This is a genomic window from Robertmurraya korlensis NBRC 107688, from assembly GCF_001591645.1.
In the GTDB taxonomy this organism is placed as follows: Bacteria; Bacillota; Bacilli; order Bacillales; family Cytobacillaceae; genus Robertmurraya_A.
In genome coordinates this window covers 1-57,671 of record NZ_BCVH01000023.1, presented here as the reverse complement: position 1 = coordinate 57,671, position 57,671 = coordinate 1, and the positions used below count along the sequence as shown (strand labels likewise).

At 41.1% G+C, this 57,671-nt stretch carries 56 protein-coding genes and 1 tRNA gene (1 of these 57 running past the window's edge); 6 read left to right on the top strand and 51 right to left on the bottom strand.

Features of this window, described 5'->3' with window-relative positions:
• The 15 genes from smpB to BKO01S_RS20330 all read right to left on the bottom strand — a co-directional run.
• Positions 1-150, bottom strand: partial view of an SsrA-binding protein SmpB gene (smpB, locus tag BKO01S_RS20400; RefSeq protein WP_066058841.1) — the 5' portion only. The gene continues 315 nt to the left of window position 1, outside the view; 150 of the gene's 465 nt are visible here — the first part of the coding sequence; it begins with the start codon at positions 148-150; its stop codon lies off the left edge, out of view.
• 100 nt (positions 151-250) lie between these two features.
• The gene (gene rnr / locus BKO01S_RS20395) at positions 251-2,605 is read right to left on the bottom strand and encodes a ribonuclease R (protein WP_066058838.1); all 2,355 of its coding nucleotides are present in this window, start codon (positions 2,603-2,605) and stop codon (positions 251-253) included.
• 19 nt (positions 2,606-2,624) lie between these two features.
• On the bottom strand, positions 2,625-3,371 hold the full coding sequence (locus BKO01S_RS20390) for an alpha/beta hydrolase (protein ID WP_066058835.1): 747 nt from the start codon (positions 3,369-3,371) through the stop codon (positions 2,625-2,627).
• 137 nt (positions 3,372-3,508) lie between these two features.
• Entirely contained in the window at positions 3,509-3,739 is a 231-nt protein-coding gene (secG, locus tag BKO01S_RS20385) for a preprotein translocase subunit SecG (protein WP_066058832.1), read from the bottom strand.
• Between the two features lie 364 nt (positions 3,740-4,103).
• Positions 4,104-4,940: an MIP/aquaporin family protein gene (locus tag BKO01S_RS20380; RefSeq protein WP_066058829.1), complete on the bottom strand. Its 837-nt coding sequence runs from the start codon at positions 4,938-4,940 to the stop codon at positions 4,104-4,106.
• 154 nt (positions 4,941-5,094) lie between these two features.
• On the bottom strand, positions 5,095-6,390 hold the full coding sequence (eno, locus tag BKO01S_RS20375) for a phosphopyruvate hydratase (RefSeq protein WP_066058826.1): 1,296 nt from the start codon (positions 6,388-6,390) through the stop codon (positions 5,095-5,097).
• A 241-nt stretch (positions 6,391-6,631) separates the two neighbouring features.
• The gene (gpmI, locus tag BKO01S_RS20370; protein ID WP_066058823.1) at positions 6,632-8,167 is read right to left on the bottom strand and encodes a 2,3-bisphosphoglycerate-independent phosphoglycerate mutase; all 1,536 of its coding nucleotides are present in this window, start codon (positions 8,165-8,167) and stop codon (positions 6,632-6,634) included.
• On the bottom strand, positions 8,160-8,921 hold the full coding sequence (gene tpiA, locus BKO01S_RS20365) for a triose-phosphate isomerase (RefSeq protein ID WP_066058820.1): 762 nt from the start codon (positions 8,919-8,921) through the stop codon (positions 8,160-8,162). Before tpiA ends, gpmI begins: the two co-directional genes overlap by 8 nt.
• Before the next feature lie 23 nt (positions 8,922-8,944).
• Complete coding sequence (locus tag BKO01S_RS20360) at positions 8,945-10,129, bottom strand: phosphoglycerate kinase (RefSeq protein WP_066058817.1); 1,185 nt, start codon at positions 10,127-10,129, stop codon at positions 8,945-8,947.
• A gap of 154 nt (positions 10,130-10,283) precedes the next feature.
• The gene (gap, locus tag BKO01S_RS20355; protein WP_066058812.1) at positions 10,284-11,291 is read right to left on the bottom strand and encodes a type I glyceraldehyde-3-phosphate dehydrogenase; all 1,008 of its coding nucleotides are present in this window, start codon (positions 11,289-11,291) and stop codon (positions 10,284-10,286) included.
• A gap of 49 nt (positions 11,292-11,340) precedes the next feature.
• A complete protein-coding gene (locus tag BKO01S_RS20350) occupies positions 11,341-12,360 on the bottom strand; it encodes a sugar-binding transcriptional regulator (RefSeq protein WP_066058809.1) in 1,020 nt (339 codons plus the stop codon).
• A gap of 127 nt (positions 12,361-12,487) precedes the next feature.
• Positions 12,488-12,736 carry a glutaredoxin family protein gene (locus BKO01S_RS20345; protein WP_066058804.1) on the bottom strand — a complete coding sequence of 83 codons (249 nt, stop codon included), beginning with the start codon at positions 12,734-12,736 and terminating at the stop codon, positions 12,488-12,490.
• 12 nt (positions 12,737-12,748) lie between these two features.
• Positions 12,749-14,062, bottom strand: coding sequence for an RNA polymerase factor sigma-54 (gene rpoN / locus BKO01S_RS20340; protein WP_066058801.1), 1,314 nt, complete (start codon positions 14,060-14,062; stop codon positions 12,749-12,751).
• 105 nt (positions 14,063-14,167) lie between these two features.
• A tRNA-Arg gene (locus BKO01S_RS20335) sits at positions 14,168-14,239 on the bottom strand.
• A gap of 83 nt (positions 14,240-14,322) precedes the next feature.
• Positions 14,323-14,871 carry a DUF6241 domain-containing protein gene (locus tag BKO01S_RS20330; RefSeq protein WP_066058794.1) on the bottom strand — a complete coding sequence of 183 codons (549 nt, stop codon included), beginning with the start codon at positions 14,869-14,871 and terminating at the stop codon, positions 14,323-14,325.
• A 458-nt stretch (positions 14,872-15,329) separates the two neighbouring features.
• On the opposite strand from BKO01S_RS20330, the gene clpP reads away from it, so the two are divergent.
• A complete protein-coding gene (gene clpP / locus BKO01S_RS20325; RefSeq protein WP_269748560.1) occupies positions 15,330-15,971 on the top strand; it encodes an ATP-dependent Clp endopeptidase proteolytic subunit ClpP in 642 nt (213 codons plus the stop codon).
• 52 nt (positions 15,972-16,023) lie between these two features.
• Here clpP and BKO01S_RS20320 read toward each other — a convergent pair whose 3' ends face one another.
• From BKO01S_RS20320 to BKO01S_RS20190, 27 genes are all read right to left on the bottom strand, one after another.
• The gene (locus BKO01S_RS20320) at positions 16,024-16,281 is read right to left on the bottom strand and encodes an HPr family phosphocarrier protein (protein WP_066058786.1); all 258 of its coding nucleotides are present in this window, start codon (positions 16,279-16,281) and stop codon (positions 16,024-16,026) included.
• 39 nt (positions 16,282-16,320) lie between these two features.
• Entirely contained in the window at positions 16,321-17,274 is a 954-nt protein-coding gene (gene whiA / locus BKO01S_RS20315) for a DNA-binding protein WhiA (protein WP_066058783.1), read from the bottom strand.
• Between the two features lie 43 nt (positions 17,275-17,317).
• A complete protein-coding gene (gene mgfK / locus BKO01S_RS20310; RefSeq protein WP_066058781.1) occupies positions 17,318-18,295 on the bottom strand; it encodes a gluconeogenesis morphogenetic factor MgfK in 978 nt (325 codons plus the stop codon).
• A complete protein-coding gene (gene rapZ, locus BKO01S_RS20305; RefSeq protein WP_066058778.1) occupies positions 18,292-19,185 on the bottom strand; it encodes an RNase adapter RapZ in 894 nt (297 codons plus the stop codon). The genes mgfK and rapZ overlap by 4 nt, the downstream gene beginning before the upstream one ends.
• Before the next feature lie 12 nt (positions 19,186-19,197).
• On the bottom strand, positions 19,198-19,656 hold the full coding sequence (locus tag BKO01S_RS20300; protein WP_066058777.1) for an NUDIX hydrolase: 459 nt from the start codon (positions 19,654-19,656) through the stop codon (positions 19,198-19,200).
• A gap of 481 nt (positions 19,657-20,137) precedes the next feature.
• The gene (gene trxB / locus BKO01S_RS20295; RefSeq protein WP_066058774.1) at positions 20,138-21,088 is read right to left on the bottom strand and encodes a thioredoxin-disulfide reductase; all 951 of its coding nucleotides are present in this window, start codon (positions 21,086-21,088) and stop codon (positions 20,138-20,140) included.
• Positions 21,089-21,191: 103 nt separating this feature from the next.
• Entirely contained in the window at positions 21,192-22,673 is a 1,482-nt protein-coding gene (locus BKO01S_RS20290) for a tetratricopeptide repeat protein (protein WP_066058771.1), read from the bottom strand.
• Positions 22,674-22,845: 172 nt separating this feature from the next.
• Positions 22,846-23,487 (bottom strand): bifunctional phosphoribosyl-AMP cyclohydrolase/phosphoribosyl-ATP diphosphatase HisIE, encoded by a 642-nt coding sequence (gene hisIE / locus BKO01S_RS20285; RefSeq protein ID WP_066058768.1) that lies wholly within the window; start codon positions 23,485-23,487, stop codon positions 22,846-22,848.
• Positions 23,484-24,242, bottom strand: a complete 759-nt coding sequence (hisF, locus tag BKO01S_RS20280; RefSeq protein ID WP_066058765.1) for an imidazole glycerol phosphate synthase subunit HisF — start codon at positions 24,240-24,242, stop codon at positions 23,484-23,486. The genes hisIE and hisF overlap by 4 nt, the downstream gene beginning before the upstream one ends.
• A gap of 1 nt (position 24,243) precedes the next feature.
• Positions 24,244-24,972 carry a 1-(5-phosphoribosyl)-5-[(5-phosphoribosylamino)methylideneamino]imidazole-4-carboxamide isomerase gene (gene hisA, locus BKO01S_RS20275; RefSeq protein WP_066058764.1) on the bottom strand — a complete coding sequence of 243 codons (729 nt, stop codon included), beginning with the start codon at positions 24,970-24,972 and terminating at the stop codon, positions 24,244-24,246.
• Complete coding sequence (hisH, locus tag BKO01S_RS20270) at positions 24,969-25,604, bottom strand: imidazole glycerol phosphate synthase subunit HisH (protein WP_066058761.1); 636 nt, start codon at positions 25,602-25,604, stop codon at positions 24,969-24,971. Before hisH ends, hisA begins: the two co-directional genes overlap by 4 nt.
• The gene (gene hisB / locus BKO01S_RS20265) at positions 25,605-26,192 is read right to left on the bottom strand and encodes an imidazoleglycerol-phosphate dehydratase HisB (RefSeq protein WP_066058758.1); all 588 of its coding nucleotides are present in this window, start codon (positions 26,190-26,192) and stop codon (positions 25,605-25,607) included.
• 106 nt (positions 26,193-26,298) lie between these two features.
• A complete protein-coding gene (gene hisD / locus BKO01S_RS20260; RefSeq protein WP_066058755.1) occupies positions 26,299-27,564 on the bottom strand; it encodes a histidinol dehydrogenase in 1,266 nt (421 codons plus the stop codon).
• Positions 27,565-27,569: 5 nt separating this feature from the next.
• Positions 27,570-28,208, bottom strand: a complete 639-nt coding sequence (gene hisG, locus BKO01S_RS20255; RefSeq protein ID WP_066058754.1) for an ATP phosphoribosyltransferase — start codon at positions 28,206-28,208, stop codon at positions 27,570-27,572.
• A 2-nt stretch (positions 28,209-28,210) separates the two neighbouring features.
• Positions 28,211-29,389, bottom strand: coding sequence for an ATP phosphoribosyltransferase regulatory subunit (locus BKO01S_RS20250; RefSeq protein ID WP_066058753.1), 1,179 nt, complete (start codon positions 29,387-29,389; stop codon positions 28,211-28,213).
• A gap of 165 nt (positions 29,390-29,554) precedes the next feature.
• Entirely contained in the window at positions 29,555-30,094 is a 540-nt protein-coding gene (locus BKO01S_RS20245; RefSeq protein ID WP_066058750.1) for an acyltransferase, read from the bottom strand.
• On the bottom strand, positions 30,091-30,744 hold the full coding sequence (gene ppaX, locus BKO01S_RS20240; protein ID WP_066058747.1) for a pyrophosphatase PpaX: 654 nt from the start codon (positions 30,742-30,744) through the stop codon (positions 30,091-30,093). The genes BKO01S_RS20245 and ppaX overlap by 4 nt, the downstream gene beginning before the upstream one ends.
• A complete protein-coding gene (locus BKO01S_RS20235) occupies positions 30,734-31,678 on the bottom strand; it encodes a nucleoside recognition domain-containing protein (RefSeq protein WP_066058744.1) in 945 nt (314 codons plus the stop codon). The genes ppaX and BKO01S_RS20235 overlap by 11 nt, the downstream gene beginning before the upstream one ends.
• Positions 31,679-31,797: 119 nt before the next feature.
• Positions 31,798-32,616 (bottom strand): prolipoprotein diacylglyceryl transferase, encoded by an 819-nt coding sequence (gene lgt / locus BKO01S_RS20230; RefSeq protein ID WP_066058741.1) that lies wholly within the window; start codon positions 32,614-32,616, stop codon positions 31,798-31,800.
• Between the two features lie 21 nt (positions 32,617-32,637).
• A complete protein-coding gene (gene hprK / locus BKO01S_RS20225) occupies positions 32,638-33,576 on the bottom strand; it encodes an HPr(Ser) kinase/phosphatase (RefSeq protein WP_066058738.1) in 939 nt (312 codons plus the stop codon).
• 130 nt (positions 33,577-33,706) lie between these two features.
• Positions 33,707-35,311, bottom strand: a complete 1,605-nt coding sequence (locus BKO01S_RS20220; RefSeq protein ID WP_066058734.1) for an alkaline phosphatase — start codon at positions 35,309-35,311, stop codon at positions 33,707-33,709.
• 181 nt (positions 35,312-35,492) lie between these two features.
• Entirely contained in the window at positions 35,493-35,855 is a 363-nt protein-coding gene (locus BKO01S_RS20215; RefSeq protein WP_066058729.1) for a phage holin family protein, read from the bottom strand.
• Between the two features lie 15 nt (positions 35,856-35,870).
• A complete protein-coding gene (locus BKO01S_RS20210) occupies positions 35,871-36,977 on the bottom strand; it encodes a DUF4097 family beta strand repeat-containing protein (protein ID WP_066058726.1) in 1,107 nt (368 codons plus the stop codon).
• A 20-nt stretch (positions 36,978-36,997) separates the two neighbouring features.
• Positions 36,998-37,324, bottom strand: coding sequence for a magnetosome magnetite crystal formation protein family (locus tag BKO01S_RS20205; protein WP_066058723.1), 327 nt, complete (start codon positions 37,322-37,324; stop codon positions 36,998-37,000).
• A gap of 112 nt (positions 37,325-37,436) precedes the next feature.
• On the bottom strand, positions 37,437-40,316 hold the full coding sequence (gene uvrA / locus BKO01S_RS20200) for an excinuclease ABC subunit UvrA (RefSeq protein ID WP_066058719.1): 2,880 nt from the start codon (positions 40,314-40,316) through the stop codon (positions 37,437-37,439).
• A 7-nt stretch (positions 40,317-40,323) separates the two neighbouring features.
• The gene (gene uvrB, locus BKO01S_RS20195) at positions 40,324-42,303 is read right to left on the bottom strand and encodes an excinuclease ABC subunit UvrB (protein WP_066058714.1); all 1,980 of its coding nucleotides are present in this window, start codon (positions 42,301-42,303) and stop codon (positions 40,324-40,326) included.
• A 295-nt stretch (positions 42,304-42,598) separates the two neighbouring features.
• Positions 42,599-42,826, bottom strand: a complete 228-nt coding sequence (locus tag BKO01S_RS20190; protein WP_066058711.1) for a CsbA family protein — start codon at positions 42,824-42,826, stop codon at positions 42,599-42,601.
• Positions 42,827-42,948: 122 nt separating this feature from the next.
• Here BKO01S_RS20190 and BKO01S_RS20185 point away from each other — a divergent pair, with 122 nt between their 5' ends.
• Complete coding sequence (locus BKO01S_RS20185; RefSeq protein ID WP_066058710.1) at positions 42,949-43,230, top strand: alpha/beta-type small acid-soluble spore protein; 282 nt, start codon at positions 42,949-42,951, stop codon at positions 43,228-43,230.
• 76 nt (positions 43,231-43,306) lie between these two features.
• A complete protein-coding gene (locus tag BKO01S_RS20180) occupies positions 43,307-43,498 on the top strand; it encodes a hypothetical protein (protein ID WP_066058707.1) in 192 nt (63 codons plus the stop codon).
• Positions 43,499-43,530: 32 nt separating this feature from the next.
• On the opposite strand, the gene BKO01S_RS20175 is transcribed toward BKO01S_RS20180, so the two are convergent.
• The 5 genes from BKO01S_RS20175 to BKO01S_RS20155 all read right to left on the bottom strand — a co-directional run bounded on the left by BKO01S_RS20175 (position 43,531) and on the right by BKO01S_RS20155 (position 48,770).
• On the bottom strand, positions 43,531-45,894 hold the full coding sequence (locus tag BKO01S_RS20175) for a putative bifunctional diguanylate cyclase/phosphodiesterase (protein ID WP_066058704.1): 2,364 nt from the start codon (positions 45,892-45,894) through the stop codon (positions 43,531-43,533).
• A 196-nt stretch (positions 45,895-46,090) separates the two neighbouring features.
• Entirely contained in the window at positions 46,091-46,489 is a 399-nt protein-coding gene (locus tag BKO01S_RS20170; RefSeq protein ID WP_066058703.1) for a DoxX family protein, read from the bottom strand.
• A gap of 21 nt (positions 46,490-46,510) precedes the next feature.
• On the bottom strand, positions 46,511-46,951 hold the full coding sequence (locus BKO01S_RS20165; RefSeq protein ID WP_066058700.1) for a MarR family winged helix-turn-helix transcriptional regulator: 441 nt from the start codon (positions 46,949-46,951) through the stop codon (positions 46,511-46,513).
• A 325-nt stretch (positions 46,952-47,276) separates the two neighbouring features.
• Complete coding sequence (locus tag BKO01S_RS25080; RefSeq protein ID WP_157077429.1) at positions 47,277-48,239, bottom strand: methyl-accepting chemotaxis protein; 963 nt, start codon at positions 48,237-48,239, stop codon at positions 47,277-47,279.
• 111 nt (positions 48,240-48,350) lie between these two features.
• Positions 48,351-48,770 (bottom strand): universal stress protein, encoded by a 420-nt coding sequence (locus BKO01S_RS20155; RefSeq protein ID WP_066058697.1) that lies wholly within the window; start codon positions 48,768-48,770, stop codon positions 48,351-48,353.
• A 211-nt stretch (positions 48,771-48,981) separates the two neighbouring features.
• On the opposite strand from BKO01S_RS20155, the gene BKO01S_RS20150 reads away from it, so the two are divergent.
• Together BKO01S_RS20150 and BKO01S_RS20145 are read left to right on the top strand one after the other, a co-directional pair.
• Positions 48,982-49,977 (top strand): permease, encoded by a 996-nt coding sequence (locus BKO01S_RS20150; RefSeq protein WP_066058692.1) that lies wholly within the window; start codon positions 48,982-48,984, stop codon positions 49,975-49,977.
• 13 nt (positions 49,978-49,990) lie between these two features.
• The gene (locus BKO01S_RS20145; RefSeq protein ID WP_066058689.1) at positions 49,991-50,899 is read left to right on the top strand and encodes a TIGR03943 family putative permease subunit; all 909 of its coding nucleotides are present in this window, start codon (positions 49,991-49,993) and stop codon (positions 50,897-50,899) included.
• Between the two features lie 47 nt (positions 50,900-50,946).
• Here the strand turns inward: BKO01S_RS20145 and BKO01S_RS24710 are convergent, their stop codons facing one another.
• From BKO01S_RS24710 to BKO01S_RS20130, 4 genes are all read right to left on the bottom strand, one after another.
• Positions 50,947-51,084: a hypothetical protein gene (locus tag BKO01S_RS24710; RefSeq protein ID WP_198158860.1), complete on the bottom strand. Its 138-nt coding sequence runs from the start codon at positions 51,082-51,084 to the stop codon at positions 50,947-50,949.
• 61 nt (positions 51,085-51,145) lie between these two features.
• The gene (gene licT, locus BKO01S_RS20140; protein WP_066058686.1) at positions 51,146-51,976 is read right to left on the bottom strand and encodes a BglG family transcription antiterminator LicT; all 831 of its coding nucleotides are present in this window, start codon (positions 51,974-51,976) and stop codon (positions 51,146-51,148) included.
• A 126-nt stretch (positions 51,977-52,102) separates the two neighbouring features.
• The gene (locus BKO01S_RS20135; protein WP_066058683.1) at positions 52,103-53,524 is read right to left on the bottom strand and encodes a 6-phospho-beta-glucosidase; all 1,422 of its coding nucleotides are present in this window, start codon (positions 53,522-53,524) and stop codon (positions 52,103-52,105) included.
• A 70-nt stretch (positions 53,525-53,594) separates the two neighbouring features.
• Positions 53,595-55,505: a beta-glucoside-specific PTS transporter subunit IIABC gene (locus BKO01S_RS20130; RefSeq protein WP_066058679.1), complete on the bottom strand. Its 1,911-nt coding sequence runs from the start codon at positions 55,503-55,505 to the stop codon at positions 53,595-53,597.
• Positions 55,506-55,996: 491 nt separating this feature from the next.
• Here BKO01S_RS20130 and BKO01S_RS20125 point away from each other — a divergent pair, with 491 nt between their 5' ends.
• Complete coding sequence (locus BKO01S_RS20125; RefSeq protein WP_066058676.1) at positions 55,997-57,436, top strand: glycoside hydrolase family 1 protein; 1,440 nt, start codon at positions 55,997-55,999, stop codon at positions 57,434-57,436.
• Positions 57,437-57,671: the final 235 nt, after the last annotated feature.

Sequence of the window (57,671 nt, the reverse complement as noted above, 5' to 3'; positions counted from 1 at the left end):
ATAAGAGTCTTTTAAATTGATACGACCTGCGCGAATTGCTTTAATTTCCGTTCCTTGGAGAACCATTCCTGCCTCATATGTTTCTTCAATAAAGTAGTCGTGGTTTGCCTTTTTGTTTTGGGCAACGACTTTCCCCATTCCTTTTGGCACGATATTCTCCTCCTTTCGTGCTCGTCTGTTTCTCTATTGTAGCAAAATTCCACAATAGAGGGAAGAAAAGAGCCATACTAGATGGCTCTCTCTGGTTTTTTTAACGTTTTTTCTTACGCTTTGCTTTCGGTGCATTTTCAAAATGCTTCTTTTTCTTACGTGCGGAGCCAGGGCCAGACCCTGATCCACCACGAGGCTTTGAGCCGCCTGAACCACCTTTAGCATCGCCGGCACCCGCTTTTCTACGGGGCTTCTTCTCGCTACTTCCTGTTTTAAATACCTTCGGAGCACGATCGCGATCTACTGGACGCGCTCCCTTCATACCAACCACTTCAAAGTCGATGGAACGCTCATCCTTATCAACCTTTACGACACGTACGGTAATTTCGTCTCCTATTCGGTAGACCTTCCCGGTACGCTCACCAATCATTGCATAGTGGCGTTCATCGAAGCGATAGTAATCATCCGTCATATAACTGACGTGAACTAATCCTTCAATCGTATTCGGCAACTCTACAAACATTCCAAAGTTTGTTACCGAACTAATCATGCCATCATATTCTTCACCGATTTTATCCATCATATATTCTGCTTTTTTCAGCTCATCCGTTTCGCGCTCTGCATCAACCGCACGACGCTCCATTTTGGACGTATGCTCTGCGATATCCGGTAGACGTGAATCCCATTTTTCACGAGTTGCCTGATCAAGCTTTCCTTCAATCAGATACGTACGAATGAGACGGTGAACGATTAAGTCTGGATAACGACGGATTGGTGATGTAAAGTGCGTATAGAACTCCGTTGATAATCCAAAGTGACCAAGACTTTCTGGATCGTACTTCGCCTGTTGCATAGAGCGAAGCATGACCGTTGAAACAACCATCTCTTCCGGCTTTCCTTGTACTTCTTCAATAATTTCCTGAAGAGCACGTGGGTGAACCGAATTTGCTGTTCCTTTAACAATATAGCCAAAATTCGTGATAAACTCGAAAAATTTACGAAGTTTATCTTCCTTTGGATCCTCATGGATACGGTAAATAAATGGTACCTCTAGCCAATGGAAATGCTCAGCAATTGTTTCATTTGCAGCAAGCATGAACTCCTCGATCAATCTTTCAGCAACGGAACGCTCTCGAATAACCACATCCGTAGGTTTGCCGTCCTCTTCTACAAGAACCTTTGCTTCTTTGAAGTCAAAGTCAATGGCTCCTCGAGTCATTCTCTTATTACGTAGAATAGCTGCGAGCTCTTCCATCATCTCAAACATTGGCACGAGCGGTTCGTAGCGTTTTAGAAGCTCCTCATCTTTGTCAGTAAGGATTTTATTCACATCACTATAGGTCATTCGCTCTTTTGTCTTGATTACACTTTGGAAAATTTCATGATTGACGACTTCCCCTGTTGATGTAATCTCCATCTCACAAGAAAGGGTTAGGCGGTTAACCTGTGGATTTAATGAACAAATTCCGTTTGAAAGGCGATGTGGAATCATCGGAATCACTCGGTCTACTAAGTACACACTCGTCCCTCTATCAGCTGCTTCACGGTCAATTGGAGACTCTTCTGTCACATAATGTGATACGTCGGCAATATGTACGCCTAGCTTGTAGTTCCCATTTGGCAGCTTGGTAACGGTAACAGCATCATCTAAGTCCTTAGCATCAGCGCCATCTATCGTTACGATATCCTGGTCACGAAGATCTCGACGGCCAACTAAATCTTTTTCATCAATTTCGTCTGGCGTATCATTTGCTTGTTTAATTGCTTCCTCTGGGAATGGCCCAGGAAGTCCATGCTTATGAATGACAGAAAGGATGTCCACTCCTGGGTCATTTTTATGACCAAGAATATCAATTACTTCCCCTTCTGCACTTTTTCTACCTTCTGGATACATCGTTAGCTTAACGACAACTTTATGTCCCTCAACAGCCCCTTTTGCTGCTGCTTTCGGGATAAAGATATCACTTGTAAACTTCTTATCATCTGGTATAACAAAGCCAAAATGTTTGCTTTCCGTATATGTTCCGACCACCTGCTGTATACCTCGCTCAAGAATTCGAACGACTGTACCTTCGCGGCGCTGTCCGGATGTTTCTGAGTTGATTCTAGCTAATACGGTATCTCCATGCATCGCGTTGTTCGTTTCATTTGGCGGGATAAAAATGTCATCCATTCCCGGTTCTTCAGGAATAACAAATGCAAATCCCTTAGAATGGCCTGTTAATTTCCCTCGTATGAGGTTCATTTTGTCAGGCAAACCATAACGGTTACTCCTAGTACGAACGACTAACCCCTTTTCTTCCATTTGTACAAGCGCTTTTACGAAATCCTTAAAGTCGCCTGAGTCCTGTATCCCAAACGCTTCTTCAAGCTCTTGTACCGTGAGCGGCTTGTATGCCTCATCCTTCATATAATGAAGAAGTTTATCGACGTGCTGTTTAATGCTTTCGTCCATAGTAAACCCTCCTTTTGCTTTATACTTCCCAATTTAAACTTTCTAAAAACTGAAAAACGTCCTCGTGTAACTGTTCCTTTTCTTTATCAAGCGTAATGACATGACCTGATTCTTCGTACCATTTAATTGATTTTTCATCAGATTCAATTTCATTGTAAATAATGTTGGCACTATCTGTATTGATCATATGGTCGTGTCGTCCTTGAACAACAAACGTTGGTGCGTAAATATGGTCGACATGGTCCCGAACGTCAGCAATCAGGTTTTGAAGCGACTTCAGCGTGTTCATAGGTGTCTTTTGAAAATCTACCATTTCTGCTTCGGCTTGATCGACCGATTTTCCTTCTCTTCGCTTGAACTCACGAGCGTAATCGAGAATTCCTTCATACATAACTTCTTCACTTTTTATGTACATCGGAGCACACATAGGCACAATTCCCTTAATAGGTACAGTGTAACCCAATTTTAATGAAAATACGCCTCCAAGTGAAAGACCAGCGACAGCAATTTCCTTGTGTCCCTTGTTTTTCAGAAATTCATAAGCTTCCATTACATCCTTCCACCAATCCTCAGGCCCTGTGTGAACAAGCTCTTCTGGCGGAACTCCGTGTCCTTTGTAATGAGGTGCATGGCAGGTATAGCCTCTCTTTTCCAAAAAGCGACCTAGCATTCGGACGTCTGCACTATTTCCTGTAAATCCGTGTAGAAGAAGTACCGCACGTGGTCCCCCTTCAAACGTAAATGGCTTTGGCATTGCAATTTTCATATGTATAACTCCTTTAAACTGTTCAAATCTCTTTCATTATTGTAATCATAGTTTGTGACGACAATCCAATGATATGTTTGAACTTCTCACCATAATCAAAAAAAACCTGACCCCGAAAGGCCAGGTTTTGTAGACTCTTAATAAACGTACGCTAATGTAATCGTTAAGATAAAGAATAATACAGAAAGAACGATCGTCGCACGGTGGAGGTATAGGTCAAGGCCACGTGCTTTTTGCTTCCCGAATAATGTTTCCGCTCCACCCGAGATAGCACCAGAAAGACCTGCACTTTTTCCAGACTGAAGAAGTACAACAACAATCAAAGCGATTGAAACGACCACCAATAATACAGTAACTAATGTTTGCATAAATAGTCCACCTCCTAAAACGCACATTACAGTAGTTTAAATGTACCACAACCACCTTGGATAAACAATAGTTTTCCTATCTGGAGGAAATGAGGAGGTAATGGGAGAAAAGATAGAGTAGAGATTTTTGATAGGAGTGATGGTTTTGATTGTGAAGAGTTTAGAGGTCCCTTATGCTGTTGGAGTCGTGAGATGTAGCTCACCGTTTGCTAAAAAAGGTGAATTTAAAACAAGCAGGCATAAAGAGACATAGAATTTACTACGCCAAAACCCACTCTATTTAAGAGTCAGAATTACATCTATCCGCTATTTCTACCCGCAACTTTGCCCGTCCTAACCGCGAGCACCATCTCCCATCCCATTTTTAAGCTACTTCTTTCCTTATTTTTGAATTCAAAAACGATTTCTTCCGAGTATTCAAACCTACTATATGTGAACCTACTAATACGATGATGATAAGTCCAATCGTAAGAATGAGCTGAGGAATCATTTTCCCTAAAAAAACGGCTTGATAGAAAAACCCACCAAGGCAACCTCCTAGAGTCGGTCCTATGACTGGTATCCAAGCATATTTCCAGTTCGATCCCCCCTTACCTGGAATCGGCAAAAGGAAATGAACAATCCTTGGTCCAAAATCTCGCGCCGGATTCATTGCCGAACCAGTCGTGCCTCCTAAAGACAAACCGAGTGTAATAATTAAAAACCCAACCATAATTGGTTGAAGACCCTTCGTAAATTCGGTAGCTCCTATAGAGAGCAAACTTAACACCAAAACGAATGTGGCAAACATCTCACTTGCTAGATTAGAAACTGAATGTGGAATCGCTGGCCCTGTAACAAATATTCCAAGCTTTACATTTGCATCTTCTGTTTCCTGCCAATGGGGAAAGAAATGCAAAAAGACCGCAACCGCTCCGATCATCGCACCTATAAACTGGGCAACCATATAAGCCGGGACAAGACTCCAGGAAAATGCTCCTGTAAAAGCAAAAGCCAAGGTCACAGCTGGATTCAAGTGAGCTCCACTATATTTACCAACCGTAAAAATTGCTAATGCTACCGCAAACCCCCAAGCAAACTGGATCGAAAACCAGCCCGGGTTATAACTATATGATTTTTTCAACGAAGCTCCCGCACAAACACTACATCCTATAAATATTAAAATGGCTGTACCCACTAGTTCCCCAATAAAAGCAGTCATGTCAAACACCTCTTCAAGTAATTAAGCTTGTATAGTTTTAATCTACTACAATAATAACCGGGTCTACAGATGTTCTTTTTCCGTTATTATGCGGAAAAAGAAATGGGCACGCGCAAAAAAAGGAGCAGCACTAGGCCGCTCCCTTCTAATCAAATTACTTCTTTAAGTTATAAAGTGATTTCATTCCATCGTATACAGCTAGTTCGCCAAGCTCGTCTTCGATGCGAAGAAGTTGGTTGTACTTAGCAATACGGTCTGTACGGCTCATAGAACCAGTCTTGATTTGTCCAGCGTTTGTTGCAACTGCGATGTCAGCGATTGTAGCATCTTCCGTTTCACCAGAACGGTGAGAAACAACTGCTGTGTAACCAGCGCGCTTCGCCATTTCGATTGCTTCGAAAGTTTCAGTAAGTGTACCGATTTGGTTAACCTTGATAAGGATTGAGTTAGCAATTCCTTTTTCAATACCTTCAGCAAGCTTCTTCGTGTTTGTAACGAACAGGTCGTCACCAACTAATTGAACGCGGTCACCGATGCGCTCAGTTAATAGCTTGTGGCCTTCCCAGTCGTTTTCGTCTAAACCATCTTCAATAGAGATGATTGGGAATTCGTTTACTAATTCTTCGTAGAAGTTAACCATAGCTTCAGAAGATAAACCTGTGCGGCCTTCTCCAGCTAGGTCATATTGCTTTGTTTCTTTGTTGAAGAACTCAGAAGAAGCAACGTCCATACCTAAGAAAATGTCTTTTCCAGGCTCATAACCAGCGTTTTTGATTGCTTCCATGATAACTTGTAGAGCTTCACGGTTTGAACCAAGGTTTGGAGCGAATCCACCTTCGTCACCTACAGCTGTGTTAAGACCTTTGTCAGAAAGAACTTTCTTTAATGAATGGAAGATTTCAGCACCCATACGGATTGCTTCTTTGAAAGTAGGAGCTCCTACTGGTAAGATCATGAATTCTTGGAAGTCAACGTTGTTGTCAGCATGAGATCCACCGTTGATGATGTTCATCATTGGAGTTGGAAGTTGCTTCGCGTTAAATCCACCAAGGTAACGGTATAATGGAAGACCAACAAATTCAGCAGCAGCGTGTGCAACAGCCATAGATACACCTAGGATTGCGTTAGCTCCTAACTTACCTTTGTTTTCAGTTCCGTCTAATTGGATCATTGTGCGGTCGATTCCAACTTGGTCAGTTACGTCCATACCAATGATTTCTTCAGCGATGATGTTATTTACGTTATCTACTGCTTTTTGAACACCTTTTCCAAGGTAACGTGACTTGTCGCCGTCACGTAGTTCTACTGCTTCGTGCTCACCAGTTGATGCACCAGATGGAACGATTGCGCGTCCGAATGAACCAGACTCAGTGATTACTTCTACTTCTACAGTTGGGTTTCCGCGAGAATCTAATACTTCACGAGCGTATACATGTTGGATATATGGCATGATAAAATCTCTCCTTATTATAGAAAATTTAGGTTTTATGTGTAGGTCAATTTCACCTTCCGGCGGCTGGTGTTGCTTTGCAACAAAGACCTTCTTCAGGTGGAAACTGCCCTAAGCTTAGCTACTACAAGTGGTCAGTTTCGTCAAAGACGTAAACTGCCTTTTTATTTTTGAAAAAATGGTCAGTAACGCTTGTTTCCGCCATGCGCTAGCAGGTCCGGCGTCCACAATCGAAACTAAATTACTTCTTAAGTAATGTCTTCCCAGTCATTTCAGCTGGTTGTGCTACCTTTAATAGTTCAAGCATCGTTGGTGCAAGGTCGCCAAGGATTCCGTCTTCACGAAGTTCCACGCCTTCCTTTGTCACGATTACCGGAACTGGGTTTGTTGTGTGAGCAGTCATTGGGTTACCCTCTAATGTCACTACTTCATCAGCATTCCCATGATCCGCCGTGATTATCGCTGTTCCACCTTTTTTAATGATCAAATCAACGACACGACCTAGACACTCATCAACCGTTTCAATTGCTTTAATTGTCGGTTCTAACATTCCAGAGTGTCCAACCATATCAGGGTTAGCGTAGTTTAAGATAATTGCATCGAAGTTATCTTCCTCAATTTCTTTTACTAACGCATCTGTTACTTCATAAGCACTCATTTCTGGTTGCAGGTCGTATGTTGCCACCTTCGGTGAGTTGATCAAAATACGCTTTTCACCAGGGAATTCTGCCTCACGTCCACCGCTCATAAAGAACGTCACGTGTGGGTATTTTTCTGTTTCAGCAATACGAAGCTGTGACAGATTGTTCTGTGATAATACTTCACCAAGTGTGTTATCAAGGTTAGTTGGTGCGAAAGCCACATAACCATCAACCGTTTCACTAAAGTGTGTTAAACACACAAAGTTTAGATTTTGTGGATGATTGTCACCGCGATCGAACGAACGGAAATCTTTGTTGGTAAATGTATTTGAAATTTGAATCGCACGGTCTGGACGGAAGTTGTAGAAAATTACAGCATCGTCATTTGAAATCGTTGCAACCGGCTCTCCATTTTCCTTTTTCAAGACAGAAGGAAGAACGAATTCGTCGAAGATTCCGTTGTTGTATGAGTCTTTAACGACATCCATTGCGCTTGAGTAGGAAGGACCTTCACCGTATACCATCGCACGGTAAGACTTCTCTACACGTTCCCAACGCTTGTCACGGTCCATTGAGTAGTAACGACCAGAAATCGTTGCAAACTGACCAACACCGTATTCTTTCATTTTCTCTTCTGCTTGCTTAATAAAGTCACCAGCAGATTGTGGTGCTACGTCGCGGCCATCTAAGAATGCGTGAACGTATACGTTCTTCACACCTTCCTGAGCAGCTAACTTAAGTAGCGCAAATAAATGCTGGATATGACTGTGAACACCACCATCAGATAACAATCCGAAAAGGTGAAGGTCTGTTCCTTTTTCTTTCACGTGATTAATGGCATTTAAAAACGTTTCATTACGTTCAAATTCGCCTTCACGAATGGATACGTTCACACGTGTTAAGCTTTGGTACACAATACGTCCTGCACCGATGTTTAAGTGGCCCACTTCGGAGTTACCCATTTGACCTTCAGGTAATCCTACCGCTTCCCCAGAAGCTGTAAGCTGTGCGTGTGGATAGCTGTTCCAAAAGCGATCAAAATTTGGTTTTTTCGATTGTGCAACTGCATTTCCCATACGCTCGCCGCGAAGAGCAAAGCCGTCAAGGATGATTAATGCAACAGGAGACTTACTCATTCTTACCTGCCTCCAATAATTGTACAAACGAATCAGCTTCTAAGCTTGCTCCACCAACTAAAGCACCGTCAATATCTGGCTGTGCCATATACTCAGCGATGTTACCTGGTTTTACACTTCCGCCGTATTGAATACGAACTGCAGCTGCAACTTCGTTAGAGTAGTTGTCAGCAACCACTTGGCGAATATGTGCACATACTTCGTTTGCATCTTCAGCTGTAGAAGATTTACCTGTTCCGATTGCCCAAATTGGCTCATAAGCGATTACTGTTTGCTTTACTTGATCATCTGTTAAGCCAACAAGTGCTTTTTTCACTTGATCGCCCACAAGCGTATTTGTTTCACCAGCTTCACGTTGCTCTAATGTTTCCCCACAACAAACGATTGGTGTGATACCATGCTTGAATGCAGCAAGAGTCTTCTTGTTTACAGACTCATCTGTTTCATTAAACATTTCACGACGCTCAGAGTGACCGATGATCACATATTGAACACCAAGATCAGCTAGAGCAGGTGCAGATACTTCACCTGTAAATGCTCCGCTTTCTTCAAAGTGCATGTTTTGAGCACCGATTTTCACTTCAGTTCCTTTAGCTCCGTCCACTAAGCGCTCTAAAAATAAAGCTGGAGCACAAATGATAGAATCCACTTTTTCAGAAGAAGGAACGATTGATTTTACTTCATTCAAAAAGCTCGTTGCTTCTGAAAGAGTTTTATGCATTTTCCAGTTACCTGCAATAATAGGTTTACGCATGGTATTCATCCTCTCTATAAATATTACTTATCGTTTAATGCAACGACTCCAGGAAGAACTTTCCCTTCCATGAACTCAAGAGAAGCTCCGCCACCAGTAGAGATATGGCTCATCTTATCAGCAAGGTTGAATTTTTCAACTGCCGCAGCTGAATCTCCACCACCGATAACAGAATATGTACCTTCAGATGCTGCTAAAGCTTCTGCTACTGCCTTTGTTCCATTTGCAAACGAATCTAATTCGAATACACCCATTGGTCCGTTCCATATAACAAGCTTAGACTCTTTAATTACATTGCTGTAAATCTCTGCTGTTTTCGGTCCGATATCAAGTGCTTCCCAATCAGCTGGGATTTCATCGATTCCTACTGCTTTTTTGTTTGCACTATCAGAGAAGTCGTCAGCTACAATTGCATCAACTGGCATATAGAACTTAACGCCTTTTTCTTCCGCTTTCTTAATGAAAGAAAGAGCTAGATCCATTTTGTCAGCTTCTAATAGCGACTTACCAATCTCGTGACCTTGAGCTTTAATGAATGTGTAAGCTAAGCCGCCACCGATAATTAGGTTGTCTACTTTATCTAATAGATTGTCAATAACACCAATCTTGTCTTTTACTTTTGCTCCACCGATGATAGCAGTGAACGGTCTTTCAGGATTAGAAAGCGCTTTTCCAAGAACATCAAGTTCTTTTTCCATTAATAGACCCGATACAGCTGGTAGATGATGTGCGATCCCTTCTGTTGAAGCATGTGCACGGTGAGCCGCACCAAATGCATCATTTACATAAACGTCAGCTAGCTCAGCAAATGCTTTTGCTAATTCAGGATCATTCTTTTCTTCCCCAGCATAGAAACGAACGTTTTCTAATAATAGAACATCGCCTTCAGCCATTTCAGAAACTAAAGCCTTTACGCTATCTCCGTAAGCTTCGTCAGCCTTCTTCACATCTTTACCAAGAAGCTCAGATAAACGACCAGCAACTGGAGTTAAACGCATTTCTTCGACTACAGCACCCTTTGGACGACCAAGATGGCTTGCTAAAATAACTTTTGCCCCTTGCTCAGTTAGGTATTGGATCGTTGGAAGAGCTGCACGAATACGAGTTTCATCCGTAATCTGTCCATCCTTCATAGGTACGTTGAAATCTACGCGGCAAAATACTCTTTTACCTTTTAAATCAATGTCTTTTACGCTTTTCTTGTTCATCGGAAAATCCTCCTATTTAGCATAAGCTTTGAACATTAGAAAAGGAGGGGGATTTGTTCCCCTCTCCCCTTTTTAAACCTATTTTGCTTCAAAATGGAAAGAGTTAAACCCATAATCCATTTATTAGCGCAATTGAAGTTTTTTTCCTTTAAAATTAAAGGCCTTTAGAAGCGATGTATTCAGCAAGGTCAACTACGCGGTTAGAGTAACCAGACTCGTTGTCATACCAAGAGATAACCTTCGCCATGTTGCCTTCCATAACCATTGTAGAAAGAGCATCGATTGTAGAAGAAGCTGGGCTACCATTGTAGTCAGAAGATACAAGTGGCTCTTCAGAGTAATCAAGGATTCCTTTAAGGTCCCCTTCAGAAGCTGCTTTAAGAGCTGCGTTGATTTCGTCAACAGTTACATCTTTGTCAAGTTCAACAACTAAGTCAACTAAAGAAACGTTAGGAGTTGGAACACGCATAGCTCCACCGTTTAACTTACCTTTAAGTTCAGGAAGAACTAAAGATACAGCTTTAGCAGCACCAGTAGATGTAGGGATAATGTTTTCAGCAGCTGCACGAGCACGACGTAAATCTTTGTGAGGTAAGTCTAAGATTTGTTGGTCGTTCGTGTATGAGTGAACTGTTGTCATCATACCACGACGAACACCGAAGTTGTCGTTAAGAACTTTAGCGAATGGAGCTAAACAGTTTGTAGTACAAGATGCGTTAGAGATAACGTGGTGGTTAGCTGCATCGTACTTGTCGTCGTTAACACCCATTACGATTGTGATATCTTCTTCTGTTGCAGGAGCAGAGATGATTACTTTTTTAGCGCCAGCTTCTAAGTGCTTAGCAGCGTCAGAACGCTTTGTGAAACGTCCAGTAGATTCTACAACGATATCTACACCAAGGTCTCCCCATCCAAGTTGAGCTGGGTCGCGCTCAGCTAATACTTTTACTTTCTTTCCACCAACTACTAGGTAGTCGCCGTCAACAGTTACGTCTTCGTTAAGCTTACCGTGAACTGTGTCATATTTTAAAAGGTGAGCAAGTGTGTTTGCATCAGTTAAGTCGTTTACTGCTACAACCTCTACGTTAGAGTTTGTTAACGCTGCGCGGAACACGTTACGTCCAATTCTACCAAATCCGTTAATACCTAATTTTACTGCCATGATTTGTTTCCTCCTTTAATTGAATAAGGATATTTTTTATTTAAGGGGGTTAGCCCTGTAATAACTGTTTTGCGGCTCCTTCATCCGTAATCAATACGGTGTTCTTTGGAGCTTGTTTCATGTAAGAGCGTATTGCCTTTTCCTTTGAAGCTCCTCCAGCAACAGCGAGCACATGCTCAGTCTTTGCTAAATCATCAAGTTGAAGTCCAACTGTTCTTACTTTATGGACAACCTCTCCCGCTTCGTTAAAGTAATACCCGAATGCTTCACCAACTGCTTGCCTATCTTCGATTTTACGTAAGTCCTCCATGCTTGTGCGCCGGCGTTGAGCCATTGTCATAGCGTCTCCTACTCCGTGTAAAACCATGCTTGCAGATTTGATTAACCCTAGAACTTCTTTAATATGAGGTTCTTTTAAAATCATGTGATACGTTTCACTGCTTACTTGATCAGGGACATAGAGCACCTTGTGGCTTGATTTCGTTCTCTCAGCCATTTTGGCACAAATGGTATTGGCTTGATTTTGAACATCTTCCCCAATTCCCCCGCGTCCCGGTACGAAAAGAAGATCTTTCCCGAGGTCCGGAGTTAGCATCTCTGCAACAGTTGCCATTGTTGTACCACCAGTAACTGCGATGATATTCTTTCCCTGTAACGAATTTTTCATACTAAGAGCACAAGCTCTTCCTAATTCGCTTTTTACCCAAGGTGATTCATCACTGTTACCCGTAACAATGATAACTTTTTGTATACCTAGTTTCCGTCGGAGTCTTTCTTCCATTGTGTCGATACCTGATATCTCACGCATGACAGATTCTAATCCTTCTAGTAATTCCCTTCCATCTTCAGTTAGACTCATTCCTACACTTGATATAGTAATTAAATCTTGTTCTTTTAAGAAGGAAACTTCGCTTCTGAGAACCCGTTCTGTTACACCGAGACTGACAGATAAGCTTCGACGACCTACTGGCTCCATGGAACCTATGTATTGTAAAATGTGAAAACGTTCCTGCATAACAGAGAGCAAATCAGGTAATAATCTTTTTTGGATATCAATTATCGACTGCATATTGATGTCTCCTTCATCCTATATGGACATTATATGTCCCTCGTAGACATAATGTGTCCCGCTGAAGGTAAAAAAAATCACCCCTGCTACAAAACTTATTCTAACAGGTGCGATTTCCCTTTTCAACTCATATACGGTGTATTTTTTTTGTAAGCGCTTCGATTATGAACATTTTGTCTAACTGTCCATATTGAAGCTCTTCTCCATCCAAAACAACAACCGGTATCATTAAACCGTACTGCTCTGTCCACTCATCATTTGTATCAATATCCTTTTCTTCAATTTCAAACTCCCACTCTTCCCGGAGCTCTATTAAAATCTTTTTTCCTTTTTCACATAGAGGGCATTTCTTTCTTGTATAAAATTCAATAACCATTGGGTATCTCCTTTAAAATCTCTTTCGCTTTGAAGAGGATGGAATTCCAAGCTGATCACGGTATTTTGCCACCGTCCGTCTTGAAATCACAAACCCATCCGTTTCCTTTAATATAGCTAAAATTTCCTGATCAGAATAAGGCTTCGCTTTATCTTCCCCATCAATTAACCTCTTTATGGAGTCCTTTACTTGGTTAGACGAGGTGGCCTCTGAATTGGTTGTTGATACCATGTTCGTAAAGAATGATTTTAGCTCAAGCGTCCCAAACGGGGTTTGCATATACTTTTCACGTACCGCACGGCTAACAGTCGATTCATGCACATCAATTTCCTCTGCAATCTCACGCATCGTCATCGGTTTTAAGTGCAACGGCCCTTTTTCGAAAAATTCCTGCTGTCTTTGCACGATTGCTAGTGACACTTTTGTAATGGTTTCCTTCCGTTGTTCTAAGCTTCTAGCAATCCAGGAGTAATCCTGCTGCTTCTCCTGCAAGTATTTGTTAAGACTTGTATCCTTAACTGCAGCAAATTGCTGATAATAATCCTGCTGAAATGTCAGCTTAGGGAGCACGTCATCAAACACACTAATTTCAAAATGTTGGCCGTCCCATTTAACTGATACATCTGGAACGACGTATAAAGGTGCTTCTTCATGAAAGTCTGCCCCTGGACGCGGATTTAATGTTTGAATAAGATCAAAAGCAGCCTGGATATCAGATAGACTTACAACTAGTTGCTTTGACAGTGATTTCCACTTCTTTTCTGCAAACTCCTCAAAATGATCACTAACCAATTTTTCAGCTAATGGATTTCGTTTCGGCATTTGGATGAGCTGCAGGTATAAACACTCACCTAATGACCTCGCTCCTACTCCAGCAGGCTCAAGTTCTTGGATGATAGTAATTAATGCTTCCACTTGCTCCACTAAGATTCCTAATTGGGTAGCAAGGGATTCATTGCTCATTCCGATGTAACCGTTTCCATCTATATATTCTAAAAGAGCCCTTAGCAGTTGCACATCTGAGTGGTTCACCACTTGAGCATACAGATGGTCATATAAGGTAGTTGTCGATTTTCCTATTTGCTCAATCCAGTTCTGCTGGTCTTTGTCTATTACTCTAGTTTTCTTCGGTCGATCTTTGCGAGGATCCATCGTTTTAATATGGGAAGTTTCAATCTGGATAAGGGGATTTTCCAATGCTTTGCTTTCTAAAAAAGCTGTAAGCTCCTGGGAAGAATACTGAAGTAGCGTAATCGCCTGAGAAAGCTCTTGCGTCATCTTTAATTTTAATGTTTGCTGTTGCCACAATCCTGCCTTTAAATTCATCCTCTCACCCCCATATCTATTTTACATGAAGATAAGTAGGAATTGAATGGTTAGTATATAAAAAAAACACCTGCCTATAGTGACAAGTGCTTTAGAAAACTATTACGCCCTCGGAGGGAATCGAACCCCCATTTCAAGAACCGGAATCTTACGTGCTATCCGTTGCACCACGAGGGCAGAAAAGTGCTTATATCTAAAATAAGCGCTCTTACATCATACTAAATTATTTATCATGCTGTCAACGACTAGGCTCGCGGAGTCTATTTCATATACTTTTCAATAAATTTCTCTTCTTCCTTGGTGCTCAATAGACCAGTCGCTTTCCCTACATTTCCGTCTTGTAACTCCCATATCGTGTTATGGTCGCTGACTGCTTGGGAAAAATCTCCTTCAAGCCATCTTTCGAGAATCCTTATGTACGTATTCGCATACTTATATTCATTTTGATTAGCAACCACCACATCGTAGAGTCGCTTGACTCGTTCTTCCGTAATAAGAATGGCTCCCCACTTCTTTTCAGCTTCCACCTTCTGATGAGACATATGATGAATAGCCGATTGGACTTCAAATTCTTTTAAGTCACTCGGAAAGACTTGCTCCACGTTTTCGTTTATTTGAATATCAAGTCCCCCGTCTTTAACAGATGCCTCTGCTTCCTCAGCCTGCTTGAGCACTCTATCCGTTCCTCCGCTTGATGGAGTGGCATTTGTCCAATACGAAAACACACCAAAACCAGCTATAATGAAGAGACCCGCACTAATAGCTGCGATTTGTATTTTGTTTAGTTTGAAGGTCTTTTTCGTTTCCACGTTTCCCACTCCCTCTGCTAACTTTTTTAATTTAGGATGCTTAAATGGGTGGAATTCTTGGAAATGAGGGGTGCATTTGTAAATTTTTCACGAATAGGAAGCTGATTCACTGACTTTATTTGCGATTCTGATAATTTATTTGCGATTCTCAGCTTATATTTGCGATCCTGAGAATTCACTTGCTATTCACGATGCAACTTTCACCATACCCATCCACCATTAACACATTCCCCGCTATCATTACCCTACATTTTACAACAGTTCCCATTTCACGTATACCGGAAAAGCTAAACTTCCTGTTTAAAAACTGGCCCAGCGGGTAATGATGGAAAGTGGGTTTAAAAAGTACATAGCAATTTGTGTCGAACAATTCTACAGCTATTTGTTTGACCTTTATTGACCATGAGTGTATCATAAAAATACATACAGTTACACATTAAACATACTTATCTAATTGTATGTTTGACTCTCAATTAAAGGAGGAAAAAGAAATGAATTTAATCCCTACAGTTATTGAGCAAACGAACCGTGGAGAGCGTGCATACGATATTTACTCACGCCTATTAAAAGACCGCATTATCATGCTAGGAAGTGGAATTGACGATAATGTGGCTAATTCAATCGTCGCTCAGTTATTATTCTTAGAAGCAGAAAATCCTGAAAAAGACATATCCATCTATATTAACTCACCAGGTGGAAGCATTACGGCTGGTATGGCTATCTATGACACAATGCAGTTCATTAAGCCTGACGTTCAAACAATCTGTATCGGGATGGCTGCATCAATGGGTGCGTTCCTTCTTTCTGCTGGTACAAAAGGAAAGCGTTATGCCCTTCCAAATGCTGAAGTAATGATTCACCAACCGCTTGGTGGAGCCCAAGGTCAAGCAACTGAAATCGAAATCGCTGCTAAGCGTATCCTTTTCCTTCGTGAAAAGTTAAACGGCATCCTAGCTGAGCGTACTGGTCAACCAATCGAAGTCATTGCTAAAGACACAGACCGCGACAACTTCATGACAGCTGAACGCGCGAAGGAGTATGGCCTAGTTGACCATATCATCACTCGTAATACGCTTGAAAAGAAAAAAGAAGAGAAATAATCCATTCAAGTAATAAAAAAACTCGTTCCTTTATAGGATCGAGTTTTTTCTATTACGCTTCTTTTTGTACGTATTTTTCTAGTGCTTCAAATGCTGCTTCTTCATCAGTTCCATTGACGATAAGGTTTACAGATGAACCTGAGCTAATGGCTAAGCTCATTAACCCCATGATGCTTTTGGCGTTAACCTTCTTGCCGTCTTTTTCTAAAAATACATCTGACGAAAACCTATTTGCTTCCTGTACAAACAAAGCTGCAGGTCGTGCCTGTAAACCAGTCTTCAACTTTACTACCACTTGTTTTTCTACCATACTTGCTTTCCTCCCCTATCCTTATCTGTTTATATATAATTACATGGTTTTACTCACGTTTTCCCCCACTCGGAGCTTTTCAGCAATTTCGTCAATTTTACGTAAACGGTGGTTGATACCTGACTTACTGATTGTTCCTCCAGATACCATCTCACCCAGCTCCTTTAACGTCACATCTTGGTAAGCTATACGAAGCTCTGCGATTTCTCTAAGCTTTTCAGGCAAAATATGAAGACCTACGGTATCTTGAATAAACCGAATATTTTCAACCTGTCGTAAAGACGCACCAATCGTCTTGTTTAAGTTCGCCGTTTCACAATTGACCAGCCGATTCACCGAGTTACGCATGTCGCGTACGATCCGAATATCCTCAAACCTTAACAATGCATTATGAGCACCAATAATATTGAGGAATTCGGTGATTTTCTCAGCTTCCTTTAAATAAGTGATAAATCCTTTTTTTCTTTCAAGCGTCTTGCTATTTAAACCAAATGTATTCATCAATTCACATAAAGAGTCGTTATGCTCCTTATAAAGTGAAAAAATTTCGAGGTGATAAGAGGAAGTCTCCGGATTGTTTACCGAACCTCCTGCTAAAAATGCTCCCCTTAAATAGGAGCGCTTACAGCATTTCTTTTTAATAAGTGCCTCAGCAATATTGTGGGCAAATACAAATCCCTCTTCTAGAATAAATAAATCCTCTAAGATGACCTTTGCATCCTGTGAGAGCCTAACGATATACACATTGTTCTTTTTTAATCTCATTTTCTTTCGAACTAAAAGCTCGACTTGTACTTCATAGTATCTTTTGATCAGCGTATAAATTCTACGCGCAATTGCTGCATTTTCCGTTTGGATGTCGACAACAAGCTTTCGATTAGAGAAGGACAATGAGCCATTCATTCGGATCAAAGCAGACAACTCCGCTTTTCCGCAACATTCTTTTCCTTCTATATTCGTTAACTCTTTTTTCGTTTCCGAAGCGAATGACACATCTTCACCTCCTACACAAACGGTTGCATAAGTTATACTACGCTTAAGACCGCTTGTGGGTTTCATTTATTAATAGAGAATATAAAATATTTGCTACTTCCCTGGTGTCATGGCGTATAACACCATTTTCAAGGCTCATGATTTCACCCTCTACCACTTCGAGTCCCAAATCATATAGAGTAGTTAAATCAAAGTGTACAGGTTTTGCTAGTTCTTCGCTATAGCGATTAAGAACCTCTTCTGGGATATGTTCCCTATTAACTAAGATCGTGTTCATAAACGCACTCTTCATATGGTCGTAAATCGCTTTCACGTGGTCGCTCGCTGAATAATCAAGCGTCTCACCTGCTTGAGTCATTAAGTTGCAAATATACACCTTTTTCGCTTTTGCCCGACACACTTCCTCGCCAAGCTTTGGCACGAGTAGATTAGGAAGGATACTTGTATATAAGCTTCCAGGACCAATCACGATTAAATCAGCTTTTCGAATCGCATGCAGTGTCTCTGGTAGCGGAGTGGCATCACCCGGCGTTAAAAATACCCGCTTGATCCGTTTTCCGGAATAAGGAATTTTGGATTCCCCTGAAACAATCGTGCCATCCTCCATTTCCGCATGTAAAACAACACTTTGAGTGGCGGCTGGAAGCACCTTCCCCCTCACATTTAACACCTTGCTCATCTCTTGGATGGCATGAGTGAAATTCCCCGTTATCGATGTCATCGCTGCTAAGATTAAATTTCCTAGCGAATGGCCAGATAATTCATTAGCAGTTGCAAAACGGTGCTGAAACATTTCCTCAATCAACGGTTCTACATCTGATAATGCCGCGAGTACATTGCGAACATCTCCAGGAGGAGGAATGTCCATTTCATCTCGGAGGCGTCCAGAGCTACCGCCATCGTCCGCAACCGTAACGATGGCCGTAATATCAACAGGAAACTTCTTTAATCCACGAAGCAACACGGGTAGCCCTGTACCGCCTCCAATAATCACAATTCGAGGCTGTCGAATCTTCGTCATGTAGTTTGTTCCTTTCTCCTTTCGATGTCACGGTGAGTGATTCGAGTTTCATAGTCTTTTTCAAAATGATTGGCAATGTATTCAGTTAGCGCAACAGACCGATGCTGTCCACCCGTACATCCAATTGCCACTACAAGCTGCGCTTTTCCTTCACGCTTATAATGAGGAAGCATAAACGCTAGCAGCTCCGTTACCTTTTCTAAAAACTTAGTAGTCTCATTCCATTTCAGTACATACTTTGAAACATCCTCATCTAGACCCGTCTTTGGTCTCATCGACTCAATATAGTGCGGGTTTGGCAAAAAGCGAACATCGAAAACTAAGTCTGCATCAATTGGAATTCCGTACTTAAACCCAAAGCTCATTACATTGACCGTAAAGATCGTCTGCTTGTTCGCTGAAAACTCCGTTAAGATTTTTTCACGCAATTCTTTCGGCTTCATTTTTGAGCTATTGTAAATGAGCTGTGCTCTTCCCTTTAGTTCCTCTAGCAGCTCTCTCTCAAGCTGAATGCCTTCTAAAGGAAGTCCGGACGGAGCAAGAGGATGAGTACGTCGAGTTTCTTTGTAGCGACGAACAAGCGTTGAGTCGTCCGCATCTAAAAATAAAATTTGCGGAGTCACCCACGATGTTTCTGCAAGATCATCGAGCGCCTTAAATAAGTGGTCGAAAAACTCTCTTCCTCTTAAATCCATTACAAGCGCTACCTTATTCATCTTATTTCCGGACTCTTTCATAAGTTCTAGAAATTTTGGCAATAAGGTTGGTGGCAGGTTATCCACACAGAAAAAACCTAGATCTTCAAAGCTTTGAATGGCGACTGTTTTCCCTGCACCAGACATCCCCGTTATAATCACCATTTGTGTATCTTGTGTCGCTCCAGTACTCATAAAAATTCCTCCTTAGCTAGGATCAAGACGATATTGAATTAACTGAAAATCGGTTGTATATGTAAACGTTCCATAGATGATTCCTTGACCGTGGATCATGTAGTCCAATATATGATAGTCCCCTTCTGCCATCGGTAAATCTTTAATCTGGTGGAAGTCATGCCAAGCAAGCTTTCCTTCCTCAGATTCATCCAGATTGATTCCATCAGCTTCTGTTCCAAAGAAGGTGAACATCATCCACTCAGAAACAACTTGGTCTCCATCTTTCATAATAAACGTAAAAATACCCTTAATATTGGGGTTTCTCAAATAAATACCCGTCTCTTCACGGTACTCTCGAATACAGCAGTCTCTCACTGACTCACCAGGCTCCATCTTTCCACCCGGAGCCACCCACCAGCCACGTCTAGGCTTTTGGAGCAGCAAGACCTTATTATCTTTTACCAATACACAATTTGTCACTCGTTGCACGCTTCAATCACCTCAAGGCCTTTTAGAATTAACGACTTTTATTCTTACTATTATACTATTTTTACAATGGGCTCACAATGAATAGGAAATGGACAAATATAAAAAAGCATTTTTCGTAAAGATTGGAAGTTGGAAGAGCCATAAAAAAAGAGCACAGGATAATTCCTGTGCTAAAGATATATATCTTAAAAGGGGGTCAATTTCTATTCTTATTTTACACGAGCAATGTTTCACTACTGTTACAGTATAATTAATTGCAGATTACGTTTTATTAAGAATGGATGAAGGGATGCAAAAATTGAACTATTTTTAGAGGTTTGCAGCGAAATAATCGGTACCGTTTTGGCATGGGGCTAAGGTTTCAGGGGGGATTACTTTTACTTTTATTTATTACCTCCACTGCTTCGGTCTCCTGGTTCGGGCACGATAAGCCTCCAAAACACAAAAAAAAGCTAACCCAAAAAGGCTAGCTTCTCGTATGTTATGCTTTTTGCTTTAATGATTCCATTAGCTCTTCTACATAGTGTTGCGCAGCTTGAGCGGCAATACTTCCGTCACCTGTTGCTGTAACAATCTGACGTAGTGTTTTTTCACGAATATCACCAGCAGCAAAAATACCAGGAACCTTTGTTTCCATACGCTCATTGGTTTCAATGTATCCTTCGCCGTTTGTGATACCGAGGTTCGCAAACGGTTTTGATAGAGGAACCATTCCGATATAGATGAATACGCCCTCTGCTTGGAATTCTTGCTCAGTACCATCTTCAGTTGAAACAAGAGTGACACTTCCAACCTTGCCGTCCTTGTCATTAATTTGCTTCACTGTGTGATTCCAAATGAAATCGATTTTTTCATTATCAAACGCACGTTGCTGAAGAATCTTTTGGGCGCGAAGCTCGTCACGACGGTGAACAATTGTTACTTTAGAAGCGAAGCGTGTTAAGTACACTCCTTCTTCAACGGCAGAGTCGCCTCCGCCAATAACCACTAGTTCTTTCCCTTTGAAAAAGGCACCATCACAAACCGCACAGTAGGATACTCCACGTCCGCCAAGCTCTTTTTCACCAGGAACGCCAATTTTCTTATATTCAGCACCAGTTGTAATAATCACTGCACGAGCTTTGTATTGCTTCGATCCAGCTACAACCGTCTTATACTCTTCTCCATCAATCACTTCTTTGATATCACCATACGCATATTCAGCACCAAACTTTTTCGCGTGATCAAACATTTTAGTAGAAAGCTCAGGTCCTAGAATATGATCAAATCCTGGATAATTTTCTACTTCTTCTGTGTTCGCCATTTGTCCACCAGGCACACCGCGTTCAATCATTAATGTCGAAAGATTCGCGCGTGATGTATACACAGCGGCAGTCATCCCAGCAGGACCAGCACCAGCAATAATGACGTCATAAATTTTTTCTTCAGACACGTTAATTCACTCCTTTTAAAAAAAGAAAACAATACTTGTTATAGTATTTCCCTGTTATCTCTATCCTATAAAACATAGCGAGTGGAGTCCAAATATATGCTCATTAAATAAGCCCTTTAACAATTTTTACATATTTTTGTAGGGTAGAGCTTGATAGACTGTACAAATCTGCTACCTGCTGCTGTGACGTTCGTTCCCCACGTTGCTTTCTCCACATATACTCTGTTGCTGCTGCCAAAGCCTTCGAGTTATTAGCTTGCACATTTTCTTTCATAAGACCTGGCAAAATGGTAAACCATAATAAAAATAAGCTCGACTGAGTCGTTCCAATCGGTTGATGCTGCTTATATAGCTCCAATGCTGTTTCATGTCCCGAACGCATGATAGGCTTTTCACATGTTTCCATGCTTAAAAGATTGACATATTCTTTTTCAATGGAATACTTTGGCTTCATAGAAGTTAAAATATTTTCCTTTTCTCCTGATAAAGAAGCAAGGAATAATCCGAATAAACGTTCTTCAATAAAGTTACTTTCTAACTTTTGATGAATGGCTTTTGGAATATGCTCAAAGCCAGCAGCTTCTGGTTTATTCTTTTCCCATGGCTCATGTCCTTCTTTTTCCGGGCTAAATTCAAGAACTCGTTTCCATGCTTGCTGAGCAATGGATTGACGATCGGTATAGTACGCTGAGTAGGAAAGCCAATAATAAAATGGTCCGTCTCCTTCAAAGCCCACTCGTTGCAGCTTTCTCAACCAACCGTAAGCCAGTTCGTATTCTCCAACAAGCGCAAAGCTTGCACCAAGTTTAAATTGATGCTCTTGCAGCATCGGCTTGATCTTTTTCAAAACTTCCTTTAGGGAATTTACGTTTTCTGTATCCTTCAGATAAAAAGCAAACACCAGCTTATTGCATAGCGCATGCAAGTTTCCCGGATTTTTCGTTAAGACATCCTCAAGAATGTCGTCCGCCTTCTCTGTCTCCCCTAAATAGAAGTAAGCGAGGGCTAGATTGTTGTAGGCTGACCAGTATTCAGGGAATTCCTCGATCACCTCTTCTAATAGGTCAACCGCTCTAGGAAAATGTCCTGATTCTAGCAAACGACGTGCTTCATCCTGCTTGATGATAAGATCGTCCTCTTCGTACAAATCCTCCTCGAGCTCTTCCGCTTCTAGCGTCAATAGATCGATTAACTCCTCAGTATCCTCGACAAACTCTCCGTCTTGGTCAAGCTTCAAGTAGAGTGACGCATGGGTGTATGCATCTTTAAAAAGGCCGAGATGTGCGTAGTTGTTAGCCAAGAAATAATGGCACTCCAGCATATGCTCATCCAGCTCTTCTAAAATTTCGTGCAAATAACGATTGGACTGCTGATAATCACTAAGCTCCGTACAAACAATCGCGAGCTGACAATAAATCATCGGCTCGCCTGGCTCTAGCTGAATCGCACGCTCCAAATATTTTTTTGATTTATAAAAATCCCTCCGCTGATACGCCTTTAAGCCTTTCGCAAAGTAGTATTCACCAGTTGGATGAAAAGACAACAATTTACCTTTAGGTTGATATGCTTTAGAGTCTTTGCTCATGAAATCCTCCATTTTAACGTGTTTACAAGCACTTCTTAGATGTAATGAAGTAATTTAAACAATATGTTTAACCAATGTATTATATCATAAGTCCCATTTGGCTGAAACCATGAATGTAGGATGGCTGACCAGGAACCTTTGTCCAAAATTAAAAAACCAGCCCCTTGGCTGGTTATTTCACTGCTGATTTTTCATGGCGCTTATTTAATACGGATAATACGTCTCGAGCTGGTAAGCCTTGCTCCACCAACAGCACATATAAGTGGTAAAGCAAATCAGCTGCTTCCCACTTCAGCTCCTCGGTATCGCGGTTTTTCGCAGCGATGATAACTTCAGATGCTTCTTCGCCGACTTTTTTCAAAATCTTATCGACGCCTTTTTCAAAGAGATACGTCGTGTAGGCACCTTCAGGACGTTCCTTTTCACGGTTACGGATTAGCTGCTCAAGCTCAAACAAAATTTGATAGTCTGCTAAGCTTTCCGCACCAGTTGTCCCTTCTTCCCCTGTGAACACACTTTCTGTAAAACAGCTTGTTGTTCCGTTATGGCAAGCAGGACCAGCTGGCTCCACCAATACCACTACTGCATCTTGATCACAATCGAACTTCATTTCAACGATTTTCTGCGTGTTCCCACTTGTCGCCCCTTTATGCCAAAGCTCCTGGCGAGAACGGCTGTAAAACCATGTTTCACGAGTTTCAATAGATTTATCTAGAGATTCCTTGTTCATATACGCAAGGGTTAACACTTCTTTTGTGACCGCATCCTGAACGATTGCCGGAAGCAAGCCGTTTTCATCGAATTTTACATTCATCGTACATTCACCCCTTTTTCTTTTAAAAATGATTTCACTTCTTCAACAGAGGTTTCCTTATAGTGGAAGATCGATGCCGCTAAGGCTGCATCAGCTTTTGCTTCTATAAAAGCTTCGGCGAAATGCTCCGAATTTCCTGCTCCACCAGAAGCGATAACTGGAACCGAAACCGCCTCACTTACCGCACGAGTTAAAGCCACATCAAAGCCCTTTTTCTCTCCATCACTATCCATGCTCGTTAACAGGATCTCTCCTGCCCCACGCCGAACAGCTTCTTTGGCCCATTCAATTACTTCATACTCAGTTGCTTTCCGACCACCATGGGTAAATACCCGCCATGTTCCAAGCTCTTCATCGTATTTCGCGTCAATGGCCACAACGATACATTGTGTACCAAAGAAGTTCGCACCCTCTGTAATAAGCTCAGGATTCAACACAGCTGCTGTATTCAATGACACTTTATCAGCACCTGCACGTAAGATCCGTTTCATATCTTCAAGGGAATTAATCCCTCCACCTACTGTAAACGGAATAGCCAGTTCGGAAGCAACAGATTTCACCACATCTACCATCGTACCACGGCCTTCAACCGAAGCAGAAATATCTAAAAAGACTAACTCATCGGCTCCCTGCTCATCATAAAAACGGGCAAGCTCCACCGGGTCCCCTGCATCGCGAAGCTGTACGAACTGAATTCCTTTTACCACACGACCGTCCTTCACGTCTAGGCAAGGAATAATACGCTTTGTTAGCATGTTACTTCACCTCTTTCAATGCTTCAGGAACAGAGAATCGTCCTTCATAAATGGCTTTTCCAACAATCGCACCGTTCACGCCTTTTCCAACAAGCTCCTTCAATGCTCGCAGATCAGCCAACTCACTAACTCCACCAGAGGCAATCACACTTTTCCCTGTTTCAACGGCCAGTTTCTCTACCGCCAATAAGTTCGGGCCAGAAAGCATCCCATCCGTTGCGATATCGGTAAAAATAAATGTTTCAGCACCCGCATCAGCAAGTCGCTTCCCAAGCTCAACGGCTGTAACCGTTGAGGTATCCAACCAGCCATGGGTCGCTACATAGCCATCCTTCGCATCGAGTCCGATCGCTATTCGTTCTCCGTACTTCTGGATCATTTCAATCGCGAACTCTGGATTAGACACCGCCACACTGCCGATAATGACACGTGCCACTCCGTTATTTAAGTAATGAAGAATATCTTCCTCGGTACGAATGCCTCCACCAATTTGAACCTTCGCATCAAGCTTCTGGGCAGCCTCAATCACAAACCGGTCGTTTACACGCTTGCCATCCTTTGCTCCGTCAAGGTCGACCATATGTATCCACTCGGCTCCTGCATCGGCAAAGCTTTTCGCCATATCAAACGGAGAATCTCCGTATACCGTTTCTTGATTATAATCACCTTGTAAGAGGCGGACGCATTTGCCTCCGCGCATATCAATCGCTGGATAAATAGTAAAGCTCATCGTGCCACCCTTTCTTTCGTTAGCTCAGTAAAATTGCGCAATAGCTCCATACCTAACTTGCTGCTTTTTTCCGGATGAAATTGCATCCCGAACACATTTCCACGGCCTACTACAGCAGGCACTTCGACGTCATAATCGCAGCTTGCAATAACCACCTCATGATCTGGAGTGTTTACATAGTAGGAGTGAACAAAATAAACAAAGTCTTCCTGGAGATTTTCCAAAACCGGTGACGAACGGAAGAAGTGGATCTGGTTCCAGCCCATATGTGGGACTTTATACGACTCTCCTTCAGGGGTTACACCTGGAAAATGAATGACGTTTCCTGGTAACAACGCTAATCCCTTCGTTAGTCCATTCTCTTCACTTTCCTCAAATAACAGCTGCATCCCAAGGCAGATACCTAATAATGGCTTACCTGTTTTCACGTAATCCCTAATCATAGTGGTCAAGCCTGATTCGTTCAGCTTTTCCATAGCGTCTTTAAACGAGCCAACTCCCGGTAAGATTAGGCTATCCGCTTGTAGCAGTTCACTAGCATCCTCCGATATGAAGTATGGAGCGTCTAGTCGTTCGAGGGCCTTCGAAACGCTGAACAAATTCCCCATTCCATAATCAATAATTCCGATCATTTATAACATCCCCTTCGTAGATGGAACGCCCTTTATTCTTGGGTCAATCGTCGTTGCTTCGTCCAAGGCTCGAGCTAATGCTTTAAAAATCGCTTCGATGATATGGTGTGTATTTTGACCATAGTGAACAATCACATGGAGGTTCATTCGTGCTTCAAGTGCAAGCTTCCAAAGAAATTCGTGAACCAACTCAGTGTCAAAGGTTCCTACCTTTTGGCTTGGGAAGTGTGCGCGCATTTCTAAGTGTGGACGGTTGCTTAAGTCAACAACGACTTGCGCAAGTGTCTCATCCATTGGTACAAAGGCATTACCATAGCGCTTGATTCCTTTTTTATCGCCTAATGCTTCACGAAGAACTTGTCCTAAACAGATACCGATGTCTTCTGTTGTGTGGTGGTCGTCCACCTCTGTATCACCCTTGGCGTTAATGGTTAGGTCAAATTGGCCATGTTTTGTGAAAAGATCAAGCATATGCGTCATAAAAGGAACGCCCGTCTCTAGTTCTGATTTCCCTTCTCCATCAATCGTTAAAGCAAGTTCTATATTGGTTTCACCTGTTTTTCTTGTAATGCTTGCTGTCCTTGTCATCCCGAATCCTCCTTCAATAAAGTGTTGGTCAAGGGGCGATTCCCCCTCCGTGCGCTGGTATCGCTACACAACAATGGCTTCTTCGGGTGGAACGCCCTCTATCCTTTTATTTAAACCGCGATTCCACCGCTCTTGCGTGGGCTTCTAGTCCTTCGAGTCTTGCGAAGGCGGCAATCTTTTCTACGTTTTGTTGTAATGCTTTTTCACTGTAGGCAATGATGCTTGATTTCTTTTGGAAATCGTCTACGTTTAATGGGCTTGAGAAGCGGGCGGTTCCGTTTGTTGGGAGCACGTGGTTGGGACCTGCGAAATAGTCTCCCACTGGTTCGGAACTATAGCGGCCGATAAAAATGGCACCCGCATGCTTGATTTGTCCTAGCAGCTCCATCGGATTAGCAGTCATTACTTCTAAGTGCTCTGGAGCTAACGTATTAATCGTTGCTATCGCTTCTTCTAATGTGTCAGCCACATATATCGCTCCGTAATCAGCGATGGATTGTTCGGCAATCGCCTTACGTGGAAGTGTTTCTAACTGAATCGCAACCTGATTAGAAACCTCTTCTGCCAGTGTTTGTGAAGTGGTGACAAGAACACAACAAGCTCTCTCGTCATGCTCAGCTTGAGAAAGAAGATCGGCTGCTACTTCACTTGCTCGAGCCGTGTCATCTGCTAAAATTGCAATCTCACTTGGACCTGCGATCATATCAATGTCCACGTCTCCGAAAACTTCCCTCTTGGCTAGGGCTACATAAATATTTCCTGGACCTACAATTTTATCAACCGGCTTGATTGCTTCCGTCCCGTAAGCAAGAGCTGAGACTGCCTGTGCTCCCCCAACTTTAAAGATTTCCTTCACGCCAGCTTCTTGAGCTGCAACAACAACGGCTGCTGGAAGCTTGCCGTTTGCACCCGGAGGAGAAACCATCACGATGCGCTCAACCCCAGCCACTTTTGCTGGCATCACATTCATAAGGACAGACGATGGATACGCCGCTGTTCCGCCTGGGACATATACACCAACGGAGTCAAGCGGAGTGACTTTTTGGCCAAGAATGGTTCCATTAGCTTCCGTCGTTAGCCAGGAATTACGAACCTGTTTTTCATGAAAGGAGCGAATATTGTCAGCCGCTTCCTTGATGATTGCCACATATTCCTCTCCAGTCTCTTCGTAGGCTTCTCTGATTTCCTCCTCAGAAACAAGCATGGATGTTAGTGTCGCACGATCAAATTTTTCTGTATACGCATAAAGAGCTGTGTCTCCATTTTTTCGTACATCCTCAATAATAGACTTGACCGTTTGGCGTTGCTCCTCGGTTCCCGCATCGACGGAACGCTTAATGGAAGCAGCCTCACTCACCTTTTGAATCTTCATCCTCTTCAGCTCCTTACTCCGTGAATCACGTCTGTTAGCTTATCAACGATCTCACTAATTCGCTCATCCTTTGTTCGGTAGCTGACCGGATTCACAATAAGACGAGAGGTAATATCAGCAATTCTTTCATATTCTACTAGTCCATTTTCAACCAGAGTTTTTCCTGTAGATACGATATCAACAATACGGTCAGATAAACCGATAATCGGTGCTAGCTCAATCGAACCATTCAGCTTAATAATCTCCACCTGTTCCCCTTGCTCACGGAAGTAGGCAGCTGCCACATTCGGATACTTGCTAGCCACTTTTGGAGCGACATCGTTCATCTTTGTATTTGGTAATCCAGCGACCGCCAAGTAACAGGGGCTAATTTTCAAATCCAAAAGCTCGTACACGTCACGCTCTTCTTCGAGCATGACGTCCTTACCAGCAATACCAAGGTCTGCAACACCATGCTCCACATAGGTTGGAACGTCCATTGGTTTTGCTAGGATAAAACGAAACTGCTCATCTTCCACGTCGATAATAAGCTTGCGAGAGTCCTCAAACTCTGGCGGAAGCTTGAAGCCTGCTTCACGAAGAAGATCGACTGCTTCGTCAAAAATACGCCCTTTTGGCATCGCAATTGTTAGTATTTCCTTCACTGTTAGGACCCCCTGCCTGCTTTTCCAATTAAAAAGACAATATCGCTATACTGACTCGTGCATGCATCAATATTTTTCACACCATTAATATCTTGTAACACGACTTTTTCGCCACTCGTACGCTTTTCCTTTGCCAGCTCATAGGCTTCCTGTCGTCTTTCATCACTAAACAAAATACATGTCGTTGGCGCTTCTTCCGATAAGCCACCAAGTGCCTCAAGTAAACGATCTAAGTAAAGAGCAAAACCGGTCGCTCCTGTTGCTTTCCCAAACTTTTCAAGTAATAAATCGTATCGTCCACCATTACCAATCGGTGTACCGACCGCATGGGAATAGACTTCAAACACAATTCCTGTGTAATAGCTCATATGGCTAATCAAAGTCAGGTCAAATTTCATCTTATCTTCCTCACCGAAGGCAACCATAATCTCCCATAACTGCTGAAGCTGCGAAAGTGCCTCACGTCCACTTTCATTTTCGATGATATCATTCGCAAAGCTTAGGACCTCTTCCCCTCCACGAAGTTTAAGGAAGTCTAATAGTCTTTGCTTATCAATCGAGGACAACGAGAGCTTCTTCACATGCTCACGATAGCCCACGTAATTTTTTTCATATAGAAATTTCGTTAACGCCTGCGCACGCTCTTCCGTTCCAAGAATTTGCTGGAACAAGGTTTGAACGAAGCCAATATGTCCGACGGAAATTTGGAAGCTCGGTAATCCAGCCTCACGTAATGACGAGATTAGTAGAGAAATGACCTCACCATCAGCACTAATGGTATGGTCGCCGATACACTCAACACCAATTTGCTCAAACTCTGCTGGTCTACCACCTTCTCTTTGCTGGGCACGGTAGACATTGGCAGAATAGGCTAAACGAAGCGGTAAGTCCTCCTTCAACAACTTTGACGCCGCAACCCGTGCAATCGGTGCAGTCATATCTGGTCTTAGTACAAGTGTATGTCCTTGTGAATCTAATAACTTAAACAGCTGCTGATCAAGAATAGCTGAAGCCGTTCCGACCGTTTCATAATATTCAAGTGCAGGCGTTTCAATAAATTGAAAGCCCCAGCATTTCATTTCTGACTTAATCGATTCTCTAGCAATGCTTTTCGTTTCATATAATCCTGGAAGGGTATCTCTCATTCCAAGCGGTTTTTCGAACATAAATAAACGACTCAAGACGATCACCTCTATATCTAAATGTTCCGAATCCTTTAGTTCGCTAATATGTTAGCAAATTGAAGTTATATGTAGTTTACCTTTTTCCTAATGGGGGAGTCAACTATAAAATGACAAATTCAAGGAGGAATGATGATGGTACAAAAAAAGCCTCACTAACTTGAGTTAATGAAGCTTATCACTTCCGTAAATCGGATCATGTTCCCATCTTGTTGCGAGCTCTTCCTTTGTATAAATGACCCGCATCGGGTTACCACCAACGAACGCTCCTGCCGGAACATCCTTGTGAACGAGCGTTCCTGCTGACACAATGGCTCCATCCCCAATGGAGATTCCAGGTAAAATTGTCGTGTTTGCCCCAATCATTACTTCGCTCCCGATTTGCACATCACCCAACCGATATTCTCTAATTAAATATTCGTGCGCAAGAATCGTGGTGTTATAACCAATTACCGTGTTTTTACCGACACTGATTTTTTCCGGAAACATGATATCCAGCATAACCATAAGAGCAAATGACGTTTGATCTCCTATATTCATTTTCAGAAAGGTTCGATATAACCAATTTTTCATTCCTAAAAACGGTGTATATCTAGCCAGTTGAATGACCAGGAAGTTCTTGACAACTTTTAAAAAGGGGACCGTTTTGTATACATGCCAGAGAGAGTTCGCCCCTTCGACCGGGTAGCGAGTCGTCCTTCTCATTGACGTTCTGCCTCTAAAATGGCAAGCAAATCAGTCATATTTTCAAGCATATAATCTGGATGATACTCCGCTAAATAGTCACGACCTTTGATGGACCAAGCAACAGCAGCTGTTCTTACTCCAGCATTTCTTCCTCCTAAAATATCATGGTGGTTATCTCCAACCATGATGGCTTCCTCTGGAGAAGAATGCAGTTTTTCTAAAGCCATACGGACCGGACCTGGATCGGGCTTTGCTTTTTCAACATGATCAAGTGCTACAACAATTTCAAAATAAGGATCAAGCTTTGTTAGCTTCAGCCCTTTCATGACGACATCTGACATTTTTGACGTCACGATTCCAATTTTATATCCCTTTTCCTTTAAGGCAATAACCGTTTCTTTTACACCCTCAAACTCTTTCACAAGTAAGTCGTGATTGCTAATGTTAAAGGCACGATAGGTCTTTATCATTTCTTCAACCTGATCCGGATTCATCCCACCAAATGTTTCTACAAGCGTTGGACCCATAAACGGAATCACATCTTCACGCTTGTATTGGTCAGGATAATAGTGCTGCAACGTGTGTAAAAACGACTGAATAATAAGTTCATTTGTATCAATTAATGTTCCGTCTAAGTCAAATAATATCGTTGTCGTTTTAGTGTTCATAGGCTGTTTCCTTTCGTTTTGAGAATTCAACTCGCTTCCAAATATTCACCACAATGACGGTTAGTATAACCGCTAATACTAATCGAATGAGCAGAAGAGGCAGTACCGGAATGCCTAATGGGATAAAGATAAGAGTATCTTCCACAACTGCATGGCAGGCAGAGAGGAAAATAAACGCAATCGTTACGTCCTTTTTGCTCACTCCATCCTCTTTTACGGCCTGAATCATAACTCCTGCACCATAAGCAAGGCCAAAAATCATTCCTGCTACTAGAGTGGTTGACGTATTTTCCTTCATACCTAACGCTCTTGTTGCGGGTGCCATCCAACGTGAAAATACTTGCAGCCATTTTAAATCCTTTAATATTTGAATCACAATCATTAACGGCATCACAACCATTGCTAACTGTACAATTCCAAGCGCTGCTGTTTGTATGGCTTCAAAAAGGACGGGAATGACTCCACTCACCATTTCTTCCTTCGGCTCCACAAGTCCGTATTGCGCTCGTTCACTTCCGCCCTGCCAAACGAGATTTATGATAATTCCTGAAAAAATGGCCAAACCAATTCTCGCCGTAAGTGCAATCCAAAGCTTTACCCCTACTTTGATCGCTACACTTGATTCAACAAACATATTGTGCGAAAAAGACAGCATAACCGCGAGGATAAACACTTCTTTTATCGATAAGTCAATCGTCAGCATCGCCCCAATTGCCGCGTACAGGTTTAAAAAGTTTCCTAGTACAAGAGGAATCGCTGCGTCACCAGAAAGCCCAAAAATCCCCATTAAAGGAGTAATTAATTCAATCACCCATGGCAGAACAGGGGTATGCTGAAGCAAAGCAACAATAAGGGCAACCGGAAATATAATTTTCCCCAATGCCCAAACGGTTTTCAAACCGACGAAAAACCCTGCTTTCGTAGATTGTAGCATCTTCTCTCCGAACTCCCTTTTTCTATAAGGATGAGGGTAGTTTCTCCTGAAGCAAGCCTTTGTTGCATAGCAACACCAGCTTGCGGAAGAGGAAACTATCCCTCTCACTTTTTTATGTTTTAAACACTCTGGTCCAAATAACGAACCTTCGAATACCCTTTTACTCTTCTATATACAATCAGCCCTACAGCTAAAACGATTAAAGCAATCGAAATCGTTTGAGCAATACGTAAAGATTCAGTTAGCATTAAGCTGTCTGTACGCAACCCTTCCACAAAGTAGCGTCCAATGGAGTACCAAATCACATACGAAAGGAAGATCTCTCCTTGTCGTAGATTCACCCTTCTTAAAGACAGTAAGAGAACAAACCCTAATAGATTCCAAATCGATTCATATAAGAAGGTTGGATGATAATAAGTCCCATTAATATACATTTGGTTCACGATAAAGTCTGGTAAGAATAAGCCCTCTAAAAAGCTTCTTGTTACTTCGCCACCGTGAGCCTCTTGGTTAATAAAATTCCCCCAACGGCCAATCGCTTGCCCAAGGATAATACTTGGTGCAGCGATATCAGCAAGCTTCCAAAAGGAAATGTTTCTCTTTTTAGAGAAAACAATCGCTGTTATAACAGAACCAATAAGTGCCCCGTGAATCGCAATTCCACCATTCCAAATCTTGATAATATCCCCGGGATTTTGTGAGTAATAATCCCATTCAAAAGCCACATAATAAATACGCGCTGAAATGATTGCAATCGGGATCGCCCACAGCATAAGATCCGGGAAAATATCTTTATGTAGTCCTCTTCTTTCTCCTTCTCGCATCGCTAAAAATAATGCGAGTGCAATGCCTACCCCAATGATCACACCGTACCAATGGATTTGTATTGGACCGAGCGACACCGCGATTGGGTCTATCGGCTGAATTGTTGATTCCATTCCATCTCATCCCCCTTATTTTTAGTGTTCTTCGTCATGCTCGCCTTCTTCGATCACGTCAGCAAGGCGATTCGTAAACTGCTCCGCTGCATTCACACCCATTCGTTTTAGACGGAAGTTCATTGCTGCTACTTCAATAATAACGGCTAGGTTACGACCTGGTCGAACAGGAACGGTTAATTTTGTTAAATCGGTGTCGATGATACGCATCTTTTCTTCATCTAATCCTAAGCGATCATACTGTTTCGCTTGATCCCATAATTCCAGATTAATCACTAGGGTAATCCGTTTATGGCTTCGAACTGCACCTGCGCCAAATAACGTCATCACGTTAATGATTCCTAGTCCACGAATTTCAAGTAAATGTTCAATCAATTCTGGAGAATTACCGATCAGCGTATCCTCATCCTCCTGACGAATCTCCACGCAATCATCTGCCACTAATCGATGTCCACGTTTGACTAGCTCAAGAGCTGTTTCACTTTTCCCGACTCCACTTTTACCTGTGATTAAAACCCCTACCCCATAAATATCAATTAGAACACCGTGAACAGCCGTTGTAGGTGCAAGCTTACTTTCTAAAAAGTTTGTCAAACGTCCAGAAAAACGAGTGGTTTTCTGTCTTGAACGCATAAGTGGTACTGCCTCGCGCTCACATGCTTCGACCAGCTCTACAGGTATTTCAAGTTCTCTTGTCACAATAATTCCAGGAGTTACATCCGTACAAAGCTTTTCCATACGAATAGCACGCTCGGTTGGTGATAATTTTTCCGCAAATGTCAGCTCCGTCTTACCAAGCAATTGAACTCGCTCGGCTGGATAATAATCAAAAAAACCTGCTATTTCAATACCCGGTCTTGAGATATCACTCATCGTAATCGGGCGATTTATTCCTTCTTCTCCACTAATTAACTCAAGGTCAAATTTTTCAATAATATCTTTCGTACGAACTTTCGCCATGGTCGTCTTCCTCCTCTGTATGTAAAGAGACAATTCCTATCTATTTTACCATCTTTTTTTAAAGAACCAAATTTCATCCTCATATTTTGTCAAAAAAATGACCCTCCTCAAGATTGAGAAGGGCTAACAGTTAAGGGAGAAACTCTTTTACCTGTTCACTCACAAAAAAGTCTGTTCCATTATAAACCGAGATACCATTTAGTTTATGTGTCTTTCCATTCACCATCATGATATTTTTATTAGCAGGAATTTCAATGGACAGGTCTCCTTTGGTAGCCACAAATACAGGATTATATTTTTGGGCATGATCCATTTTTGTAACATATCCTTGCTTTTCAAAATGTTCCTTTGCGTTCATGAACAATGATTGGCTTACTTTTTCTAAATGAAAGCCCATGAATTCCGCCATTTTTTCAGGGAGCTCCGTGTTCTCTAAATAGCCTGTAGGATGAGACGGACCATACGCGTACAGAAACACATCCTCGCCCGTATGACCACCTGTTGTGAAACCAAGGTTCGCTTTTTGTGCTATCATGGCACATAGATCTGCGCGGACGTTTCTAGAGTTTCTCAGCATTCTCACTTCATGATTAGTTAGCTCATCAATACCATACTGCTTGGCCACTTGTTTGATATTAGAGCGATCTTCCTTCAGATCTTCAAGTGCTCCCTCCACGGTCCGCTTCGCTTTTTTCAGTGGCTGAATGAAGTTGTCAACAGGAGTATGTGCATACGATTTAGTGGTTTGCATATTCCCTAGCGAGACTCCACTATTTCCATGGTCTGTTACAGCAATCACCATCGTATTTCCATCCTTTTTTGCGAATGTGATGGCTTCCTTTACCGCCTCGTCAAAGGCTAATACGTCGCTAATCATGCCAACAATATCATTATTGTGAGCAGCCCAATCAATCTTACTTCCTTCAACAAACAGGAAAAATCCATCTTCGTCTTTCGAAAGGGTTTGAATGGCCTTGCTTGTCATCTCTGCGAGAGTGGGCTCAGAAGGCTTCGTTGCCGGACGATCTAACTCATAGGCCAGGGACTCTTCCGCAAAGCTTCCCCAGATCTTTTTACCGTTCGCCTTTTGTAATTCACTTCTAGTATCCACCCACTGATAGCCTTTCTCTTTAATAACCTTTTGAAGATTCTCCTGATCCTTACGCTTATTTAAATGGACTGCCCCACCGCCAAGCACAACATCGATTTCTTGATAGACCTGCTGCTCAGCAATATCCTCTTGTTGCTTACGACTTGGAACATGTGTGGAAAATCCAGCCGGTGTGGCGTGTTGGATTTCAGAGGTCGCGATGATACCCGTAGCTTTTCCTACTTGCTTTGCTCCTTCTAGCACATTGGCTACTGGCATAAGGGCATGCTTTGGATTCTCATCCTGCTTCCCGGGTGTCGTGATTATCGACGGAAGTAGCCCGATATAATGCTCGTCCGTTTTATTCCCAGTCGCTAAAGCAGTGGCAGCAGCCGCTGAGTCTGTGATAGCTGATTGTGCGGAATATGTTCGGACGCCACCTGCCAGGATTTGATCTAACGCCAGGTCTCTTCCTTTATACCAGCGGGCTAAGGTGACCGCGCTCGAACTTGTACCGTCCATCACCATTATAATTACATTTCTCGGGGACTCAGGTTTTGGCTGCTGGGCTTTCATCTCCGCACAACCTACACTTCCAAGTAATAACATACATGCCAAGGTTGTAATCAGTAGCTTCTTGCTCATAAAAGCCTCCTTTCCCAATCGTTGTTTATTTTGTACATGTTGGTGGAAAGTAACCGGAAAAATGGAAAATCGTGATTGAAAAGGAACACTTATAAAGTGAACCAAAACAACCTATAATTCTTTGAAAAATGGCTGTTCTTTCACGAAAAAACCCTCCTTTAATCAAAAGGAGGGTGGAACCTTAGTTGTTTTCCTTCTTATTTTGAAAAACGGTTTTCTGAAGGATGACATTTACGATCGACATGATGAGTGCGATGAGGAAAGCCATCCAGAATCCTTCGATTTCAAAGGAGGTGCCGACTAACTTATCAGTGAGCAGAAGCGTTACTGCATTTATAACTAACAAGAATGCACCTACTGTCAAAATCGTGATCGGCAACGTTAAAATAATTAAAATAGGTCTTACCAGCAGATTTATTATTGCTAATATGAAACTTGCGGCCAGCGCTGCCCCAAAGCTTTCAATATAAAAGGAACTTTCAAAATAGCCTGCTAGTGCAATAAACAATATCGCGTTAATTCCTATTCCTATAAGCCATCTCATCACAATCATCCATTCTTATTTCACTTTTTTCAACGAAATCGAACCAGTCTTTGTATCTGCAAGAATCGTTGTAAATGAATCCATCGGTCTTGTAGATTTAAAGCTAAACATTTTTTGAACAACTTCATTCTTATTTTCTACGACTGAAATATCGTCTACATCCACTTGGAATCCACCGAGGTTGGACTTCAATTCCCCACTTAACGCCCAAGCCATAGGTACCTTCACCTTGATCGAACCCGTTGTTGCTTTTGCTACCACCACATCACCTTGGTCTCCACCAAGCTCACATTCTATATTTCCGTTAAAAGATTGAAGGTCGAGCTTTTTATAAGTACCATCCACTTTAATAGCCCCGTTAATCGTTTCAGCCTCCAAATCACCGACTGAGCTTTGCTTCACTGTAATTTGCCCATTAGCCGTTTCAAGTTCTGATTTGGAACTCTTCATATTCGACACTTCCACTTTCCCATTCGCTGTTTTTGCTTTGAAAGACGATACCACCAGATTTTCACTTGTAATGGGCCCGTTAAACATACGGATGCGAATCTGTTCAAAATCGGTAGTCGGCACGTATACCTTCGCCTGAACCTTCATCCATTTTTGTTGTGCTCCGAAACGTAGTTTATCCCCTTCGACCGAAAATAACACATCCTTGATAAAAAGGCTCTTCGCTTCCTCTGGTGATTCCACACGGTACACCTTTGCCTCACATTCGACGCGAACATCCGGTTGCTCCCACGGTATAAGCACTACGGAGCCATTGGCTACGTCAATATCAATATCCTGTACCCTGGTATGTGATTGTTGATAGATATGAGAAACATCAACCGACTGTCCGAAGTTCCAATCAAGATCGAAGTCTTTAATCTTTTTAAAAGCAACATCGACAAACTCTAGTATTTTTTCTTTTGCAGACTGGGCCTTTTGCTGAGAGAAGCCTGATGACTTTTTTCCCTCTTCAAAATTCACTACCGTTGACAGCTCGTTATATAATTTTTGTTGCTTTTCTTCCATCGAAGAATTGGATTTCTCCAGCTCTTCTAATAGTAGCAACGCTTCATCAACCTTAAGCTTGCCTTCCTCAACCATTTGTAATATTCGTTTTCTTTCTTCTTTCATGTCATACCCTCCTCAATAGGCTAATAATCTTCATTTGCAAAAACTTTAATAGCTTTTACAAGATTCCAAATCGTAACAATAATGGCGATCAATCCAGTTAAAAGTGCGCCTACAATGATATAAATGGGAGTGGTGTCTGATAATTGGTTAGTAAAATCTAGATAAACCGCTGCACCGACTAGAAACGGAACGGGAATAATTGGGATCAAGTGCGACAGAAATGCTTTTTTTGCATGCTGTTTTACGTAGGGACTAGTTGTAACTAAAAACACGACTAATGGAAAAATAAACCCAGCAAAAAAGATACTCAAATAACTCATACCGGCCAAAACTTTATTCGTATTCATTTTCCGTCATCTCCTCTGCTCATATGTACGTTCTTAATAAATAAAAGTTTCATGAATTTTGAGGAGATTGATACAAAAAGGAGCAATTCCTTATATGGAACTGCTCCCCACCTTACGCGTTAGTTACTTGCTCTTCTTTTTGCTGAATTTGCTTCTTCATTCGTTCACGATCACGTTCGAGAATTGGCTTCAGGTATTTCCCAGTATACGATAAAGGAACTTCTGCTACTTGTTCAGGGGTTCCCATCGCAATAATGGTACCGCCCTTGTCGCCCCCCTCTGGACCAAGGTCGACAATATAGTCGGCAGCTTTAATTACATCAAGATTATGCTCAATCACTAATACCGTATCACCGTTTTCCACAAGTCGCTGTAGGACGACAAGTAATCTTGAAATATCATCCACGTGTAACCCTGTGGTCGGCTCATCAAGAATATAGAACGAACGGCCGGTTGAACGGCGATGAAGCTCTGATGCAAGCTTTACCCTTTGCGCTTCCCCACCAGATAAAGTCGTGGCAGGTTGGCCGAGTGTGATGTAACCCAGCCCCACATCATATATTGTTTGAAGCTTCCTCTTAATTTTCGGGATATTTTCAAAATATACGAGTGCATCTTCGACCGTCATATCTAATACATCTGAGATATTTTTGCCTTTGTATTTTACTTCTAGCGTTTCTCGATTGTATCGTTTACCATGACACACTTCACAAGGGACGTATACATCTGGTAAAAAGTGCATCTCAATTTTTATAATCCCATCTCCGCGGCATGCCTCACAGCGGCCACCTTTGACATTAAAGCTAAATCGACCTTTTTTATAACCACGAACCTTTGCTTCATTTGTGGATGCAAACACATCCCGAACATCATCGAACACCCCAGTGTATGTCGCAGGGTTTGAGCGTGGTGTACGGCCAATAGGTGATTGGTCAATATCAATGACCTTATCAAGATGCTCGATCCCCTTGATTTCTCGGTGCTGACCTGGTTTTGTTTTTGCACGGTTTAATTTTTGAGCTAAGGATTTATGGAGAATCTCATTGATTAATGTACTTTTCCCTGAACCAGAAACTCCAGTAACAGCAATGAACATTCCGAGCGGGAATTTTACATTTACATTGTTCAAATTGTTTTCTTTAGCGCCCTTAATCTCGACGTAGCGACCATCACTTTTTCTTCGCTCAATCGGCAGCGGGATAAATTTCTTTCCTGCTAAATATTGACCGGTTAGCGAGTTAGGATCGTCCATGACCTCTTGAGGCGTTCCAGCGGATACAATTTGTCCACCATGAACTCCTGCCCCCGGACCGACATCGATTAAATAATCGGCAGCAAGCATCGTGTCTTCATCGTGCTCGACAACAATGAGTGTATTTCCGATATCACGCATATTTTTCAACGTTTCAATGAGGCGGTCATTGTCTCGTTGGTGAAGGCCGATTGATGGCTCATCTAAAATGTAGAGAACTCCAGTTAGTCTTGAACCTATTTGTGTAGCTAAACGAATCCGTTGTGCCTCTCCACCAGATAATGTTCCCGCCGCACGATTCAATGTTAAGTAGTCAAGCCCTACATTGATTAAGAACCCTAGACGCTCTTTAATTTCACGAAGAATTAAGTTAGCAATCTTTCTTTCTTTTTCCGTTAAATCGAGATGGTCAAAGAAATGATGAGCTTCTTCAATCGAGAAGGAAGTTACTTTTCCTATATGATGGTTATTGATTAGAACTGCTAATGTTTCCTTCTTTAGGCGATCCCCTTTACAGGTCGGGCAGTGGTGTTGTGCCATGTACTTTTCCATTTGCTCTCGAATAAAATCAGAGCTTGTTTCCTTGTAACGGCGCTCCACATTACGAATGACACCTTCAAATTGAATATAACCCTCACGGATTTGGCCAAAGTCGTTTTCGTAACGGAAGTAAATGTCATCTTCCTTTGACCCATATAACACTTTTTCAAGCAAATGCTTTGGAATATCCTGTACAGGTATGTCCATATCTATACCAAAGTGGTTACATACGGCTTCTAACAGCTGTGGGTAGTACTGAGAGCTCGTTGGTTCCCATGGTGCGATGGCATGTTTCTTTAAGGATAATTCTTTATTAGGGATAACAAGATCCACATCCACCTCAAGCTTTGAACCTAATCCATCACAGTCTGGACACGCACCGAACGGACTGTTAAAAGAGAACATACGAGGCTCAAGCTCTGTAATCGAAAAGCCACACAATGGACAGGCATGGTGTTCGCTAAACAATAACTCCTCTTCGCCCATGACATCTATAATAACCTTACCTTCACCAAGTCCAAGAGCAGTTTCAAGGGAGTCAGCGAGACGGGCAGTGACTCCCTCTTTAACAACAATACGGTCAACAACTACTTCAATCGTATGCTTTTTGTTTTTCTCCAGTTCGATTTCGTCACTGAGATCGAGCATTTCTCCGTCTACACGTACACGAACAAATCCTTGCTTTTTTATATCCTCTAAGACCTTTACATGTGTCCCCTTGCGACCCGAAACAATCGGTGCAAGCACCTGGAGCTTTGTTCGTTCAGGATACTCCATAATTCGGTCAACCATTTGCTCGATCGTTTGTGAACTAATTTCAATTCCATGATTCGGACAGGTTGGTCGCCCCACCCTTGCAAATAATAAACGTAAGTAATCATAAATCTCCGTAACCGTTCCGACGGTCGAACGCGGGTTACGACTGGTAGTCTTCTGGTCAATTGAAATAGCAGGTGAAAGTCCTTCAATCATATCAACATCCGGCTTATCCATTTGCCCTAAAAACTGTCTTGCATAGGCTGATAATGATTCCACATAACGGCGCTGCCCCTCAGCATAAATCGTATCAAATGCAAGAGAGGATTTCCCCGAGCCTGAAAGTCCTGTCAGTACGACGAGCTTATCTCGCGGAATGGTCACATCGATATCCTTTAAATTATGAGCTCTAGCCCCTTTAACTATGAGCTTTTCCATTGCCATTGGTTCGTCATCCTTCCGCTTTCAACTCTAATATTAAATCGCGAAGCTCTGCCGCTCTTTCAAAGTTCAGTGCCTTCGCAGCTTCTTTCATTTCCTTCTCCATATCTTCAATCAGCTTATCGCGCTCTTTCTTTGTAAGCTTTGTAAGCTTTTCTGTTGTCTTATACTCCGCTTCGTCTTCTGCCGCATGGGTCGCACGAATGGCATCTCGAATATCTTTTTGAATCGTCATCGGTGTGATTCCATGCTTTTCATTGTACTCTTCTTGGATGGAACGACGTCGTTTGGTCTCAGAAATAGCAAGCTCCATGGAGTTTGTCATACGATCCGCATACATCACCACATGCCCGCGTGAATTACGCGCTGCACGACCAATTGTTTGGATTAACGAGCGTTCAGAACGAAGGAAGCCTTCCTTGTCAGCATCTAGAATCGCAACTAATGAAACCTCTGGGATATCCAACCCTTCTCTTAACAGGTTAATTCCTATCAGTACATCATATTTTCCTAGTCGGAGTTCTCGGATGATTTCAATTCTTTCAAGCGTTTTTATCTCAGAGTGTAGATATTGTACCTTGATGCCGATTTCTTTCAAGTAATCGGTCAAGTCCTCTGACATCTTTTTCGTTAATGTCGTTACAAGTACGCGTTCATTTCTCTTGATTCGCTCATGAATTTCTCCGATTAGGTCATCAATTTGCCCTTCAATTGGACGAACATCGATTGTTGGATCAAGCAAGCCTGTTGGTCGAATGATTTGTTGAACCATATCTGGCGTGTGCTCAAGCTCATACGGTCCCGGTGTTGCCGAAACAAACACAATTTGATTGATTTTTTCTTCAAATTCGGTAAATGTTAGCGGACGGTTATCCATCGCTGAAGGCAGACGGAAGCCATGATCAACAAGAACCTGCTTACGTGCTTGGTCTCCATTAAACATTCCACGAATTTGCGGAAGCGTGACATGAGACTCATCGACTACAATCAAGAAGTCCTCTGGAAAATAATCGATCAATGTATAAGGTGTTGACCCAGATGGCCTTAAAGTAAGATGTCTAGAGTAGTTCTCAATTCCTGAACAAAAACCCATTTCCCTCATCATTTCTAAATCGTAACGCGTTCGTTGCTCTAATCGTTGGGCCTCAAGAAGCTTGCCGTTCTCACGCATGTCGGTCAGACGTTCTTCTAGCTCCTTCTCGATATTTTCAATGGCAACTAGAAGTTTTTCTTCACGGGTTACGAAGTGGGAAGCTGGGAAAATAGCAACATGGTCTCTTTCACCAAGAATCTCCCCTGTTAATGCATCAACTTCTCGAATTCGATCAATTTCATCGCCAAATAGCTCCACACGTAAGCAATGCTCGTCACGTGAAGCCGGGAAAATCTCAACGACATCCCCCCGAACACGAAACTTTCCGCGCTGAAAGTTTATATCATTTCTTTCATATTGGATATCAACTAAGCGGTGTAGGAGCTTATTACGTTCAATTTCCATCCCTGTCCTTAGTGACAGCACAAGATCTCGATATTCTTCAGGAGAACCGAGACCATAAATACAAGAAACACTTGCAATGATAATGACATCCTTTCTTTCGAACAATGAGGATGTCGCAGAGTGACGAAGCTTATCAATTTCATCATTGATGCTTGCGTCCTTTTCTATAAACGTATCCGTTGAAGGAACATAAGCTTCTGGCTGATAGTAATCATAATAGCTAACAAAATACTCGACAGCATTATTCGGAAAGAACTCCTTGAACTCACTGTAGAGCTGACCAGCAAGTGTTTTATTGTGAGCGATCACAAGCGTTGGCTTATTTACTTCTTTAATGACATTGGAGATCGTGAATGTCTTTCCCGTCCCTGTTGCTCCGAGTAACGTTTGACGTTTTTCACCGTTATGTATTCCATCAACAATCCTTTGAATTGCTGCAGGCTGATCTCCTTGTGGTGAGTATTTAGAGACTAATTCAAATTGGTCCTTCACAAGTACTCCTCCTATTAAAAGCATCCATTAGAATTTCATCTATTTTAACTAGCTGCTACGGACCTAGCTGAGCATATAACCTATATTTTCATATTAATCATTCTACCACAAATAAGGGAAAACAAACCAACGATATACGAACAAATATTCGGTATTTTTTCTTTCGGATGATGAAGTCTGTCTTTCCTAGTCGAAAAATAGTCAATCAAACGTTTGATTGAATTGGGTCAAGCACCCTCTATGACTAGAAAATATATAAAAAAACTTGTCGAAAATTTTATCGACAAGTTTCCTGCTACGAACGTTGTTTTGCCCTCTCTCGGACCAGTCTCGAGTAGGCAAAACCAATCGTTAATGACAATGCATCTACAATAATGAGCAAAAAGGAATCGGTGTATCCCTTATAAACTGATGCGGCTATTAGAGCAACTGTAAGCAATAAACCAATCACATGGCTGTATGTAACTCTTGTGAAAAAAATAACGAGAGCACCAGGGATAAAAAGACCCAATACATACTTCATCTTATTCAACCCCTCTTTATTACCACTTATAATTCTAGAATATATGGTCAACTCCTGTAGCACAAGTATTTCACATAAGGAAAGTACATACTAAGAAAAAAAGGTAGAAAGGGGTTTTTTTAATGGCAAGAAAAAGACGTCCGTTAATCCCTGAGGCTAGAGAGGCATTAGATTCATTAAAAGCTGATGTTATGAAGGAGAGAGGATATTCAGTGTCCAAGGATAACCCGGATCAAGTGAAATACGAGGTGGCAGCTGATATGAACATTCCGTTGAAAAGAGGAAACAATGGGAATCTCACCTCCCACCAAGCAGGGAAAATCGGTGGTCAAATCGGTGGTAGCATGGTCAAGGAAATGGTTCGACTTGCTCAAGAGAGAATGAGAAATCAATCGTCAGAATAAAAAAATTGTTACCCTTTTCACATTCCTTCTTGATATAATATGGGAAAACGGACCATTTTAGTGCGAGGGAACGATTATGAGTATCGAGGTTAATTTTTATTTAAAACAAGAAGACGAAACCATACCACTTCACGTTGAACATCCTTCCGTATTGATAAACCAACTGTTAAAAGAAGGTTACGCCACGTATGGGACTAGCTACTACCAGTATGAAAACCTTCAAATTCAAAAAGAAGCTGTAAATATTTTTGTTAGAACGAATAAATAAATGGAAAAATGCCTCTATCATTAGAGGCATTTTCAGCTAGCAATACCGTATTTGGTTAAGATCTCTTCATAATTGGAGCGCTCCACTGGCGGAGAGTAGAAATAACCTTGCACCTCGAAGCAATTCATATTTTGCAGGAAGCCGATTTGATTCAATGTCTCTACCCCTTCTGCAATGACCTTCAGATTTAGGTTGTGGGACATCGATATGATGGCAGAGATAATTTCTTTATTGCTCTCATAATCAGCAATGAATGATTGATCAATTTTCAAACGATCAACAGATAGCTTTTGCAAATAACTTAACGAGCTATAACCAGTACCAAAGTCATCCACACTGATCTCAACCCCGACTTTTCTTAGCGCAAGCAGGTTTTGATTTACTCGTTCTTCCCCGCGCATAATCACACTTTCCGTAATTTCAATCTCTATATCACTACCGTCAATTTCATATTTTGCTAGATTTTTTATGATAAAATCAACAAAGTCCTCTTGGTAAAAATGAATGACCGAAATATTAATAGACGTTCTTGGTACCGGCATCCCTTTCCGCTTCCATCCACCAATGGTCTCGAAAACTTCAGTAATCACAAATCTCTCCAGATCAATAATTAAATTGCTCTCTTCAGCGATAGGAATAAACTTACTTGGAGGAATAAAACCGTTTTCTTCATGGTTCCAACGAAGGAGTGCCTCTGACCCAACCAATTGGTTCGAACCCGTATCAAATTTCGGCTGATAATAAACCGTCAATTTACGATTTGTTATATCTCTACGAAGATCACTTTCAATCTGAATTTTATTAAGTGATTGCTCCTTCATCGTCGCTTCATAAACAACATATCGGTTTGACCCCTGATTTTTCGCTCGATACATGGCTAGATCTGCCGCCTTTAATAATTCCAAGATTGTTTCTCCATCCTTTGGAAAAGAGGCCACACCGATGCTCGCTGTAAGTAAAAAGTCAAATCCATCGAGTACGATGGGTGTACGAAACCCATCAATAACACTTTGTGCTACCGTATCATAGTCTGCTGGATGAGGTAGCAAAGCTGCAAACTCGTCTCCCCCTAGCCTTGCAATCGTACAGTTCTTAGGCATGAGCTCCTCAAGTTTTTTCCCGGTTTCTTGCAAAATTTTATCACCGAAAAAATGACCAAATGTATCATTAATCCGTTTAAAACGATCAAAATCAATATAAAAGAGATAAAAAGGTTGGTTTTCAACAATTGCTTCTGTAGCCACTTTTTCAAGCATACGTTTATTCGGCAAGTTGGTTAAGTCATCATGATAAGCAAGGTAGCGAATCGTCTCCTCTGCATGCGTCTTCTCCGTAATATCTCGGACAATTCCATATACACCAATCAGTTCTTCTTTAACGATAATTCGAACAGGTGTAATTCTTACATCAATAAAAAAGCCATCTCGATGTCGAAGTTTTACTTCTACCGATTGAATTTCTCCTTGGAGTACGCTTTGTAAATAGCGATTAATTTCCTCCCTGTCGTAGACTAATAACTCTTTGAAATGCAAACCCTTAATCGCTTCCTGATCATAGCCCGTAAGCATAAAGGCTTCCTTATTCGCATGCAGGATATGGCCTGACAAATTCACCGCAAAGACTGCATCTGGATTATGGTTAAAGAGCGATAAATATGACTGGATGTTACGCATCAATAATCGTTCACCAAACAGATCAGGAACAAGCATTAAGGCAAGATTCGTAATGACGCTATATGTAAATGGTAACAGCATAACCAATGGTGTCGTATGATCAGCAGCAATTTCCTCAAGATTAAACATGGAAACAATGACGATAAAAGGTATTCCCGAAAAAGCAGCTCCACCAAGAATACTACCAACAAGTTTCCATCTTGAAAGAAAATGGTAAATATCAGCATTTGTAATTTGAATCAGGAATCGAAGCAAAGAGAACATCGTGGCTAATGTTAGGAATACGGTCATGGTGGCAAGAACCGGCTTTACATCAAGCTGATCAGAGTAAAGTAGATAAAAACCAAGACCAAGTGTACCTAAAATACAAAGCGTAATAAATAATCCTGCAAATATGTACTGTATAGAGCTATTAAGTCCCTGTTTTGTTACACCCAGAGCAATATAAGATCCGATGAAACAGAAATAAAAACTCAATTGAAAGTATAAATTGACATTCCCTGTAGAGTAGGGTAATTCAATGGCAAAACAAACCAATAATAACGCGATCCAAAAAGAAAAACCTAGCATTAACGAGTATAATAGTCTTCTAGTAAACGTATAATTTTCTAGCTTCAGCCGTCGACAAAATTCTGCCCCTAATGTACAGCATATTATCGAAATGAAGATAGCAATCAAAACATCGCTTAAATTGAACACATAAAATGTGGCAGACCCAAGCAAAGTAACCCCTCATCCCAGAGCAAAATTCAGTAGACTTCTCTCCCTACTGTGGACTCCATTTTACCATGATTCGACAGTAATATCCTACTATTTTCGCAGGGATAAAAGGTTTATTTATTAGGTAAACGAATAAATACCCTCCTAGTATGAAGGAGGGTATTTTACCTAATGTAATTATTCTCAAGGTCGAGATAAATTAAAAAATAAATGCATCGATTGCATAGGCTCCAGGTCCCGTTAACGCAACACCAATAGCTACAGCTAGTAAAGTTAAGTTATACTCATATCCGTTTGCTGTTGACCATAATCCATTTGCTCCATGAACTTTAACAATTGAAATAACCATTGTAGCTGCAATTAATAGGCCTGCAAGTGGAGTTAAGAAGCCTGCCGCAAAGAATAATCCTCCAACCAACTCCGATAATCCAGCAAGAAGAGCCATTGTTACTCCAGGCTTTAACCCGATGGAATCCATCCAGCCACCTGTACCTTTAAGTCCGTAACCTCCGAACCAACCAAATAACTTTTGCGCACCATGGCCAATAAATAATAACCCTATAACAACACGAATCAATAATAATCCTAAATCTAACATCTTGTAATTCCTCCTAGTTGTTTATTCATTTGATAGTTCTTGAACTTTTTTCTTCGTTTTCCTTAGTACATCTATTAAACTGTTCACCTCATCATGATTGAAGGAGGCAAACATGGAATCAATCAGTACTTGATGCTCGGGAATAAGGGCATCCATTAATAATCTCCCTTGACCCGACAAAGAAATATGAATGGCTCGTCGATCTCCTGGACAATTATTTCGCTCTAAAAAACCCTTCTGTACCAGCTTATCAACTACATACGTCATCGATCCACTAGCCACAAGAATGCTGCTTCCAACTTCATGGATCGTCTGAGTTCCCTTATGAAAAAGTACTTCGAGAACAGAGAACTCTGTTACACTTAGCTCATGTTTTGCCACATTTGCCTTAATGCATTCTTGAATCGCCTTGGTTGTTTGCATGAGTAGCAGATACGGTTGGTTAGAACAAATCTTATCCATACTCTCACCCCCTTGTCTCTTTACCTTTGATTCAAATATCTTGAATATGAGATAATAATAGTATGAATTCGAGATATTGTCAATGGGTGCTTGAAAGTTTATTTCTTTTATGACCTTATTGACTTGAAAACCTGCTTGAAAAGGTCATAAACAAGTATTTATGACCTTTTTTACCAGGAATAGAAAGCTACCTTGGGTCATAAAGCGTATTTTATGACCTGAAAGCCGTTCAAACATACACAACACAGGTCATAAACTTTGCCTTATGACTTGATACACTAGCGAAATCAGGGCAAACGCGTCGTAAAACTCTTTCTCATATACCTTACTCTTTCTGACCAATCCCCTTAATCTGCATAATCCCTTCTTCCAATTGTTGGTCAACAATATGAGCATCATCGATATGTTGTAAAATGGCGTCATTTACATGATTAAATACTCCTTTTGTCATACTAATTTCTTCAATCACTTTACCGTTGCATGCTTTTTGTTCCTGTATGGTGAGGAGGGCGGTTTGTACTTCGGTTTGCACTGTTCCTATAACCTTTAGGATTTGATCAATTTTTGCTGTTGTATCTGTACTAAGTTGAATTCCTTCATTTACAATGGATAAACTTGTTTGTGTCTCAGTCAAAGCTTTGTTAATTTCTTGCTGGATGGTCTTTGTGAGGGCATCGATATCCATGGTGCTATTGGCAGTACTTTCTGCAAGTTTTCTTACCTCGCTTGCAACCACAGCAAATCCTTTTCCATGTTCTCCAGCACGCGCTGCCTCAATAGATGCATTTAAGGCAAGTAAATTCGTTTGTTCAGCAATGGAATGTATGACCTTCACAATGTCTTCGATCTCTTTTGATCGGATGTTTAGTTGGGTCATACTGTTTGTTGCCAGACTCGATTGCTCCCCAAGCTTCTGAATCATAGTTTCTACTTTGCCAACAGCCTCTCTTCCCTCCCGTGACTCTCTCACCAATTCATCCGTGGAATCAATAAGGATTTGTCCTATCCCAAGCGTCTTAGTCGATATGTCATTTGAATGCTTGCTAATTCCCTCCACTTTGTCGAATCGACTTTTAATTTTAGCAACAAGCTCTGCTAACTCATTATGTTGCCCATTCACAACCTCGTGCTGGTTCACTGTAGAAACCAAATCCCTATACAAGCTGTGTAAAAGCTCATTCATCCGTTGTTCTATTTCCTGATTTTCCTGGGTTGCTTTTGCATACTCTGATTTGAAAAAGTCTAACTCACTTTGTAACTTCTTATTTTTATTAAATATATTAAACATTTAGATACCCCTTTTTTAAAGTTATAAAAATCATATCGCATTAAGAGGTCTAATTTTGTGATTTATGTCATAGATACAAAAAACACCAAGCATGCGTTAGATGCTTGATGTTTATTTTACAATTAACACAGGACAGTTTGCCCGTTTGGCGACTTTATGACTAACACTTCCGAGTACAAACTCCTGCAACCCACTTAACCCTCTAGAGCCAATGACAATAATATCGGCTTGATGATTGTTGGCATATTCAACAATGGCAGGGCCTGGTTCACCTTGCAAAATGGTAACCTTGTAGGATACCTCATACGTTCTGGCCATTTTTTCTACTTCCCTTATTCGTTCCTTTCGTTTTCCGTCCAAATCAACTGAGTTCCAATTGCTCCGTACATCTGACTTCACTTTATCTGCATCCACGACAAAGACGATCTCTACTAAAGATCCTTCGGTGCATTTGGCGATATGCATGGCGTTTTCTGCTGCTCTTTTCGCATGATCGGATCCGTCGGTAGCTAATATAATGTTTTTATACACATGTTGACCTCCTTTTAAAGAGAATTTTTAATATGTTAATTATGCGTGAAATGCCTCTTTATAGCAGTGATATTCCTCACCGCAACCTCTGTTTTCTTCACATATAAGCCTTTCGAAAAAGAGAGACATATTCCCATGTACAAGCCCATATATTTTAAGGTACAATATAAAACGTAATTGTTACGGTTTAACCAATACGTAGGAGGGACATATGAACCGAATTGTTCGTACGAATTTGTTTGATATTACTGGATTAATTTTATTAGCAGCTGCTTTTTCTTTATTGACATTAAAATTAGACGTTGGAGACATTCTCCCCTCCTCATTTCTAAATCTGAATACTATTTTTCTAAGTATATTAATAGAGGCTTTTCCATTTGTACTTATCGGTGTGTTGATTGCAGGTGTAATCCAAATCTTTGTAACAGAGGAACATATCCAGCGATGGATTCCTCAAAGTAGGACTAAGGCAATCATCATGAGCTGTGTGGTCGGTGCGTTGTTCCCTGCTTGCGAATGTGGAATCGTACCAATTGTAAGACGACTGGTATCAAAAGGGGTTCCTTTATATGCAGCCATTGGCTTCATGCTAACTGGACCACTTATTAACCCAATTGTCATTGCATCCACATACATGGCGTTTGGAAATAATGCCGCGATTGCTGGTTGGAGAATGGGGCTTGGGTTTGCGGTTGCTCTTATGGTTGCGTTTCTTGTGAGCTTTTTCTTCCGAGGACACCAATTCAAGCAGGCACTGGTCACTACACAAACCATCCCAGTAGCCAGAAAAAAAGAGCCTTTTACCAAGCGTTTCTTTTCGATGCTTACCCACTCCATCGATGAGTTTTTTGATATGGCGAAGTTTCTCATTTTTGGAGCCTTTCTCGCGGCCGCTGTGCAAACCTATATGCCAGCTAAATCCCTATTAGAGGCAGGAGATGGTCCTTTTTCCTCCATCGCTGTCATGATGGGTCTTGCTTATGTATTATCCCTTTGCTCAGAAGCAGATGCTTTTATCGGTTCCTCCTTTAATAGTATCTTTCCAACACCATCTGTCCTAGCGTTTCTTATTTTCGGACCGATGATTGATTTAAAGAACACACTTATGATGCTAAGTGTATTCCGTGCAAAATTTGTTTTTAGTGTACTATTTTTTGTTGCAACGACAGTATTTCTATCAATTGTGCTCGTGCAGAGCTTTTTATAAGGAGGGATAATAAATGGTCTTCCAAGCCCAACAAGCCGTACGCGCAGCCATTTTGCTTTTTTTCACGGTGTTAATTTTTAAATTTCACTATACCGGTGAGATTACAAAGTTTATTAATCCGAAATACATCGGTCTGAGTCAGATTGCTTCTGTTTTGTTTCTCATCCTGTTCTTTATCCAGATTACGCGAATTTGGGAGAAAAAGGTTCATCATCACGATCATGAATGCAGCCACAATCACGGTTGTGATCATAACCATGATCATGGGAATACACCGATGACATTAAAAAAAGTGATCTCGTACGTTATTATTGCCTTTCCACTCATTACGGGTTTTGCTTTACCAGCCAAGGTGCTTGATTCATCAATCGCTGAGAAAAAAGGTGGAATGGCTGTTATTACAGGAAAAAGTGAAAAAGCTTCATCCAATGAGTCAACGAATGAAGAAGAAGAGGTTCAACCTTCAGACACGGAGGTGCTTCCAAATCCGTATGGAGAAATCACTCAAGAAGAGATGAATTCTCTCGTACAAAAACTAAAGCAGAGTGACCCGATTGTCATGGATGATTATGTGTACTATTTAAATTATGAAGAGATTAGTAAGGATGTATCGTCTTATAAAGGGAAAGAAATTACATTGAAGGGCTTTGTTTATAAAGAGGAAGGCTTTCAAACAGATCAGCTTGTCATCTCCCGCTTCTTGATCACTCACTGTGTGGCCGATGCTAGTATTATCGGTTTCCTAACACAGTTTGATGAAGCAGCTACTCTAGAAAAGGACACATGGGTGGAAGCCACCGGTGTACTTGATGTAACGACCTATAACGGAATGGAGATGCCTTTTATCAAAATTACCGACTGGAAAACGATTGAGGAACCATCCAAACCCTATCTATTTCCGTTAAACGTGAGAATTTTATAAACAAAGGGGAGAATGGCATCTATTCGTGATTCTCCCCTCCTTTTATATTATTCATCTTTTTCATCATAGGCAATTAACACGATATTTTCGTTTGTTTCCTTCCGCAATTCCTTCTCAAGAGAGGTGATTTTCTCTAACTGACTTCTGTCGAGGTTCGCTACAGGGAAATTTTCGTATACGCTCATCTAAATACCCCTTTCTAAGGTGATAATTAGATTTTTTCCATGTCATTACTAAATTATGCAGTTAGCGGTTCACGACTCTTTGGATATGGATAATTAAATATAATTTTTCATTATTCGTTAGACTGTAATCGAATTGATTTTCGATATACTCATTAATTTTTTCCGTACATTCAAAAGCAGCCCTATGCTTCTCACGCACTGTTTCGAATAAAAACGGATCGTCATCCTCAATATACGTCTTGCTATATAATCGTTGAGCAAAAAACTTTAAATGTGTAATAAATCGAAAATAATTTAATGATTCCTCGTCAAAGTCTATTTTGAAATGATATTTAACAATATTTAAAATATCCTGCATGACTTTTGTGATATTCGCAACATTGGGCATTTCTTGGTTAAGCTCAGCATTCACGATATGCATGGCAATAAAGCTTGCTTCATCCTCTGGTAAAAGTACCCCCAGTTTCTCTTGAATGATCTTTAAGGCTTCCATACCAATGATAAATTCTTGCTTATAAAACCTTTTGATCTCCCATAAAAGGGCATTTTTAATGTCATACCCTTTTTCATTACGTTCTACCGCAAAGTGAATATGGTCGGTTAAAGATATATAAATGCTATCGTTAAGGTTTCTTCCGAGCCTACTTTTCGCAATCTTAATAATATCCTCGGTTACTTCCATGTATTCAATCGGAACTTCATATAAAAGAGTTTTAAATTTCTCTGACATGTCATTATTTTTTAAAGCAAAAATCTTCTCAATCTTATCCTCATCAACAAGATCACCTGGCTTTTTTTGAAAGGCCAGACCTCTCCCCATCACGACTAACTCTTCGTTTTTTTCATTAAACGCACTGATTACGTTGTTATTGTATACCTTGGCTATTTTCATTTGACCACCTATAAGTTTATTATGGTTCTCTTTCTATTATTATAATGGAAATAGTGATCGTTATAAAATCTTTTAGACATTCAAAAGAAGGAAAGCCAATAACTCGCTTTCCCATTTTCATCCAACTTATAGTTTTTCACCGTTAGAAGCAATTACCTCTTTATACCAGTCAAAGCTCTTCTTCTTTGAACGGTTCAGAGTTCCATTTCCTTCATTATCCTTGTCAACATAAATGTAGCCGTAGCGCTTTTTCATTTCACCTGTTGATGCACTTACAAGGTCGATTGGTCCCCAGCTTGTATAACCAAGAATTTCGACGCCATCTTCAATTGCTTCGGACATCTCTGCTACGTGTTTACGTAAATATTCAATACGGTAATCGTCATTCACTTCTCCGTCTTCTGTAGGTACGTCAACCGCACCTAGTCCATTTTCCACAACGAAAAGAGGTTTTTGATAACGATCGTATAATTGGTTCGCTGTAATACGGAAGCCCTTTGGATCAATGGTCCAACCCCACTCAGACTTCTCTAAGTATGGATTTTCAATGGAACCAAATACGTTTCCAGATGTTGTCTTGTTGATTTCTGGGTCAGTACTTGTTGTACGACTTGCGTAGTAACTAAAGCCAAGATAATCAACTGTATGGTTTTTAAGAAGCTCTTCGTCTCCTGCTTCCATTTCGATGTTCAGGTTATTGTCTCTGAAGAATCTCTTTGCATAACCAGGGTATGCTCCGCGAGATTGTACGTCAATAAAGAAGAACGAATCACGGTCTTTTTCCATCGCATCAAAGACATCCTCTGGATTACATGAATAAGGGTATGTCTGACCAGCAGCAAGCATACAGCCGATTTTCATTTCTGGATTAATTCCGTGACCAGCTTTTACAGCTAATGCACTTGCAACCAATTGGTGGTGTGCTGCTTGGTACTTCACTTGCTTCTTGTCTTCACCTTCTTCAAATACAAGACCAGCTCCAACAAATGGCAAGTGCAGGAGCATATTGATTTCGTTGAATGTCATCCAATACTTTACCTTGTCCTTATAACGCTTGAAAAGAGTTGTCGCGTAGGTTTCAAAGAATGAAACAAGCTTACGGTTTCTCCAGCTACCGTAGTTTTTCACTAGGTTAACCGGTACATCGAAGTGTGCAATCGTTACGACTGGCTCAATTCCATACTTTATTAATTCATCAAACACATTGTCGTAAAATTGTAGTCCCGCTTCGTTTGGCTCAGCGTCATCCCCATTTGGGAAAATCCTTGCCCATGAGATCGATAAGCGTAATGCTTTAAAGCCCATTTCTGCAAATAGTGCGATATCCTCTTTATAACGGTTATAAAAATCAATCGCTTCATGCGAAGGATAAAATTCCCCTTCAAGTGGTTCATACGAAGGTAGATTACCTAACAAGATCTCCCAACGTAATTTTCCAGTTGGCATTAAGTCAACAGTCGTTAATCCCTTACCATCTGCTAAGTATGCACCTTCTGCTTGGTTAGCAGCAATTGCGCCACCCCATAAAAATCCTTTTTGAAAAGCCATAAATATCCTCCATTTCTAAAACAGCAGGAAGAAAGGAAATGTTTCTTCCTTTCTCCTCGCGTTTGTTTAATTACTTCGTATCTAGTGTAAATAATGGAGCCCCAATATTCACTTGTTTTGCATTCGCAAGTTGTAAATCGAACTCTTTATGATTAGTTACAACGATAGGAGTTGTTAACGGCTTACCTGCTTCTTTAATTTGCTCCATATCGAACTCAATTAGTAATTGACCTGCTTTCACATAATCACCTTGAGATACATGTGCAGTGAAAAACTTACCTTCTAATTGAACCGTATCCATACCGATGTGGATTAACAGATCCGCACCTGCATCCGTTGTAATACCAATTGCATGCTTTGTTGGGAATAGAGCTGATACCGTTCCTGCAACTGGAGCAACCAATTTCCCTTCACTTGGCTCAATTGCCACACCATGACCTAATGCACCAGATGAGAATGCAGCATCTTTTACTTCTGATAAAGCAATCACTTCTCCATTTAATGGACTAACTACTTCTTCGTTTTGAACCTTTGTTGCTGCTACTTCACTAGCAGCTGAAGTTGTATCTGTTGAAGCCTGTTGTTGTTTGTTAATTCCACCGAATAATAATGTTAGAACTAAACCAGCGATGAAAGCAACAACGATAGAGATAATTGCACCATAGAAACCTAAATCGATTCCAGCAGGATTAATATATGAAGGAATACCAAAGACTCCTAGACCACCAATAATGTAACCAGTTACATTTGTAGCACCGGCAATAGCTCCACCAATACCTGCAGCGATACAGCTCATGATAAATGCTTTCTTTAATGGAAGTGTAATACCGTAAATAGCTGGTTCAGTTACACCAAAAATACCTGAGATAAATGCTGGAATACTTAGTGTTTTTAATTTTTGGTTCTTTGTTTTTAATAGTATTGCTAAAACTGCACCCGTTTGTGCAAATGATGCTGCGAATACTGTTGCAAGGATCGTGTCATAACCTAGTGTTGCAAGATTGTTGAATGCGATTGGTACCAATCCCCAGTGAAGACCGAAGATAACGAATACTTGCCAGAAACCACCTAATAGTAGACCTGCAATCAGTGGGCTTACGTTATAGATTGCTAATGTCCCTTGACCTAATAAGCTTCCTGCCCATGTTGCTACCGGGCCAATAACAATAAATGTAAGTGGTACAACAATTAATAATGTTAACATTGGTACGACAAATGCTTTAATTACATCTGGAATAACTGTCTTTAACCATTTTTCTACTTTAGCTGCAAAGAATGCTGAAATAATAATCGGTATAACAGATGAAGAATAAGACATTAAGATAACTGGAATTCCTAAGAATGTAATGTAAATTGGTGATTGAAACATTGTTCCTGCAAATACTGTATAAAGAGGCTCACCTGCTGTTAATGTTGAAAGTGTCGGGTATACTAATGCTGCCCCGATCGCCATCCCTATGAATGGGTTACCACCAAATTTCTTAATTGCTGTATAACCTAAGAAGATTGGTAGGAAGTAAAACAGTGCATCACCTGTTGCGTTTAAAACTTGGTACGTACCTGATGTACTATCTAACCAACCAAATGCCACAAATAATGCGTTAAAACCTTTGATCATCCCTGTTGCTGCTAATACACCAAGAACAGGAGTAAAGATGCTTGAAATCATATCAATAAAGCGACTTAGTAGAGATCCTTTTGGACCTTCCTCTTCTTCGACAGGCGTTTGGCCTTGGAATCCGCCAACTGTAGTCACCGCTTTGTACACATCTGGTACATGGTTTCCGATAACTACTTGATATTGTCCACCGCTCTTCATAACAGTAACAACACCATCCATATTCTTTAACACTTCTGTATTTGCTTTGCTTTCATCTCTTAACTTAAAACGTAAACGAGTAACACAATGGACCACACTGAAAACGTTTTCTTTTCCACCTACATTGGCAATAATATCTTTTGCTAACTGCTCGTATTTCATTTTTGACCCTTCCTTCTATTAAAAATTTTATATATTTTTCCAAATAAAAAACCTGATCTGATTAGAAACACACAAACGTATTGCATTAGCAAAGTTGTGTTCTAATCAGATCAGGTTATGCCCACTTAAGGTAACATTCCTTCAAGGAATTTATTAAGTTTTTATTTGATACGTGTAATTTATCACGGGTATTTAGTGGGTGTCAACGCTTTCTTTTAAATTTTTTAATATTTTTATAGATTACCGACTTGTATCTTATATATATAAAAATACAAAAAAATAACGTTTACAAAATTCTTGCTTGTTCAAATAAATCATGTTATAGTTAACGCAATTAAACAAACAACCCTTTTAGGATTGTTACTGGTTATGCAGGCAAAACCTAAATCACGTAAACTATGAGATTATTGTGTCTTCTCTACGTGGTTTAGGTTTTTTATTTTGCCCTAGTGAAAGCGTAGCCATAAAAACATATATGGAGGTTTTTCCAAATGACTAAAACATATCAATTTCCAGAAGGATTTTTATGGGGCGGTGCAACAGCTGCCAACCAATTAGAAGGTGCGTATCTTGAAGGTGGCAAAGGAATGAACCTTGCTGATGTAATGCCTGGTGGAAAAATCCGTTTTCAATTAATCACGACTCCTGGCTTTAACTTTGAGATCGACAAGGAAAAATATACGTATCCGAACCATGACGGTATCGACTTCTATCATCGTTATGCTGAAGATATTGCTCTATTTGCTGAAATGGGCTTTAAAACATTCCGTCTGTCTATTGCTTGGTCACGTATTTTCCCTAAAGGGGACGAGCTAGAGCCAAACGAAGAGGGTCTTGCATTCTATGACCGCGTATTCGATGAGTGCTTAAAACATGGAATTGAACCACTTGTAACGATTTCTCACTATGAAATGCCTTTATATTTAATTAAAGAGTACGGTGGTTGGAGAAACCGTGAAGTGATTGGGTTCTTCGAGCGTTATGCAACGACTTTATTTAATCGTTATAAAAACAAAGTAAAATACTGGCTAACATTTAATGAAATTAACGGAGCAACACATATGCCAATCTTTGGACTTGGGTTCTCTCCAGCTACTGAAGATGTTCGCCTGCAGGAAAGCTTCCAAGGCTTACACCACCAATTTGTAGCAAGCAGCTTAGCTACAAAGGCTTGTCATGAAATTAATCCTGATGCTCAAATTGGCTGTATGTTAATCTATGCTCCTGTTTACGCATATGATTGCAATCCGGTTAATGTATTACATGCGATGAAGGAAGAGCAGATCTTTAACTATATTTGTGGAGACGTACAAGTACGTGGGGAGTATCCTGCCTTCACAAAACGCTATTTCAAAGAAAATGGCATCAAGCTTGAAATGCAACAAGGTGATTTAGAAATTATCAAGCAATACCCAGTTGATTTCATTTCTTTCAGCTACTATATGTCTCGTACAGATAAGAAAGAATTAACAGAAGAAGAAAAGGCAAATGGAAATATCTTCAACGGTGTGAAAAATCCATTCTTAAAAGCAAGTGACTGGGGCTGGGAAATCGACCCGATTGGTCTAAGAATTGCTTTAAATCAATTATACGATCGTTATCGCGTACCTTTATTTATCGTTGAAAACGGACTTGGTGCTTACGATAAGGTTGAAGAAGATGGAAGCATCAATGACGACTACCGTATCAATTACCTTCGCGAGCATATTGAAGCGATGGGTGAAGCAATAGAAGATGGTGTAGACTTAATGGGTTACACTCCTTGGGGCTGTATCGACCTTGTAAGTGCTTCAACTGGTGAATTATCAAAGCGTTACGGCTTTATCTATGTTGATAAGCATGATGACGGAAGCGGTACTCTTGAGCGTAGCAAGAAGAAGTCGTTCTACTGGTACAAGAACGTTATTTCTACAAACGGTCAAGAACTATAATAAATAGGAAAGCATTGGTCCATTTGAATGGGCCAATGCTTTTTTGTCCGTGGTTTTTTAGGCTGGCTTTTTCCGGATGTTAGTGAGGGAAAAAGGATGATACTCGTTTCCACTAGATTCACCGTTCCTTTTGATCTTCATCAGCTCGATGAACTTCTTTTCCAACAGATTCACCGCTCCTTTTGATCTTCATCAGCTCGATGAACTTCTTTTCCAACAGATTCACCGCTCCTTT

What these genes read in the sequence shown, in the direction of transcription:
- BKO01S_RS20150 (WP_066058692.1), top strand. Translation starts at nt 48,982, where the DNA reads ATGAACCGAATTGTTCGTACGAATTTGTTTGATATTACTGGATTAATT.
- BKO01S_RS20380 (WP_066058829.1), bottom strand. Translation starts at nt 4,940, where the DNA reads ATGACTGCTTTTATTGGGGAACTAGTGGGTACAGCCATTTTAATATTT.
- gap (WP_066058812.1), bottom strand. Translation starts at nt 11,291, where the DNA reads ATGGCAGTAAAATTAGGTATTAACGGATTTGGTAGAATTGGACGTAAC.
- hprK (WP_066058738.1), bottom strand. Translation starts at nt 33,576, where the DNA reads ATGGCGAAAGTTCGTACGAAAGATATTATTGAAAAATTTGACCTTGAG.
- BKO01S_RS20320 (WP_066058786.1), bottom strand. Translation starts at nt 16,281, where the DNA reads ATGGTAGAAAAACAAGTGGTAGTAAAGTTGAAGACTGGTTTACAGGCA.
- hisIE (WP_066058768.1), bottom strand. Translation starts at nt 23,487, where the DNA reads ATGAATGTAAAATTCGATGAAAACGGCTTGCTTCCGGCAATCGTTCAG.
- gpmI (WP_066058823.1), bottom strand. Translation starts at nt 8,167, where the DNA reads ATGAGTAAGTCTCCTGTTGCATTAATCATCCTTGACGGCTTTGCTCTT.
- ppaX (WP_066058747.1), bottom strand. Translation starts at nt 30,744, where the DNA reads ATGAACACTAAAACGACAACGATATTATTTGACTTAGACGGAACATTA.
- eno (WP_066058826.1), bottom strand. Translation starts at nt 6,390, where the DNA reads ATGCCATATATCCAACATGTATACGCTCGTGAAGTATTAGATTCTCGC.
- tpiA (WP_066058820.1), bottom strand. Translation starts at nt 8,921, where the DNA reads ATGCGTAAACCTATTATTGCAGGTAACTGGAAAATGCATAAAACTCTT.
- hisB (WP_066058758.1), bottom strand. Translation starts at nt 26,192, where the DNA reads ATGACAAGGACAGCAAGCATTACAAGAAAAACAGGTGAAACCAATATA.
- BKO01S_RS20245 (WP_066058750.1), bottom strand. Translation starts at nt 30,094, where the DNA reads ATGAGAAGGACGACTCGCTACCCGGTCGAAGGGGCGAACTCTCTCTGG.
- BKO01S_RS20205 (WP_066058723.1), bottom strand. Translation starts at nt 37,324, where the DNA reads ATGAATACGAATAAAGTTTTGGCCGGTATGAGTTATTTGAGTATCTTT.
- hisD (WP_066058755.1), bottom strand. Translation starts at nt 27,564, where the DNA reads ATGAAGATTCAAAAGGTGAGTGAGGCTGCTTCCATTAAGCGTTCCGTC.
- hisA (WP_066058764.1), bottom strand. Translation starts at nt 24,972, where the DNA reads ATGAGCTTTACTATTTATCCAGCGATTGATATGCGCGGAGGCAAATGC.
- BKO01S_RS20185 (WP_066058710.1), top strand. Translation starts at nt 42,949, where the DNA reads ATGGCAAGAAAAAGACGTCCGTTAATCCCTGAGGCTAGAGAGGCATTA.
- BKO01S_RS20360 (WP_066058817.1), bottom strand. Translation starts at nt 10,129, where the DNA reads ATGAACAAGAAAAGCGTAAAAGACATTGATTTAAAAGGTAAAAGAGTA.
- BKO01S_RS20135 (WP_066058683.1), bottom strand. Translation starts at nt 53,524, where the DNA reads ATGGCTTTTCAAAAAGGATTTTTATGGGGTGGCGCAATTGCTGCTAAC.
- licT (WP_066058686.1), bottom strand. Translation starts at nt 51,976, where the DNA reads ATGAAAATAGCCAAGGTATACAATAACAACGTAATCAGTGCGTTTAAT.
- mgfK (WP_066058781.1), bottom strand. Translation starts at nt 18,295, where the DNA reads ATGACGAAGATTCGACAGCCTCGAATTGTGATTATTGGAGGCGGTACA.
- rpoN (WP_066058801.1), bottom strand. Translation starts at nt 14,062, where the DNA reads ATGAATTTAAAGGCAGGATTGTGGCAACAGCAAACATTAAAATTAAAG.
- BKO01S_RS20215 (WP_066058729.1), bottom strand. Translation starts at nt 35,855, where the DNA reads ATGAGATGGCTTATAGGAATAGGAATTAACGCGATATTGTTTATTGCA.
- BKO01S_RS20290 (WP_066058771.1), bottom strand. Translation starts at nt 22,673, where the DNA reads ATGAGCAAAGACTCTAAAGCATATCAACCTAAAGGTAAATTGTTGTCT.
- BKO01S_RS20145 (WP_066058689.1), top strand. Translation starts at nt 49,991, where the DNA reads ATGGTCTTCCAAGCCCAACAAGCCGTACGCGCAGCCATTTTGCTTTTT.
- hisH (WP_066058761.1), bottom strand. Translation starts at nt 25,604, where the DNA reads ATGATCGGAATTATTGATTATGGAATGGGGAATTTGTTCAGCGTTTCG.
- BKO01S_RS20235 (WP_066058744.1), bottom strand. Translation starts at nt 31,678, where the DNA reads ATGCTACAATCTACGAAAGCAGGGTTTTTCGTCGGTTTGAAAACCGTT.
- BKO01S_RS20350 (WP_066058809.1), bottom strand. Translation starts at nt 12,360, where the DNA reads ATGCAGTCGATAATTGATATCCAAAAAAGATTATTACCTGATTTGCTC.
- BKO01S_RS20170 (WP_066058703.1), bottom strand. Translation starts at nt 46,489, where the DNA reads ATGTTAGATTTAGGATTATTATTGATTCGTGTTGTTATAGGGTTATTA.
- rnr (WP_066058838.1), bottom strand. Translation starts at nt 2,605, where the DNA reads ATGGACGAAAGCATTAAACAGCACGTCGATAAACTTCTTCATTATATG.
- secG (WP_066058832.1), bottom strand. Translation starts at nt 3,739, where the DNA reads ATGCAAACATTAGTTACTGTATTATTGGTGGTCGTTTCAATCGCTTTG.
- BKO01S_RS20165 (WP_066058700.1), bottom strand. Translation starts at nt 46,951, where the DNA reads ATGGATAAGATTTGTTCTAACCAACCGTATCTGCTACTCATGCAAACA.
- BKO01S_RS20210 (WP_066058726.1), bottom strand. Translation starts at nt 36,977, where the DNA reads ATGAAAGAAGAAAGAAAACGAATATTACAAATGGTTGAGGAAGGCAAG.
- BKO01S_RS20190 (WP_066058711.1), bottom strand. Translation starts at nt 42,826, where the DNA reads ATGAAGTATGTATTGGGTCTTTTTATCCCTGGTGCTCTCGTTATTTTT.
- rapZ (WP_066058778.1), bottom strand. Translation starts at nt 19,185, where the DNA reads ATGAGTACTGGAGCGACACAAGATACACAAATGGTGATTATAACGGGG.
- uvrA (WP_066058719.1), bottom strand. Translation starts at nt 40,316, where the DNA reads ATGGCAATGGAAAAGCTCATAGTTAAAGGGGCTAGAGCTCATAATTTA.
- BKO01S_RS24710 (WP_198158860.1), bottom strand. Translation starts at nt 51,084, where the DNA reads ATGAGCGTATACGAAAATTTCCCTGTAGCGAACCTCGACAGAAGTCAG.
- BKO01S_RS20220 (WP_066058734.1), bottom strand. Translation starts at nt 35,311, where the DNA reads ATGAGCAAGAAGCTACTGATTACAACCTTGGCATGTATGTTATTACTT.
- hisF (WP_066058765.1), bottom strand. Translation starts at nt 24,242, where the DNA reads ATGCTAACAAAGCGTATTATTCCTTGCCTAGACGTGAAGGACGGTCGT.
- BKO01S_RS20130 (WP_066058679.1), bottom strand. Translation starts at nt 55,505, where the DNA reads ATGAAATACGAGCAGTTAGCAAAAGATATTATTGCCAATGTAGGTGGA.
- BKO01S_RS20125 (WP_066058676.1), top strand. Translation starts at nt 55,997, where the DNA reads ATGACTAAAACATATCAATTTCCAGAAGGATTTTTATGGGGCGGTGCA.
- BKO01S_RS25080 (WP_157077429.1), bottom strand. Translation starts at nt 48,239, where the DNA reads ATGTTTAATATATTTAATAAAAATAAGAAGTTACAAAGTGAGTTAGAC.
- clpP (WP_269748560.1), top strand. Translation starts at nt 15,330, where the DNA reads ATGTTTGACTCTCAATTAAAGGAGGAAAAAGAAATGAATTTAATCCCT.
- lgt (WP_066058741.1), bottom strand. Translation starts at nt 32,616, where the DNA reads ATGGAATCAACAATTCAGCCGATAGACCCAATCGCGGTGTCGCTCGGT.
- BKO01S_RS20180 (WP_066058707.1), top strand. Translation starts at nt 43,307, where the DNA reads ATGAGTATCGAGGTTAATTTTTATTTAAAACAAGAAGACGAAACCATA.
- BKO01S_RS20345 (WP_066058804.1), bottom strand. Translation starts at nt 12,736, where the DNA reads ATGGTTATTGAATTTTATACAAGAAAGAAATGCCCTCTATGTGAAAAA.
- BKO01S_RS20390 (WP_066058835.1), bottom strand. Translation starts at nt 3,371, where the DNA reads ATGAAAATTGCAATGCCAAAGCCATTTACGTTTGAAGGGGGACCACGT.